Consider the following 57671-nt stretch of genomic DNA (forward strand, 5'->3'; position numbering starts at 1 on the left):
ATATTCTATCGTTCAAGAGCAGGTGCTCGAGTTAATAGGCTTGTACAGCGATCTTCAAGTGTACAAGCATATTTGCACAGAATCGCGCGAAGTGAAGCTGCTCGAGTGGTGGAGGAAGCATCAAGCCTCTTATCCGCATTTGCAGTGGAATGAATTTGCTGCGGCAGCCGGCTCGACATTAGCTATGTTTTTATTGTTTCTGGCAGCAAGCGATGAGCATTTAACGCTTGCAGAAGCCGAGCAAATGAAAATAAATTATTTTCCACATGTATGCAGTCTTCATATTTTACTTGATTATTTGATTGATCAAGAGGAAGATAAGCAGGGTGGGGATTTAAATTTTTGCAATTACTATGAGAACGAAAGCTTAATGATTGAACGTTTGCAATTTATTGTTGGCCGTGCTAGGGAAGATGTGAAGCAATTGCCTGCTTCCAGATTTCATAGCTTAATTATAGAAGGCTTGCTTGCGCTTTATTTATCCGACCCTAAGGTTCGTGAGCAATCAGAAGTTCGTCATATATCCAAGCAGCTTATGAAAAACAGTACACTATCCCGTATATTTTTCTTTATTAACAGCCGCTGGATCAGAATTAGACGACTATGAATATTACAGTAAGTGGAGGAATTTACAATGTCTGCAGTCAAATCAATCGCAGTACTGACAAGCGGAGGAGATTCGCAAGGAATGAACGCAGCTGTTCGAGCTGTTGTGCGCAGCGCACATTACTATGGGCTTGAGGTCTATGGTGTGCAGCGCGGGTACCAGGGCCTCTTGAATGATGATTTGCGCCAAATGGATCTGCGCAGCGTTGGAGATATTATCCAGCGCGGCGGTACGATATTGCAAACAGCACGCTGCAAGGAGTTTGAAACAGCCGAGGGCCAGCAGCGCGCAGCTGAACTGCTTCGTGCAAGAGGAATCGATGGTTTGGTCGTTATTGGCGGAGACGGCTCCTATCAAGGTGCGAACAAGCTGAGCAAGCTTGGCATCAAAACGATGGGATTGCCTGGCACGATTGATAATGATGTAGCTTTTACGGATGTGACTATTGGATTTGATACGGCTGTAAGTATAGCAGTAGATGCTATTAATAAAATTCGCGATACGATGTCATCTCACGAAAGAGCATCTATCGTTGAAGTAATGGGACGCCATTGCGGCGACATTGCGCTGCATGCAGGACTGGCTAGCGGTGCTGAAACGATTATCGTTCCAGAGGTTCCAATTGATCTGAATATCGTAGCGGAGCGTATGAAAACGAATTTTGCCAACGGAAAGCGCCACAGCATTATTGTTATTGCAGAGGGTGCGGGCAACAGCCATGAAATTTCGTCGACTATTATGGAGAAGAGTGGAATCGAAGCGAGAGTAACCGTGCTTGGACATATTCAGCGCGGCGGAACGCCAACAGCGCCTGACCGCGTTCTGGCAAGCCAGCTGGGTGATTTTGCAGTAAGACAATTAATGTCCGGCGATTCCGGGAAAGCATGCGGCATTATTAACGGCAAGCTTGTTACAACTGACATTGACCTTGTTGTGAATACTAAAAAAGAGTTCAACATGGACATGTATGAACTGGCCCTACGCTTATCGCAATAATATTATTAATTAAAAAGACGACTCGGATTGATCGAGTCGTCTTTTTCAAAATTATAAAAGCATATGAGTTCAATTAGCCTATATTTTTATTTCTGATCATTTATAATCTACCCCTGGTGAGTATTTATTGCCGGCATTCCACAGCAAATATTCTGTTACTCCCGAGTCATGCAGCGCTTTAATCTGCGCTTCTACTTCCGCTTTTCCATACTTGATATAATTGCCGCTGCCTAGCCAGCTTGCCGTAAAATCTTGAATCCAGGGCCTTATAATCGGCTTAAGCTCGTTGGAGTCGGCCAGTTTTTTTTGAGTATCCTTGATAGCGCCGGTAATCGTCTCATAGGGGCTGCGATCCGGTGTCTTCAGATTGAACCAGCCGGTGCTGTAGTGGCTTGGGTAAATCATAGGCGAAATAACATGCACATCATTCGATATTTGCACAAAATCTTGACCGATGCCTTCTGCGGCCGGAACAGAAGCCGCATAGCCGAATATATCGATGGATACGCGTACCCCCAGCGGCTCGAGCTGCTCTCGCGCATATTTGACAAAGCCGGTTACGACCTCAACGCGGCTGCTGTTAGTTTTTTCGTAATTCAGCGTTTCTTCTTTCTTGTCAAAGCCTTCCGGAAACCTCACATAATCAAATTGAATTTCTTTGAAGCCGAGCTTGGCTGCTTCCTTGGCGACTGCAATATTATAGTCCCACACTTCCTTCTTGTAAGGATTGACGAACGATTCGCCGCGTCCGTTTTTCCATACTGTCCCGTCCTTTTGCAGGAAGGAGAGCTGAGGGTGCTTTACGGCAAGCACAGTATCCTTGAATACGACAATTCTTGCAATCGGGTAAATATTGTTTCTATTCAGCTCAGCCATCAGCTGCTGAATATCGCCGATAAAACTTTTGGAGCTGCCATATTCAAGCAGCTCGGGAGTTGTCGTCGCATACGTAATATAACCGTTGTCATCTTTAATATCGATTACCATGCTATTTAGATCCGTTTCATTAACCAGCTGAAGCAAGGACGGCATTCTTGCGCCGCCAGCGCTATGAGATGTGACATATATGCCTTTTATGGCAGGCGCATCCGGCTGGGGGTCTTTTTTTACGGTACTTTCCTGCTTGTTCTTGGAGACAAGCGCGTGCAGATCAGGACCGGCGATCTGCTGGCCGGAAGCTGCATTTATGTACGTGGCGGCCAGCATTTTGAACACATTGTCGCCTTCGTTTTGATTAGACCCCGTACCCAAAAAAAGCATGAGTAAAGTCAATATAATGTCCAATTTATTCTCTCCCTCAACAACCTCTTACGTAAAATTATATAGTATGTGCGTGCCACGGTCATTACTTTTTTAATTATTAGCCGTTTATAAGCACTTTCGTTTACTATGCTCCTGGCATTTTGCTTATCGTTTTTTGTTCTGAAAAACAGCAGTATTACTGGAAAAATTGAAAAGCCAGCCGGATGATCCGACTGGCTCTGGTTAAGAAAATATAATAATAAGCTTAGTACTTAACTTAATGCAACAGCGTGTCGCGCTGCTGGTTGCAGATGCTGAATTGTACAATTTCCATAGCATCGGCAGGCTCTAAAAATGCGAGACCATCCCGCAATACAATGCTCATATTCATCTCAGTCGAAGTAAGAAATGGACCAAGTTCCGGAGCAAGTCTTTCTACAATTTGCGACAATTTTACTGTTTCCATATCCACTCAGCATCACCCTTTCTTCAAATGAATCGTTCACTTGCAAGTAAAGAGGGTAAATTCCAAGGCATGAAACATAAGCGCCAATTACTAGTTATTATAGCAGTATTGTAAATAAAAATACAGCTGGAACAGCAAAAATGGGTGCAGCAAAACAAGCCTATTGCTTATCTTTTCTGAAATCCCCAACGACTCCAACCGTTTCTACAATATTGATAAACGCTTTTGGGTCAATTGAAGTGACAGTTTGAAATAGCTGTCTTAATTCGTATTTCGTTCTGACTGTCATAAGCATATCCCGCTCGGTCGAGGAATAAGCTCCTTTTGTTTTGATAATCGTAATACCGCGCGGATGGGACAGCAGCTGCTCAATGATGGCATCAGATTTGGTCGTAATAATAAAAGCGGTCATTTTAATATGCCGTACATACAAAAGATCAATAACTTTGCCCGAACAGTATATGGAGAGCAAGGAATACAGCGCGAGGCTCCAATCTTTTTCAAAAATAATCAGTGCTGTAATAATACAGCTGTTAAGGGTGAAAATAATCATGCCTACAGGCCAATCCCTTTTCAATGTAACGATGTAGGCGATAATGTCAAAGCCGCCTGTAGATCCGCCAGATCTCAAAGCAAGTCCGCTGCCGGCACCGGCTATTATGCCGCCAAACACTGCAGCCAGCAAAGTATCATCGACGAGGGGGTGTTTAGGTATTAGATATAGAAACAAAGTTGCGGTCAAGACCGAATAGATGCTCCAAAATATAAATGATCGGCCAATTGCGAACCAGCCCCAAACAAGCACGGGAAAATTGAGTAAAAAATACATCCAGCTTACTGAAGCGCCCGAAAGGTAACTAATCATTAGAGCGATGCCGGACATGCCGCCACTAATCAATTTGTGAGGAACTAGAAATAGGTTAAAGCCAATTGCAATAAGCACAGAACTAAATGTCATCATCAACAGACTTAGTATAAATTGCCTCTTGTTAATTGCAGCCAGCCTCTTTCTGAAAATAGATTGTCACAATGATGCAGGTAAAGTTAGTATGGCTTATTGTCCTTGGCTAGTATTCATGATTATATATGTGCTATAATGATTTAGATATTCTTAAGTAGGCTGTAGATAGAAGGAGTTTGAGAAAAGTTTGAAAACATTTGCTGAATTTAACTTGGAGCCGAAGGTGCTTCAAGCGATTACGGAGCTTGGATTTGAGGAGTCTACTCCTATCCAGGACAAAGCTATTCCTTTTGCGATGGAAGGTAAAGACTTAATTGGACAAGCGCAAACAGGTACAGGGAAGACAGCGGCATTCGGAATTCCGCTTATTAACAAAATTCCGACAAGCGAGGATCGCATTGTCGCATTAGTAATGACGCCGACCCGTGAGCTCGCTATTCAAGTAGCGGATGAGATCGGGAAGTTGACTCGATACAAAGGACTGCGTTCTTTGCCTATATATGGCGGTCAAGAGATTGGCCGACAAATTCGCGCCTTGAAAAAAAGACCGCAAATCATTATCGGTACGCCAGGACGTCTTCTGGATCACATCAACCGCAAAACGATCCGTCTTGAGGATGTACAAACCGTCGTGCTGGATGAGGCGGATGAAATGCTGGATATGGGCTTTATGGAGGATATTCAGTCGATCCTGAAGCTTGTTCCTGAAGAGCGCCAAACGATGCTGTTCTCGGCAACGATGCCGCAAAACATTCAAAAACTTGCACAGCAGTTTTTGAAAAACCCAGAGCATGTTTCAGTAATTCCAAAGCAAGTAACAGCTCCATCGATTGAGCAGGCGTATATTGAAGTGCACGAGCGCCAGAAGTTCGAAGCCTTGAGCCGTTTGCTTGATATGGAATCGCCTGAGCTTGCGATTATTTTCGGTAGAACCAAACGCCGTGTAGACGAGCTAAGCGAAGCGCTGCAAAAGCGCGGCTACTCCGCTGATGGCTTGCATGGCGACTTGTCGCAAAACCAACGCGACAATGTAATGCGCAAATTCCGCGATGGAAGCATTGACGTGCTTGTTGCAACGGACGTTGCAGCGCGCGGTCTTGACGTATCCGGCGTTACTCACGTTATTAACTTTGACCTGCCGCAGGATCCGGAAAGCTACGTACACCGCATCGGTCGTACAGGCCGTGCCGGCAAGGAAGGTAAAGCGTGGTCTTTCGTTACTCCGCGCGAAATCGACCATCTGCACTTTATCGAACGCATTACGCGTCAGCGCATGACTCGCAAGCCGTTGCCTAGCTTGGCTGAGGCGATTGAGGGCAAGCAGCGTATTGCTGCTGAGCGATTGCTTGAAGTTGTAACAAACGAAGAATTTACGGAGTATAAGGCAATTTCGATTCAGCTGCTTGAGCAGTATGATTCCGTTCATTTGCTGGCAGCCGCAATTAAGCTGCTTACTGGAGAGAAGAAGGATGTCACTATCGAATTGACGCCTGAGGAGCCGCTTCGCGCCAAAAAGCGCAGACCGGATATTCGTTCCAACGGCCGTCCGTTCAACCGCAGCAGCTCTTCTTTCGGCGGCGGCAATCGCAGCAGCGGATACCGCGGACGCGATGATAAACGCAGCGGCTCGTCCTCGTACCGCGGCGGCAGCAGCTATGAAAGCCGGGATCGCGATCGTGACCGCGGCGGCTACAGCTACAAGCGCAGCAATGAAGGCCGCAGAGATGATGGCCGCAGCGGCGAGCGCCGTTCGAGTAAGCCAAATTCTTCGTCAACTGACACGATCTAAACAAATACCGGGGAAGTCCATGAAGCCTTGCGGCTATCCGATCTTCCCCGGTTTTTTCTTAAATTATAAGAATTTGTCAGTCTTTTGAATAAACTTCTTCTTATAATTCAACGGTTAACACGCCTTGCAAAGCATTTACCATAATATTGTCTTTGTAATAATTAACAATAAAATAAACAGGACAAGAATGGCTCCAGTAGAGTCAATCCGATTATTTTCACAAGGTTGAGGGATACTTTTTTTACTCATAAGCAACCTCCTTAAAAACATCATTTAATGTTGTGCGCGATGCTACATTATATGCCGCATAGGCGAATTAGCATAGACAACCGCCTATACATATAATTTTGGGCGGGATAGAAGCTGATGTGCACATTATGAAAATATACAATTGTGGAGGCAGATGTGATGGAACCTAGAGGACTGATGGGCGGCTTTTATCGAATCTCGGAATGGATAATGAGGTTTTCAGCGATTAACTTGCTTTGGCTAATTTGTTCATTGCCATTTGTAGCCGTATCTTTGCTGCTGCTTGCTCCTGTTGATTTGCCAGAGGATCAAGTTGTTAACAATATGAAGGCCATCTTTATGCTGATGGCAGTTATTGCGCCGTTTACATTATTTCCAGCTACCGCTGCAATGTTTACCGTAGCCCGCAAATGGGTAATGGGTGAGAGTGACGTTGCTTTATTCAAGACGTTTTTCCGAGGCTACAAAGAAAACTACAAACAGAGCATGCTTGGCGGAATCATTTATGTCCTGCTTATTGCAGTAATGATTGTCGATTTCATATTTTTCAGAGAGAAAATCAGCCTACTGTCTTACGTATTTATTGCTTTTCTAGTGTTACTCGTTATATCGCTGTTTAACTTCTTTTCTATGCTTTCACACTATCATATGAAAACGCTACAGTTAGTTAAAAATGCCGTGCTAATTACGATTGGCAAACCGCTTCGCTCTCTTTCGACAGCAGTTATGTGCGGCTTCGTCATGTATATCAGCTTCTTTCATTTCCAATTTTTAATCCCGTTTTTTATGGGAAGCATCGTTGCTTATCTTGCTTTCTGGAACTTTAATATTATTTATGTTAAGCTTCAGGAGCAAGCTGAGAGAATGAAGAAGCAAGAGGAAGAGGAAGCAGAGCTGGCTGCCGAAATGGACCGCGAGGATTTAGTCAAGGATGATTACAAGGAACAGGAAACCAATAAGTAACATGTAATATATCGTTTACTTTTGATTTTGTTCGGTCTATAATAACAATACACAAAGATTAACGAACCTGTTATCTTTGGGGAACAGCTTGTTTTAGCTGTTATACTACTATAATAATTCCTGCGATGTGCGTTGCGATTCTTCGCTGTTTTGAACCAATGGCTGTTTCACGGGAGTTCAATATCGAATTAAGGCTGACATGCCCTCGAAAAGGGACTTCAAAATTAATTCTGCGGACACCCACCTGCGAGAGCGGGTTCAGAAACAAGTGAGTCGGACGGCATAGGCGGGGTTTATAAAACAAATTAAGGGCATTTGCATGGTTAATCCTGCTAATGCTCTTTTTTCATAGATGAAAACATGGTATCATATTAAGTAATGTATACAGATGCTAGAGGGGGAGATCGTTGTTGTTAAAGCGGACTTTGATCGGACTGCTGCGCAGTCATGAACAAACCGGCGATAGAGCCAAAGATCCACTGCTTAAATCGCATTTCTACAAGCTTTCGAAGGATAAGGCTTGGGAGGAAGTGATTTCAGTTATTAAAAAAATGCAAGGCTACAAGCTTTTGCATGAGGTGGAATCTGTCGGGGAGATTGTGCTGGAGAAAAGAACGGCTCTAGGAAGAACGATGGACATAACCATTTCTGTTATTAGCGTTAACCCGCTTACTTCTGCCGTTGATATTTATTCTGCATCACGCGGCTCTCTAGGGGATCTTGGATCGAATTATAGAGTGATTTTGGATATTTACCGCACGCTGGACAAGAAGCTGGCTGCTCATAAAGTGAATAGTTAATAATAAACAAAGCGAGTAAGGGAATCCTTATCTCGCTTTGTTTGCGGTCTATTGATTTATAGGTGATTCAACTATAAAATAGCTTTAACTGCAGCGATTGCTTTGTCATAGTTAGGATGCTCAGTCATTTCTGGCAAGTATTCTACATACTGAATAACATCGCTGGCATCAATGACGAAGATAGAGCGCATGGCCAGTCCAAATTCTTTAATATAAACGCCGTAGTCCTCACTGAAGCTGTGATTTTTATAATCGGACAGCATGACAACCTTGTCTGCTCCTGCAGCGCCGCACCAGCGGGCTTGAGCGAATGGCGTATCAACGCTAACCGTAAGCACAACAACGTTGTCGCCCAGCTCTGAAGCCGCTTCGTTGAATCGGCGGGTTTGCATGTCGCATACGCCAGTATCGATGGAAGGCACAACGCTAACGAGCTTAACTTTGCCGTCAAAAGTGTTTAGTGTTGCTGTTTCAATTAAGGATGAATGGAGAATAAAGTCAGGCGCTTTGTCTCCCGCTTTTAATTCCGGACCTACTAATGTGATTGGATTGCCTTTGAACGTGGCAACGCCAGTACGATCTTGAGCCATGTGCAAATCCTCCTTGGATACTTTAGTTATATACGTCAATAATTATAATCGGAATACTATGCAGTTGTCCAATATTTAGGGAACCGAAGGAGTGATGCAGATGATATTTTTGAGGTATGAGAGCTTTCGCTCCTATTTGCGGCTATATCCAGGCACCTCGATTTTTATTTTGCTTAACCTTATTTATTTTGCGGTTGTTGGTTTAACGGGCAGTACAAAGGATGGTTACCACCTGCTCGAATATGGAGCGCTTATTTCTCACCCGGTCTATATGCCGTACGGGATGGAAGAGCCATGGCGTTTTATAACAGCGATGTTCATGCATGCAGGGGTGGACCATTTGCTGTTCAACATGTTCGCGCTTATTATATTTGCTCCGCCGCTTGAAGGTCTGATCAAAACACCGCGCTATGCTTTGCTTTACTTATTAAGCGGGCTTGGAGGCGGCTTGCTAAGCGTGTCCGTCAATACATGGTTTGGTTCGGAAACTCATTTAGCTGTAGGGGCCTCTGGAGCAATATATGGCATATACGGTGCTTATTTGTTTATTGCGCTGTTTCGCAAGTCAATTATTGATACCAGCTCCATTAAGACGATTTATATGATTTTAGGCTTTGGGGTTATTTCTTCGATTGTCGTAAGCAAAATAGATCTGTGGGGTCATTTAGGGGGTGCATTGACAGGCTTTCTACTTTACGCATTAATCGATAAATTGAGGATGTCGAAGATACGCAGCACATAATCATATTTTAAAATATGCTTGTAACAGGAGAGATTTAATCCAGAATGGAACTTCGTCAGCTTCATTATTTTGTGAAGGTAGCTCAGAAAGAGCATGTTACGCAAGCTGCAGAGGAGCTTCATGTAGCGCAATCTGCTGTGAGCAGGCAAATTCATCAGCTTGAAGAGGAGCTTGGCGTTAAGCTGTTTGTTCAAAAGGGCCGCAACGTTCAGCTAACGCCTGTAGGCCATCTGTTTCTAAAGCGGGCCGAGGTTATTCTTGCCGACCTGGAAAAGGCTGTTGTGGAAATACATGAATTTCTTGATCCTGAGCGAGGAGAGATACGGCTCGGTTTTCCGCATAGCTTGGGCATCTCTTTAATTCCTCAGGTAGTAGCAGCATTTCGCAAGCTGTATCCGAATGTACGATTCCGATTTCGCCAGGGGATGTATCCTTCTTTAATAAGGGATTTAGTGCAGGGGGATATTGATCTGGCCTTTATATCTCCTTTCCCGAAGGAGCATGAGCAGGTAAGTGGAGAGGTTGTGCTCTCGGAGCAGCTATTTGCGATATTGCCGCCTAATCATCCGCTCGCTGCTGAGGAGTCCATTGCCCTGAGCCAGCTGTCGGAAGAAACCTTCGTGCTTTTCAGCGAAGGGTATTCCTTGCGCCCAATTGTGATGGACGCCTGCAAGCAAGCGGGCTTTACCCCTAAGATAGGCTTTGAAGGCGAAGAGACAGATACGATAAGAGGGCTTGTAGCAGCCGGAATGGGGGTCAGTCTGCTGCCGGAGATGGCTTTGCATTACACCGGCCCATTGCAGGCCGTAAAGGTCCCATTAAGCCATCCAGAGGTGTCTAGAACGATTGGACTCATTCATCGCACGAATGAGAAGCTGCCGCTGGTCGCTAATTTATTCCATAAATTTTTATTGGCTTATTTCAAGGAAAGAGTTAATCGTTAGTGGAGAGATCAATAATAAGAAGGGTGTCGCAGCAGCCATTCTGGCAGAAGCGACACCCTTCTTGCGGTTACAATTATTCGCGATTGTTTGTAAATATCATAATGAACTTCAAAAGCTGAAGCAAGGAAATCAAGGCGGCTGCGACATAGGTTAGAGCAGCTGCATTAAGCACCTTTGCTACACCATTCTCTTCATTATTCGTAATAAAACCTTCTGAAACCATAATTTCACGGGCTCGATTGCTGGCATTAAACTCAACAGGCAATGTAATCAGCTGGAACGCTACGGCAACTGAGAAAAAGACAATGCCAAGACCGATTAAAGTCGAATATTGAAAAATAAATCCAGCAATGAGTAGAAATGGCGCAACGCCCGAGGCAAAATTAACTGCTGGGAAAATTTTGTGACGCAGCACTAGCATCGGATAGGATACCGAATGCTGAATGGCGTGACCAACCTCGTGGCAGGCTACCGAAATAGCGGAAATCGATTTTTCATAGTAAACCGGCTCTGACAAGCGGACAACCTTGTGAATCGGGTCATAATGGTCTGTCAAGCTGCCAGGCGTTGCTTCGATCGGAATGTCATGCAAACCGTTATTATCCAGCATTCTGCGTGCAGCCTGATAGCCTGTCAGTCCGCTGCTTGCTTCTACCTCAGCCCATTTGGAAAACGTGCCTTTTACTCGGAATTGCGCCCAAATGGAAACGCCAAATGCTGCAAAAATTAAAATATCCATCGGATGAAAAAACATAAAGACTCCTCCAGTGCAAATCAGTGTGTAATGTACTGTGATTGCTGCATTTGATTGATATGAGGAAATTACATTAGAGAGCTCTTGTTCATCAATATCATAAGCGCTTCAATACAAGCGGCGGTTTGCGGCATCAGACGAGTGTATAAGCGTCTGGCTTGTCTAGGCTTTAGCTGCTGGATGACCGGTTCAAGCTCCTTAACCTCGCGCTCTAGCTTGGTCAATTGAAGTTGAATGTCGGCAAGGCGCTGCGATACGGTTTCTTCCTCTGTAATCAAATGCCAATTGCTTAGCACAGCTTTAATTTCTTCTAATGATAATTTGTTTTTTTTCAATTGTTCTATACGTTCCAATTTAATTAAGGTTTCATTTGTATAAAGACGATAATTTCCTTCGGATCTTTTAACAGGTTCAATCAGCCCAATTGAAGTATAATAATCGATTGTGCGCGGACTAATTTGAGCAAGACTGGCAAGTTCACCGATCCGATAATAAATTGCTTCCCCCATTAATATTCACCTGCTTTCCGCACTTGCATTTTCTCTATAATACTAATGATAATGGGAATAAAGCTTGTCGTCAAACTTGTCGCAAAGAATTCTAATGATGAACTATATTATGAAATTGAAATGATCGGCAAATACTGATTAAAGCAGCAAATCGTGACGGTTTCATGTACGATCTGATTATAATATTGAGCATAACCATAGGGCATGATACGATGGATAGAGCAGATAAGAATAAAAAGGATGGGACTACATGAGGAAAGTTGTATTATTATTTGCAGTTGCATTTTTATTAGCAGGCTTTGCTTTTTACCAATATAACAGTAAAGATGGCGAGGAAGTTTCACTTGCCGCAGCCAATAGCGAATTTAAACCGAAGGCTGGAGCAGAAATGGTCAATTTTGCACTGCCAGGACTTGATGAATCGAATGTAGATACAGAATCAGAAAAAGGTAAAATGATCTTTTTAAACTTTTGGGCATCGTGGTGCGGACCTTGTGAGCTCGAGGCGCCTGATTTGCAGGCGCTGCATGAAAAGTACAGTGATGTCATGACAATGTATGGTGTAAACTCCACTAAAAATGATAAAGAGCGTGCAGCCAGACAATTTGTAGATAATTATAAATTTACGTTTCCGATTTTGTTTGATCGAAAAGGCGACATTACAAAGCTGTACAAAGTCAATACATTCCCTACTAACTTTTTGATCGATGGCAATGGCGTTATTCGCGAGCGGATCAACGGCGTTATTACGATGGAGGAATGGGAAAAGCTGATTAAAAAGTGGATGTAGCGATGGAACGATTTAATATACACATTCTAGCCGCATATTCCCTTACTGTTGAAAAAGTAAATTTCTAATAAAGATGAAAAGCACTATTTCAACGAAAACAAACAATTTTCTATTGTACGAAATTTATCAGCACTATGCGTATCGCTGAATTACCTGGAAAACACAATTGTATATGAAATTTCATACAGAATCGGTCGGCGCCCCCTCAAAACGTCTAATTGTATATGAAATTTCATACACATTACGCTGAAATGCCTCGAAAAACACAATTGTATATGAAAAATCATACAGAATCGGTCGGCGCCCCCTCAAAACGTCTAATTGTATATGAAATTTCATACACATTACGCTGAAATGCCTCAAAAAACACAATTGTATATGAAAAATCATACAGAATCGGTCGGCACCCCCTCAAAACGTCTAATTGTATATGAAATTTCATACACATTACGCTGAAGTGTCCCGAAAAACACAATTGTATATGAAAAATCATATAGAACTGGTCGGCGTCCCCTCAAAACTACTTTTAGCGGCACATTTCATGATATAAAAGGAGTTTTTCAACAAAAAGCCTGCAGAGCGTCAAATCGCTCCTGCAGGCTTTTTTCTGTTATGCTGCCTCACCAATAAAGGATCGGCAAGCGCCCCCGTCTTTAATGATTGACCAAACCAAGACGATCCGTTGATTCCTGGATAACGCCCTCAACCTTCTCCATATTGATCAGCGCATAGCGGATGCTGTCAACAAGCGCCTCCCAGCTTGCCTCGATAACGTTGCCGGATACGCCGACTGTGCTCCATGTATTGTTAAGCCCAGTTGATTCAACAAGCACTCTGACTTTAGCCGCTGTAGCATCCTTTTCATCGATAACTCTAACCTTGTAATCGGACAGATGGATTTTTTCAATATTTGGATAAAATTGAACCAAAGCTTTGCGAAGCGCATTGTCCAGTGCATTGACCGGCCCGTTTCCTTCAGCTGCAGTATATACCTGCTGGCCGTCAACATTAATTTTGACGATTGCTTCCGAAATCATTTTGCCATTTGTGCGTTCGACATGCATTTTGAAGGATTCGACGGAGAATAGCTCTTTTGCTTCTCCGAAGGCTTCTCTCAGCAGCAGCTCGAGCGAAGCGTCCGCGCCTTCAAATTGATAGCCTTGATGCTCCAGCTCTTTGATTTGATCGATGATCTGCTTTGTTTTTTCATTATTCGTATTGACGTCTAATCCAAGCTCGATCGCCTTGGATATAATATTGCTTTGGCCTGCAAGCTCGGAAACGAGAATGCGCTGTTTGTTTCCGACTAGCTCAGGCGCGATATGCTCGTATGTTTTTGCATCCTTTAATATCGCGGATACATGGATGCCGCCTTTATGTGCAAAAGCTGCATTGCCGACATAAGCTTGGCCAACCGGCATATGGACATTTGCAATTTCACTAATATATCTTGCTGTGCCTGTAAGGGTAGCAAGCTTTTCTGGCGGCAAGCACTCGTAGTTCATTTTGAGCTGCAGGTTAGGGATGATTGAGCACAGATTAGCGTTGCCGCAGCGCTCGCCATAGCCGTTGATCGTACCTTGCACCTGGCGTGCGCCAGCTTGAATAGCTGCCAACGTATTGGCTACGGCCAGCTCGCAGTCATTATGCGTATGGATGCCGATCGGCGCAGAGAGCTGCTCGCGAACGCGCGATACGATTTCGTGAATCTCACCTGGCAGCGTGCCGCCATTTGTATCGCATAGCACGAGCCAGTTCGCTCCGGCGTCCTGTGCTTTTTTGAGTGCGGCGATCGCATATTCCGGATTGTTTTTATATCCGTCGAAGAAATGCTCCGCATCGTACATGGCTTCTAGCTCGTTGCGTTTTAAAAACGCGATTGAATCGTAAATCATTGCCAAATTTTCTTCGAGTGTAGTTTGCAGTGCTGTATGCACATGAAAATCCCACGCTTTTCCAACCAAGGTGGAAGCTCTAACGCCGGACTCCACAATGCGCTGCAAATTGGCGTCTTGCTCAGCAATGCTGTTCTTTCGGCGCGTGCTGCCGAAAGCGGTAACTTTAGAAGTAAGGTTCAGCTCCTTGACGCGCTGAAAAAATTCGATATCTTTACTGTTGCTGCCAGGATTTCCGCCTTCAATATAATGAACCCCAAGCGCATCAAGCTTTTGGGCAATTTTTAGCTTGTCATCGGCTGAGAGGCTTATGCCCTCACCTTGCGTGCCATCCCGTAATGTTGTGTCAAATATAAAGATTTGGTCATTCATTAATTTAAAGGCCTCCTTCACTTAACTCACCCACAAATCATAATTTAATATTATAACACTTTATCCCTGTAAAGTAGAGTGAAAATAAGGATTATTAGCAAATAAAAAAATAATTTCAGCTATATTGCTATCGTTATTAGACTTCTTTTAGAGACTGCGTTATGATAAAAGCAGAATAGATGTTTGCATTTTATGCTGGAGGTCGAAGCTGCCATGAGCGGCCAAAACTTTACAAATATAGAACAAATGTATCCGAGCAAGGGCAGAGTCATCATTCATTTGGATATGAATGCTTTTTATTGCTCCGTTCATGCCGCCGAGCAGCCTGAGCTGTATGAAGGCAAGCCGACAGCGGTGTCTGGCAGCGCCGAGCAGCGCAAAGGCATTATTGTCACCTGCTCTTATGAGGCTAGAGCGCTTGGCATTAAAACAGGAATGAATGTGCGGCAGGCTCTGCGAATATGCCCGGAGCTTATACTTATTAAACCTGATTTTACACTATACAAAAAATACTCTCAGGGCTTTATGGCGATTGCCAGGCAGTATACGCCGCAGATTGAACGGGTTTCGATCGACGAATGCTATATGGATATAACCGGCTCCAAGCTGTTCGGCTCGCCGATTGATATCGCAGCAGCGCTTCAGCAAAGGATCCAGTCGGAATGGTCATTGCCCTGTTCGATTGGCCTTGCGCCCAACAAGCTGCTGGCCAAGATGGCATCGGATATGAAGAAGCCGAATGGCATTACGATACTGCGGTTAAGGGATGTGTCGCAGCTGCTATGGGACCGGCCTTGCCGGGTTTTATTCGGCATTGGCTCCAAAACTGCGCAAAAGCTTGAAAAACTCAACATTTGGACAATCGGGCAACTGGCTGCCGCTGATGAGACGATGCTGACCAAGCAATTTGGAGTGGCTGGAGCCTGGATGAAGTCGGCAGCGCACGGTATTGATCATTCACCTGTACATGCAGCAGCGGAGCCGAATAAATCAATCGGACATACGACAACTTTACCGAAGGATGTGACGGAAAGAGCAGAAGTATGTCGAATATTTTTGAATCTTTCCGATCAGACAGGCAGACGGCTGCGGCGCCAGCAGCTCATTGCCTCTACTATTCAAATTACGATTCGCAGGCCTGATATGACGACGATTACGAGATCGTATACGCTGCCGGTACCGACCCAAGAGGCCGATATTATTTACAAGGAAGCGTGCGCGCTGTTTGACAAGCATTGGAAGCTTGGCGATCCGATCCGATTGCTTGGCGTTACCTTGCAAAATCTAAGCAAAGCGGGGGAAACGGCTGTGCAGCTTGATTTGTTCAATTATGAAGAGCAGCCGCGCAAGCAAGCATTGACAAAGGCGATGGATAAGCTGCGTGACAAATTTGGCGAGGATGCTGTTCTGACAGCAGGAATGCTGAGCAATGATCCTTCGGCATTAATTAGAAATAAGCGAATACGAGGAACTTCCTTGCAAAAGGATGATGATTTGTTATATATTGATGAATGAAGCTTTCATCAAATGTGATTTCTGGAGGAATTGCTCTTTCGGAAGAGCCGTTCATTCCGTTACATTGAAATAGCGAATTTTGTCATATTTATAGGAGGGGAAGCACCATGGCTAAGTACACTTGGGTAGAGAAGGATACTTGTATTGCTTGCGGAGCATGCGGAGCTACAGCGCCTGACATTTACGATTACGACGATGAAGGGATTGCTGAAGTTATATATAAAAATGATTGCAATCGTGGCGTTACTGAGATTCCAGAAGATATGCACGAGGATATGTTTGATGCATTAGATGGCTGTCCAACTGATTCGATCAAAATTGCAGACGAGCCATTCGATATGGAAGGCTAATTCAGCTTTCCTGCAAGGCTTTTATATACATGAACAAAGATTTGTAAAGGCGCTATGTGCCGGTACAAATCTTTTTTTTATATAAAATCAATAACAGATGTAAATGTAACGAAAAAGAACCGATATATACAGTATCAGACCTTTAAAAGGAGGAAGATGATGGACAATTTGGCGGATACTCTTTATTTGAAGCAATTTGTAAAGGAGAATCCTGATAATCAAATGGGCTGGTATTTGCTAGGCAAGCACTACTTGCAGGCCGGCAAGGAAGGCAAAGCAAATTACTGCTTTATCCAGGCGGGAGAAGTATATGATGCCTTTGAGCAGGAAAGCCATCCTATAGCAGAATATCAATTACAGCAGCTGAAGCTGTGGGATAAAAAGCAAAAACGCAAAAAGAAAATAAAAAAAGCTGTTCTGCTGGCTGTTCCACTGTTGTTGGCAGGGCTATACATGACGTATTACTATAATTCTGCCAAGCCCGCAGCTCCAGTGCCTGAGACGGTTAAAGCGGAAAGCAGTATGCCCTATGAGATAGGTGTATTATTTCTGCCTGTTTCCGATTTAAAGCCTGCAGGAAGTGCTGTGCATAAAATTTTAACGGCAGGTCAGGAAGCGCCTAAGCTTACGATCGCAGCTCAGCTGGAACAGCAGGGAAACTGGTATAATTGGGGCGGAAGCAAAAAGTTTTTATTATCTGCGATGCAGGGAGAAGGGCCGCAGCTAGATATTAAAATGTATGATCGGGAATTATGCCGCTGCGAGCCGGCCAGCTCGTCTGAGCTTAAAAGCAAATATGATCAGTGGAGCAAGCAGCAGGAGCATCATTGGACATTAGCCAGCGGAATTATGCAATATGAAAGGCTCTATAAAAAATGGCCGCAAAGCTTGGACGATCTCATTATGCCTTATCCGAACAATATCCTCTCCGGTGAAAGCAGTGTGCTCAAAGATAAATTCAATTACGTATTATCAAGGATAAAACAAACGAAGCGTGATAATACAAACAGCAGCGCAGCATTAACGGACAAAAACAAAAGCAATGACGGCGCACAAATCGTCGGAACGAATGGATTGTTTCAGGAAGGCTGGGACAAGCCGCTTGAAATAATAATCGATGTCAGCAATCATCAACTGGCAGTCGTGCATAACAATATGATTATTCGCAGCTTCCCGGTTGGACTGGGGGGAGAAAGGACGCCGAAAGGCAGCTTTTATATTAGCGAGAAAGTAAAATCGCCAAATGGCAGCGACAATGGAATATTCGGCAGCAGAGGCATGGCATTGTCCAATACTTTGTATGCGATCCATGGCACAAATAAGGCGGACAGCATCGGACAGGATGAATCGCAGGGATGTATCAGAATGAGCAATAAGGATGTGGAGGAGCTGTATGATATGGTGCCGCTTGGAACGGCTGTACATATGAAGTACGATGCGCTGCCTCGCCTTGCTAAAGCGCCAGCAGGAGAAAGATTCAAGCTGGAGCCGCTGCAAGACGAGACAAACCCGAACAAAATTTATCGTTGGCTGCAATAAGTATGCAGTCTATTAACTGAAAATTAGCAGCAGAGCAATAATAATTATAACAAGGGCGGTAATAGAACCGATCCATACGATAGCTTTTTTATTTACTTCTTCTACTTTTGGCTTGCTTTTAAGAGGCGCCGGCTTGCGTTTTGCTGCACTCATCGTCGATCAACCTTTCCTATTTATAATAAAAGTTCATATAAGAGCATTGTAATCGTTTTCTGACCGCCTAGCAACTGAATAGTGCCAGTTTTGCTCAGATATCCGTATCTGAGCATTATTTGTTTCTTGTTTTTGCAACAGTTCACAAATTTGCTATGACCGTATTTTTAAAAAAATATGGTAGAATAACCTTGTACGAAACTCTTTTCTTTTTTACATAAAAAAGTTAAACTGTTCGTTGGACTATATAATGAGATCGGAGTGAACAGCTTGCTTTACAGTTCTATATTAAAGCCTATATTTTTCAAAATGGATGCTGAGAAGGCTCATCACCTTGTCATAGATGGGCTTGCTTTTGGCGGCAAGATTCCTGGCATGAATGGATTGCTTAACATGATGTACGGGGTTAAGCATGCACCGGAGCTGGAGACGGAATTGTTCGGCCTGACGTTTCCGCATCCGATAGGACTTGCGGCTGGACTTGATAAGAACGGAAAATGTGCGGACGGGTTTTCTAGCATTGGCTTTGGATTTGCTGAGGTAGGCACGATTACGCCTGAAGGGCAGCCAGGCAACGAGCAGCCTCGTTTATTTCGTTTGCCAGCGGATGAAGCTTTAATTAATCGTATGGGCTTCAACAATGAAGGCACTGCAGCGATGGCCCGCTATCTTAAGCAAAGAAAAATATATCGTATCCCGATCGCCGTAAATATTGGGAAAAATAAAGTGACGCCCAATGAAAAGGCTCATGAGGATTATGAGGCCTGCATAAGGGCTTTATATGCTCATGGTGATTTTTTCGTTGTCAATATAAGCTCACCCAATACACAAGGGCTTCGCGATTTGCAGCATGGTGAGGAGCTGCGCAAATTGCTGCAGGCTGTAACTGCAGAAATGAACAGTCAAAGCAACCGGCTGGGCAGCCAGACCAAGCCAGTACTCGTAAAAATTGCGCCTGACATGACGGATGAAGAGCTGGCGGATACAGTAGACACGATTATGAATAGCGGTATATCGGGAATAATTGCTACTAATACAACGTTGTCCCGCGCTGGTTTGCAGCATGCTAATGCTTCTGAAGCGGGAGGCTTGAGCGGCAAGCCATTATGCGAGCGTTCCACTGAGGTTATCCGGGCAGTATATAAGCAAACTGGCGGACAAATACCTATTATTGGCTCGGGAGGCATTTTTTCTGCACAGGATGCATACGATAAAATTCGTGCAGGTGCTTCGTTGGTAGAAATATATACAGCGCTTATTTATAAAGGACCCGGAGTGCTGCGAGAATTAACTAATGGCTTGATTGATTGCTTACACAAGGATGGCTACCGTAATATAGCTGAAGCAGTAGGCGCAGATCATCGCTAGAAACAGGAGGCGGCCGGATGGACGGTAGAGACTGGAGTCTTTTTTTACAGCCATACGAGCAAGCGGTAGAAGAATTAAAAGTAAAATTTAAAACGATGAGGGCAGAGCTGAAGCTGCATGAATCGTATGCTCCAATAGAATTTGTAACGGGCAGAGTAAAAAGAATATCGAGTATTTTGGAGAAGGCAAAGCGTCTGCAAGTTCCTTCGGACGAGCTGGATACAGGGATAGAGGATATAGCCGGCATTCGCATAATGTGCCAGTTCGTTGATGATATTCATCGCGTTGCAGCATTTATCCGCAACCGTAAAGATTTGCAGCTCGTTTATGAGAAGGATTATATAACCAACTACAAGGAAAGCGGATATCGAAGCTATCATATGATTGTCCGCTATCCTGTACAAACGGCGCTGGGCTATATTGAGGTGCTGGCTGAAATCCAAATTCGAACATTAGCAATGAATTTTTGGGCGACAATCGAACATTCATTGAACTATAAGTATAAAGAGAGAATTCCAGAAGATGTGCGCTTGAGGCTGAAAAAAGCAGCTGAAGCTGCCTTTGTACTTGATACAGAGATGGCAAGCATTCGTCATGAAATTTTAGATGCCCAGACAGATTTTGAAGAGCAGTCTAATGTAGTCACAAGAGTGCTGAGCGGAATTCAGGATTTGTATTTTTATCATCGGGTCAGAGAGGCAGCCCAGTATCAAATCCAATTCAACGAGCTGTTCGAGGTGTCTGATTATGTCGGCTTATCTCAGCTGTCAGCAGCTATTCAAGAGTCGATTTCCAGGGCCAAGCGCATGTAGACGGCTAAAATGAAAAAAGATCGAGTTCGTCTTGGGGCGAACTCGATCTTTTGCTATTGCTGTTTATTATTGGTTGCCTTTATACGCATCGTCAATTGCCTGACGAATGTCATCAGTAGACTTGCCTTCTTTTTGCATGGCGATAACCATTTCCATCTCTTTTTTGCATACTCCGCAGGTCGTGCTATGATCAGTCCATACCACTTCACCTTCGCTGTCAGGCTTCTCCGCCCAATAGCAGCGCAGCAAGGAATCATGCGGCTCGTCAAACTCCGTGCCCAGCATGCAGCCGCAATAGCAATTCAGCTCTCCCATAATGTGCGCATGATGAGGCACTTCAGAATACAAATGATTGGTCAAATCTGTATGCTCGGTTAGAAAATGCGGCAGTGTATCCGTTGAAGCTGTAGTTTCCCACGTTTCTGTGCCGACCAAATGCTCATGCTTGTTCGACGGCTTTTCGATCAAGGAACAAGCTGTCAGCAGCGTGATACAAGTAAATGCAAGGGCTAGTCCATACATGAAGGATCGTTTGATCATATTAACTGTTTCCTGCGTGCTTTGTAAAGAATTCTCGGTATTGATCCAGCGTATAGCCTTCGCTGGCACCCTCTACCTTAATGCCGCCTTCCATGCGGTCTACTTCAACACCATCCTTGAAATAAGCGAGTGTTGGCGTGTAATTTACATTAAGCGATCTTTGATAGGAGTTGAACTCCAGCAAATTAAGCTGCGGCAAATCGATATTAAGCTCTTTAGCCAAAGGCATCAGCTCAGGTGTTGTTTGCTTACAGTAGTGGCAAGTAGAAGAAAATAAATACACAAAGAAATCTTCTTTATTTTCGACCTTTTCATCAAATTGTGCAGGTAATATGATATTCTGATAGTTAGGGTCATTGAGCTGCTTGCGGGTAGCCGGGTTTAATTGTGATGACGGGATACCATAAATATTATCCTTTGATTCGATGGAATTCAATGCGAATATTCCCCCGAACAGAACAAGAATAATACCCAGGTACACATAAAACATTTTAAACTTGGTTTTCTTTTTCATTAGGAACAGCAACCTCCACTTTCGATATAATTGACATGCGCCGCATGCATTTGCTTCATTATTATACAACAAACAACTATAAAATTGTAAGTGAGTAAAGTAATATTACGAATATACAATTTGACAATATGGTGTCTGATAGGCGGGGATAAAATGAGTCCGAGAATAAGAATAGACAAGCTGCTTGCGCATACCGGTTTCGGAACGCGCAGCGAAATTAAAAAAGCGATAAAGCAGGGCCGAGTGGTCGCTGATGGCAAGATCGTAAAGGATAGCGGTCTTATCGTTGATTCGATCGAAAGCGAGGTTACATTTGACGGGGGGCTTGTTCGTTACCGGGAGTTTATTTATCTTATGCTAAACAAGCCGCCCGGAGTAATTTCAGCAACAGAGGATTTGCGCGAGCGGACTGTAATAGATTTGTTGAAAAGCGATGATCAGCTGCTCAATCCTTTTCCGGTTGGACGATTAGACAAGGATACGACGGGACTGCTGCTGTTGACGAACGACGGACAGCTGGCGCATGAGCTGCTTTCGCCGCGCAAGCACGTTGATAAAACGTATGAAGCGTTGGTGCTGGGAGAGGCAGGCGAGGCGGATATTCAAGCCTTTAAGCAAGGCGTGCAGCTGGATGACGGTTATGTTACGATGCCTGCAGAGCTTATAATTAAGGATCGTTTTACGGCGCCTGCTGGCAGATGCTCGCATATATCGCTTACGATTAAGGAAGGCAAGTTTCATCAGGTCAAACGGATGTTTGAAGCAGTTGGAAAGAAAGTGCTGGAGCTGAAACGGGTATCTATGGGCCCGCTAAAGCTAGATGAAAAACTGGCGGAAGGCAGCTACAGAGAGCTTAAAGAAACAGAAATAGAGCGGCTGCGCGCTCATCGCGGCAATGGGCAAGCCGGTCAGCAGTTAGATTAATATATGTAAAAGTTCTAAGGTAAAGAATCGTCGAAGCGCTGCTCGACGATTCTTTATTAAAATTATATAGGTGTTAGCACCTTTGTACTGTTTTATATAATCATTAGGAGAGTATAAGTTATTACAATAAACTCGTTCTTATCATTCTCCGAGAAACTGTACGACTTTAGAAAAAGACGTACAACGTTTCTTCTTGAAATATAAGAAAGTATAAGTTTTCTTCTTATACCTGTTCTAATATTTCTCCGGAATGAAACTTATGATCGCCATAAGGACGGCGACAGCCGTTTCACCTTGTTCGCCGAGAAACGGATTGTCCTCAGACAAGGACAAATAACGTTTCTGCTTGATGATTAGAGCAATTAGAAGAAAGTTCTTGTAATAATTACAAGCAGAATAAACAGTACTAAAATCACGCCTGTAGTTGTGTTGTGACCGAAGTGGCAAGCAGACATTCCAAATCCCCCCAGGGTAAAAAATTGACGATGACAAAAGTGCAAAGTGTAGAGTGAGCTGCCAATCGTTATAGTGTATTGTATGATTTTGGGGGCGAATGGATTGGATGAATGTCCCGGTTTTGTTCATTTAGGCCTTTGTTCAAATATAAGAAAGTATAAGTTTTTGCAACTTATATCTGATCTTATATTTCATCGGTAAACGCGCCAGTCCAAAGGCGGCGGATCCGTTTATCCTTGTGCCAGTGCCGTTATCTCTTGCCCCGTCCTCCGCGCGAGCCGCCGCCTCTGCGAGCGGAAGCAGCGCTGCTTCTTCCGCCGCTGCGCCCTCCGCCGTTGCTTGCTGGACGTTCATTGCGGTTTTGCGAAACGGAGCCTTTGCCGGCGCTGCGATCGGAACGGTTTTGTCCTTGGCCGCTTCGTTTAGAGCTTTGCTTCCTTTTGCTGGAAGGAAGTTCTAAATCGTTTGATTGCCATGGATTGTCTGATGCAGTTGCACTGCGCTGTGCAGCAGGTTTTTTGCCTGTTTTTACAGCTGCTGTCCTCTGTCCTCTGCCTCTTGAGCCCCGTGCATCGCTATGTTTATCTGAGCGGCGATAGTCTGACTGCTCTTTGCTGCTTGTACTGCGTTCAGACTGAATATGTCCATCGCGATCGAGCACTATGCGTTTAATTGTTGCATTGATTTTACGTTCAATTGAGAAAATTGTATTTTTATCATATGGGGTTGCCATCGTTACAGCCGTGCCCTGCTGGCCTGCCCGGCCAGTGCGGCCGATCCGGTGAATATAATGCTCCGTATCCGGCGGCACGTCGTAATTATACACATGCGTCACGCCTTCCACGTCCAATCCGCGGGCAGCGACGTCTGTTGCGACAAGAACCTGCAGCTTCGCTTCTCTAAACCGTTTCATCACCTGCTCACGCTTCGCTTGAGTTAGGTCGCCATGCAGCTCGTCCGATTCGAAACCGTAGTCCTGCAGCGCTGCATTAAGCTTTTTGGCGCGGATCTTGGTGCGGCAAAAAATAACAGCAAGATAAGGCCTATGCTGTTCCAACAGCTGAATGAGCGCACGCTGCTTTCCGCGGTCTGTCGTTTCAACGATAATCTGCTTAATATTGTCCAGCGTCACATTGCTGCTTTGCACGCGCACATCTGCAGGCTGCTTCATATACTCCTGAGCCAGCTGGCGAATGGCATCAGGCATCGTTGCCGAGAAAAGCATGGTCTGCCTGGCCTTTGGCGTCTGAGTAATGATGGATTCCACCTCTGGCAGAAAGCCCATATGCAGCATTTGGTCAGCTTCATCGAGAACAAGCATCGACAGCTTGCCCAGATTGACAGTAGCTCGCTGCATATGATCAATTAAGCGTCCGGGTGTGGCTACGATAATATGCGGCATATTATACAGCTTGCGGATTTGCGCCTCGACATCCTGGCCGCCGTAAGCAGCGAGTACGGTTACGTCGTGAGCGGCTGCATATTTTTTTAGCTCGCTTGTAATTTGAATGGCCAGCTCTCTGGTCGGCGTTAGTATTAAGGCTTGGGTATGCTCTTTATCTGTTCTGATTTGCTGTATAATAGGCAAAGCGAATGCAAGAGTTTTACCTGTCCCGGTTTGCGCCTGGGCAATTAGATCGCTGCCATTTAACGCAAGGGGGATGGACTGCTGCTGTACGGGAGTTGGCGTCATAATACCTTCATTTTGAAGCAAGCTGCAAAGTTTATCTGAAATTCCAAGATTGTTGAAAGCTTGTGCTGGCATAAAAATCCTCTTTTCCTTAATTCGTATGGCAATTAGTATATCAGTTGTTGAGGCAATGTGCATCTATCGAATGCAGAAACTTACAAGTAGTATGGCCTCGAAAGGAGCGGCTTATGGCATTTGGCATCACTAGAGCTGAATTAAATGAATGGAAGGCTAAAATAAACAGGGGCGAGATTGCCTTTTTAACGCATTATTGGCTCGATGACCGTTTTCCTAAAATGAAAACTGTTACGAAGGTTGGCTGCAGCAGTTATGAACGATTAATGGAATGGTGCAGGCAGCATCAATTAAATCCAGATTACATACACGCGCGTGAAACGTATCCGCACTTTGATCTGATTGGCGAGACTCAAAAAAAGATATTGCAACTTACTGGCCAATATGATCAAATAGAAAGATTCGGAATTAAATAAAAAACCATTCAAGAAATAGAAGCAAGTTCGGGAAAGGGTGGCTGATGAAACTTTGAACAGCTTGGCAAACACAGATCTGGAAGGGAAATCAACACAAGCACATATTCAACGCTCATGGCTGCTGCTTGGCGGTGTCATGCTTACTGCACTAGTATTAAGGGCGCCGATTACGGCAGTCGGTTCTATCGTATCAGAAATTCAGCAAGCATTGGGGTTGTCGGGAGCGATGACAGGGCTGCTTACAACGCTGCCGCTGCTGGCCTTTGCCGCTATTTCTCCGCTGGCGCCGATTTGGTCAAACCGCATTGGCATTGAAAATACATTGTTTTTTGCGATGCTGGTACTGGCAGGTGCAATTGCCCTGCGCTCACTCGCTACGATACCTGCCTTATATGCAGGCACAGCGCTGTTAGGAATGGGAATTGCAGTCGGAAACGTGCTTCTGCCCAGCATTATTAAGCGGGATTACAATCAGAAGGCTGGTCTTATGACCGGCTTGTATACAGTCGTGATGAACCTCGGCGGTGCAATAGCGTCGGGGTTCAGCATTCCGCTTACTGAACAGGCGGGTATAAAGTGGAATGTCGTATTGGGAGGCACCGCAGTATTTGCTTTATTGGCGGCGGTTGTCTGGATGCTGCAATTGCGAGGGAAGCAGCAGCTTGCTTTCGTCAGTGGCTTAAATCAAGCAAAGCCGAGGCCGATTTGGAGCTCCAAGGTAGCCTGGTTTGTTACTTTTTTTCTAGGCTTGCAATCCTTTTGCTTCTATATAAACATCACCTGGATTCCTGAGATGCTCATTGACCGCGGACTTAGCCATGCCGAAGCAGGCTGGATGCTGTCTCTGCTGCAAATTGTAGGCATGCCATCTACATTTATTATTCCGATTTTGGCAGGCAGAAGAGCTAGCCAGCGCGGTTATGCGCTAATTACCGCAATTTTATTCGCTATCGGCTATTTGGGGCTGCTTAGCGGTGACACCAGCTTGATCGTGCTATGGATTATCGTAACAGGAATTGCTGCAGGCGCAGGCTTTGGGCTGGCGGTTATGTTTTTTGTATTACGGACTGCAACTGCTCATCAATCTGCACAAATTTCAGGCATGGCGCAATCGATTGGCTATTTGCTTGCCGCCTTTGGACCGTTCCTGTTCGGTCTGCTGCATGATGTGACCAGCAGCTGGAATATGTCGCTCATCATGCTGCTCGCTGTTGTCGTACTTTATGCGTTCGCTGGCTGGGGAGCTGGTGCTGACCGTAAAATTGGGGAGCAGGCGATGGAATCTTGACAGCAGTCATGACGAACTTTATAATGATTGTTAGTTCAATATAAGTAATCAGCTTGGAAGAGGAGCAGTACTTCTGTTAACAAGGTATAGAGAGTCGGCGGATGGTGCAAGCCGAACCTGTTGCATTAGGAACTTGCCTTGGAGCTGCGCATCGCAATTGCATTGCTTGCGCCGTTAGCCTGCGTTACAGGCTTAAAGTGAGCATAGGCAAAGCCTGTCTATTGCTAACTAGGGTGGTACCACGGGAGAATAACCTCTCGTCCCTAGCGATTATACGCTGGGGGCGAGAGGTTTTTTAGATTATAAGAATGTAATTCATCGGTAAACGCGCCTTTCCAAAGGACGGCGGAGCCGTTTATCCTTGGATATATGAAAATGTAATTTTTATTTTTAATTCTCACCGAGTACGATAGGGTCGACGTCAATTAGGAGGTTTTTAGGATGAGTCAGGGTCAGCAAACAAGCGGGTATAATCCGCAGGCGATTGAGCCGAAATGGCAAAAGTATTGGGATGATAATAAAACGTTTAGAACAGAGGATGAAGTGGACGACAGCAAGCCGAAGTTTTACGCGCTGGATATGTTTCCGTATCCTTCAGGCGCAGGATTGCACGTAGGCCATCCAGAAGGCTATACAGCAACTGATATTATGTCGCGTTATAAGCGAATGCGCGGTTACAATGTTCTTCACCCAATGGGCTGGGATGCTTTCGGCTTGCCGGCTGAGCAGCACGCGCTGGATACAGGTCAGCATCCGCGAGATATTACATTTAGAAATATTGATAACTTCCGCAGACAAATCAAGTCGCTTGGCTTTTCCTATGACTGGGATCGGGAGTTCAGCACAACGGATCCTGATTATTATAAATGGACACAATGGATTTTTGTTCAATTGTACAAACGCGGCCTAGCGTATGTTGCCGAGGTTCCGGTTAACTGGTGTCCTGCGCTCGGTACGGTTCTGGCCAATGAGGAAGTCATAGACGGCCTTAGCGAACGCGGCAACCATCCGGTTATTCGCAAACCGATGCGCCAGTGGATGCTAAAAATTACTGCTTATGCCGAGCGTCTGCTTGAGGATTTGGAAGAGCTGGATTGGCCGGAAAGCATTAAAGATATGCAGCGCAACTGGATTGGCAAGTCAACAGGCGCTGAAGTTACATTTGCCATTGACGGTATAGAGGACGCTTCACTTGTCGTCTTTACAACCCGTCCGGACACTTTGTTCGGGGCGACCTACTGCGTGCTGGCTCCTGAGCATGAACTCGTTGCCCGCATTACTACTTCAGAGCAGCAGGAAGCGATTAAGGCTTACCAGGAAGCCGCATCCCGCAAAAGCGACTTGGAGCGTACCGATCTGGCCAAAGTGAAAACCGGTGTATTTACCGGCGCTTATGCAATCAATCCTGCCAACGGCGTCAAAACGCCAATCTGGATTGCTGATTATGTGCTTGCCGGTTATGGTACAGGCGCGATTATGGCAGTTCCTGGCCATGATGCGAGAGACTATGAATTTGCAAAGCAGTTCGATCTGCCGATCGTAGAGGTTGTGTCAGGCGGCGACGTGTCAGCAGAGGCTTATACTGGAGACGGTGTTCACGTTAACTCAGACTTTTTGAACGGACTTAACAACACAGATGCTATTGCTGCGATGATCAAGCACTTGGAAGAGACCGGAAAAGGAAAAGCCAAGGTTACGTATCGTCTGCGCGACTGGCTGTTCAGCCGTCAGCGTTACTGGGGAGAGCCGATTCCTATTTTGCATTTGGAAGACGGCACGATGAAGACAGTTCCTGAGGATCAATTGCCGCTTGTATTGCCAGATGTAGATGAAATCAAGCCGTCCGGCACAGGTGAATCGCCGCTGGCGAACGTTACGGAGTGGGTAAATACGATCGATCCCGAAACAGGCATGAAAGCGCGCCGCGAAACGAATACAATGCCGCAATGGGCAGGAAGCTGCTGGTATTACCTTCGTTTTATCGATCCGAAAAATGACAAAGAAATTTGTTCGCCAGAAAAGCAAAAGCAATGGCTTCCGGTAGATCTTTATATCGGCGGCGCAGAGCATGCTGTATTGCATCTGCTGTATGCGCGCTTCTGGCACAAGGTATTGTACGACATGGGCATTGTGCATACGAAGGAGCCATTCTATAAGCTGGTTAACCAAGGCATGATTTTGGGCACAAACAATGAAAAAATGTCCAAGTCGCGCGGCAATGTCATTAATCCGGATGAAATTGTCAATGAATTCGGCGGCGATACGCTTCGCATGTACGAAATGTTTATGGGTCCTTTGGAAGCTACTAAGCCTTGGAGCACGAACGGGGTAGAAGGGGCGCATCGTTTCTTAAGCCGCGTATGGAGACTGTTTGTTCAAGACAATGATCAATTGAATGACAAAATAAGCGACTCTGAAGTGAGTGGGGAGTTCAATAAAGTATGGCACCGGACGATCAAAAAAGTAACGGAAGACTTTGATCAGCTGCACTTTAATACAGCGATCAGCCAGCTGATGATTTTCGTCAACGAAGCGAATAAGGCAGAAGTGCTGCCGCGCAAGGCGATGGAAAACTTTGTGCAGCTATTGTCACCGCTTGCGCCGCATATTGCTGAAGAGCTTTGGGAGCGCTTGGGCCATAGCGAGTCCATCACATATGTGCCATGGCCGGTCTACGATGAGAAATGGACAGTGGATTCCTCCGTCGAAATTGTAATTCAAGTGAATGGCAAAATTGTTGAGCGCCTTTCTATTCCTGCAGAAACAGCTGAAGCTGAAATGGAAGCTATTGCAAAGGAACAAGAAAAGGTTGCTGTACTTCTGGCAGGCAAGACGATTCGCAAGGTAATTGCGGTAAAAGGCAAGCTTGTCAACATTGTTGCTAATTAAGCAGCGCAGGCTATGTAATCCAGGTCTGTCTGCTCCAGTTTCGTAAATAAGCAAACCGAAGAGGTGAGCGAACGCTAGCTGAAGAACAGCTATGGTTCGTTCACCTCTTCGCTGTAAAAAGCAGTAGTTACTTTGGTCAAATCATCATAGTACTTATCATGTGTTGTACGAATCAGTCTCTCAAACATGCCTTCGGTATCCTGTTGCAGAAGACGCAAGGCTTTTGCTGTAATTCCGCCTGGCACAGCAACTCTTTGCTGGATTTGCTCAGGCGAAAGCCCGCCCTGTGTAAGCAGAAGCCCGGTACCCAGCAGCATATTGCTTGCCACCTGCACAGCCTCTTCGCGATGTATACCTGTCTCGCTGACAGCTGCGTCAATAAATTGCTGCAATAAAAATGCAAAAAAGGCTGGACCGCAGCTGGAAATATCCGAGACGATACGGGTAAAGCTTTCGGAGATTTGCAGCGGCTCGCTTATAAAGCAGAGCAAGTTATTTAACCGCTCTCGATCCGCTTGCTGCATGCGTTCGCCATACATGCACAAGGAAGCGCCGCTGCAAATCGTATTCGTTACACTCGGTATTACTTTTGCTATTTTGCAGTTAAGCTCCTCCTCCAAATGAGATATTAAAACGGGGCTCGTAATAGAGACTGCAATTTGCTCAGGCTGCAGCGCTTGTTTAATTTCTTGGACAACATGAATAAACTCCAATGGCTTAATACATAGAAAGACAATGTCGCTTTTTTCTACCACCTCTTTGTTAGAAGCGACAGCAGCGAGGCCGGGAAACTCATCAGCTAATGCCAGGGCCTTGCTAAATGTTCTATTACTGGCCACAATGTCCTCTGGAAGCAAGGCACCGGAGCTTATAAATGCTTCGACCAGCAGCCTTCCCATTGTGCCAATTCCGATAAATCCAACCTTCATCTAAAGCCCTCCAATACTTCTTTATCGGACTGTGCTCTATTATCCTATTCCTTGATGCATGTACAATATGTGTCAATTTTACGTATTGCTGCAATCTGATAGTCATTCATATTCAGGAGGGAAACGATTATGAACCGGCAAATTCAATCGGCAGGAAAGCAAAAACAGATGTGGCTGCCTATGCTGCTGCTGGCAGGCGCTGCACTATTGCTTGTTGCGGCGCTTGCCGGCGGCGGCAAAGAGGCTGAAAAAAAGCAATTCACCCCACTCAATGAAGCAGTGGAACAAGCGCTCCTGGAATTGGATAATAAACCCATACCTGCAGCTGCTCCCGAAATAAAGCAAGAGGCTGAGGACGAGCAGCCAGAGATGGAAGATCCTGTATTAATCGGTGGTCCTCCGAATGAGCAAGAGAACGAAACCGACAGCAGAATAGACATTAACCGCGCAGGCATGTCTGAGCTGCAAACCTTAAAGGGGATAGGCCCGTCAAAGGCTAATGCCATTATTATGGATCGTGAAAAAAATGGCTTTTTTCGTAGTGCGGATGATTTGCTTCGTGTAAAAGGAATTGGAAATAAAGTGTTGTCTGAAATAAAAGAAAGCATTGTAGCACGTCCATGAATATGAGACAATATGCTCAGAGCAAATCGGCAGCGCATGCCAAAAAAGGCATTAAAGTGAAGATAAGCTCCACAATAGATTATTGTTACGAGGAGGAGTTAGATCATGTCTGAAGAAAGAAAATTATCTTACGAAACATTGTCCGTTCATGGAGGTCAAGAAATTGATCCGACAACAATGTCTCGTGCAGTGCCTATTTACCAAACAACATCTTACGGGTTCAGAGACACCGATCATGCCGCGAATTTATTCTCATTGTCAGAGTTCGGCAATATTTATACCCGTATTATGAACCCGACTACCGACGTGTTGGAAAAGCGCGTAGCTGCGCTGGAAGGCGGCGTTGGCGCATTGGCAGTTGCTTCTGGACAAGCTGCTATTACTTACGCTCTTCTTAATATTGCAGGATCGGGCGACGAAATCGTATCAGCAACAAGCTTATACGGTGGTACTTATAACCTATTTGCCATTACCCTTCCTAAGCTTGGCCTTAAAGTCAAGTTTGTCGATCCGTCTAATCCGGATAATTTCCGCGCAGCTATTACAGAGCGCACGAAAGCAGTTTATGCGGAAACAATCGGCAACCCTAAAGGTGACGTAATCGATTTGGAAGCTGTCGCAGCAATTGCGCATGAGCACGGCATTCCTTTCATCGTTGACAATACATTCCCAAGCCCTTATCTATGCCGGCCAATCGAGCACGGTGCAGATATCGTTGTCCACTCCGCTACGAAGTTTCTTGGCGGACACGGCACTTCTATCGGCGGTATTATCGTTGACAGCGGTAAATTTGATTGGGCCGCCAACGATAAGTTTCCTGGACTGACTGAGCCGGATCCAAGCTACAATGGCGTAGTGTATACGAAGGCAGTCGGACCGCTTGCTTATATTATTAAAGCCCGCGTTCAGCTGCTTCGCGATATGGGGGCTTCTCTATCGCCATTTAACTCCTTCTTGCTTCTGCAAGGGGTAGAAACATTGCATCTTCGCATGGAACGCCACAGCTCCAATGCGCTTGCTGTAGCGAAATACCTGGAAGGACATGAAAGCATAGAGTGGGTCAGCTATCCAGGCTTGGAATCGCATGATTACTACCAAAATGCGAAAAAGTATTTGCCAAACGGCCAAGGCGCTATTTTAACCTTTGGCATTAAAGGTGGAATAGAAGCGGGCAAAAAGCTGATCAACTCAGTAAAATTGCTTTCGCACTTGGCGAACGTTGGAGATTCCAAGTCGCTTATTATTCATCCAGCTAGCACAACGCATCAGCAGCTTACTGAAGAAGCGCAAATGGCTGCCGGTGTCGATCCGGGATTAATCCGTCTGTCTATTGGAACAGAAGGCATTGCGGATATTATCGCCGATTTGGAACAAGCTATTGCTGCAAGCCAACAATAAGCTATAACATTTACATGGGAGGAGGAGCAGCGGCTATGCCAATAGTAGCAAATGATTCTGCTCGTAAGGATTGGGACACGTACTTCATGGATATCGCCTATATGGTTTCCACTCGTTCGCGCTGCCCTCGCCGACATGTCGGCGCTGTGCTGGTTCAGGGCAAGAAGCTGCTTGGCACCGCTTATAACGGAGCTCCGATGGGGGTGCAGGATTGCTTAGAGGCAGGCTGCATGATCGCTGAGGAGATGGAAATCCAGGTTGAAGACGGTGTTGAAAAAGTAGTGAAAAAACAGCGCTGCATTCGCACTATTCATGCTGAGCAAAACTTGCTGCTTTTTACGGATCGGACCGACCGCGAAGGCTCTGTCGTATATGTGACGGATCAGCCATGCTGGACCTGTGCTAATATGCTGGCTAACAGCGGCATTGTAGAAATTGTTTTTCATCGCAGCTATATGAAGGACAGTGAAAAGGTGTTCGAGCTGATGCGCCAGCAAAACATCGTTATTCGCCAGCTCGAGCAATACGAGCCGCCTGCGCAGACCGTATCTGCAATAATTACATAAAGCAAGCAAATGCTTATGCCGAGGAAAAACCTCTGATTGCGTCATTCGATGCAATCAGAGGTTTTTTGTTCAAATATAGGAAAGTAAATGTTTTCACCTTATACTTGTTCCTATATTTCACCGAGAAACGGCACCTCCTTAGCCAAGGACGCGCAGCGTTTTTTCTTGACCGCTAAATGCGCGTCCTTCGTTCAAGCGAAGGACGGCGGGGCGTTTATCCTTGTTTCTATTAGAAAGGCTGGGTGAAATGAAGCAAAGAAGCAAAAGACCGATTATTTGGATTGCAATCTGTTTTGCCGGCGGCAATGCAGCAGCGGCTAATTTGGATATGCGGGGCTTGATTTATTGTGCGGCTGCGTTGATGCTGTTTTTTATCGCTTGGATATATTGGAGGCACTGTACTGCTTCATTAGCTGTCGCTTGCCTCATGCTTTTTTTGCTCGCGGCAGGACAAAGATACTGGATCGATTATAACAATTCTACTGTATTGGCTGAACAATATGCAGCTTTGGAACAGTCGGATGAAATTCAAACTGTCCCAATTCAGCTCAAAGGCGTCGTTACAGCTGCCGCTTTGGCTGATGGCGATCGTATTGCATTGCAGGTGGATAGCCATTGGATCAAAGCAGATACAGAGAGCGGCGGCTTTGCCAAGGAAGAAAAAGAACGTTTTATGGTTCATATCAAGCTGAAGCAAGAGGAGGAGCAGCAGTACGCCAGTCAATTGCAGCGCGGCGTTATTGTAGAGCTGGCAGGCCAGCTGTCGCTGCCGCAAACAGCTGGCAATAGGGGAGGATTTGATTATAAAAGCTATTTGAAAGGGAAAAGAATACATTGGCTGCTAAAAATGGATGGAATTGAACAGATCAATATTATAGCTAGGCCGCAAACCTTACAATTCAAGCTGTTGCATATCGTCGATCAAACGCGCGCTAAGCTCGGCACTCAAATGGACAAGCTGTTTAACGGCGAGCAGGCAGGCTATATGAAAGGGTTAGTGCTAGGGATTCGCGAGGATCTGGATCCGGCGCAATTCAAGCAGTTCTCGGCTTTAGGTTTAACTCATATACTGGCTATTTCAGGCCTGCATGTTGCCGTATTCATGTATATGGTCTCTACTGCTTTAAAGCTGCTTAGATGGACAAGAGAGAAAATTATTGTTGCGCTGATGCTGCTGCTCCCTGTTTATATATTGCTCTCTGGCGCTTCCCCCTCCGTCATTCGTGCCGGATTAATGGCGCTGCTCGGTTTGGCAGCCGCCCGTATGGGGAAGCTTAAGGACGGGCTTCATCTGATCGCAGCAGCTGCTCTCCTCATGCTTGCCCATGACCCTTATTATATAAATGATGTAAGCTTTCAGCTTTCGTTTATCGTTACAATTGGATTGATTATTGGCGTTCCGGCATTGCGCGCAGTGCTGCCGGATTGGAAAAAAGGGAAAATGCTGCTTGATTTATTTTCGGTAACTTTAGTAGCGCAGCTAATCTCTTTTCCTCTGACTATTTATTATTTCAACCAGTTTAATGTGTTATCGATTGCCGCTAATTTTATATTCGTTCCTTTTATCAGTTCTATTATATTGCCGCTTGGCACCATTTCACTTATATGCTCCTATATCTATTTGCCTCTGGGAAGCTTGATCTCCTCGCTAGCTTCTTATGGAAACGATTGGAGCTTTTTTGCTATTCAGTATTTAGCCTCATCCTTAAATCTTTCTTTAATATGGCCATCGCCGCCAGTTTGGTGGATAGTCTGCTGGTATGGCTTATGCTTAGTATTATTCAGGAGCTTCATTCATTTTGCAGGCTTGAAAAGATCGCGCAGACGCGGCTCAAGTGCTGTGCCGATACTGCGTACGAAGAAATATGTTATCCAATTGACGGCCGCTTCTATTTTATTAGTTTTTTCACTATGGGCTGCTTATACGATGCCGCGTTGGGAAAAGTCGGCTGTAATCAGTTTTCTGGATGTAGGGCAAGGCGATGCTATTTTAATAAAAACACCGGCAGGCAGGCATATTCTTCTGGACGGCGGCGGATTAATATCATTTCGCAAGGAAGGAGAGCGGTGGAAGGACCGCAAAGAGCCTTTTGAGATTGGTGAAAAGGTTGTACTGCCGCTGCTTATGAAGCGAGGCGTTCAAAAGCTGGATGCTGTAATTATATCCCATTTGGACAGCGATCATATACGAGGTCTTCAGGCAGTGCTTGAGCATATACCTGTATCAGAGATTTGGTGGAACCAAACGTTAAAAGAGTCGGGTGATGCGATGCAGCTTATGCAGCAGGCTGTCAATAAGCAGATTCCGCTTTATGCAGCCGCAGCCGGTATAAGCTATGAATTGGAAAAAGATGTTGCGATTACGTTCTTATGGCCGGATGAGCGCTCTGCCTCACAGCATCAAATCGCGCTTGTCGCTGATCAGAATGAGCTTAGCGTCGTGCTGCTGCTGCAAATATATGACTTTCAATTTTTGTTAACGGGTGATATCAATTCAGCTACAGAAAAAATAATATTGACTCGGATGGAGGAAGGAAAAGGTCAAATGCTTGGAACGAATTATGCGAAGCCGCGTATTGATGTAATGAAGATTGCGCATCATGGCAGCAAATATTCAACAAGCTCTGAATGGCTCGATTACTGGAAGCCGATATCTGCAGTTGTGTCGGTCAGCGCAACAAACAGCTACGGACATCCGCACCCGGATGTATTGGAGCGGCTGCAGCAGGGGCGAATTGCGCTTTGGAGGACGGATAAAGATGGAGAAATTATGCTAAAAGCAACAAGGCGGCAATTGTTCATTCTGAATTGACATGCGCTCTATATACGAGAAGCATTAATTTTGTTATTCTTGAGTATGTAACTAATCAGTAATTGTATGCATGAAATTGATTTTATTTTAGCTTTTCCTGCAATCTTAAGAGATAATTAAACTTTACCGTTTACAATAATATGTGATGGAATCCGTTTCATAATGTCGTTTATTGCCATAAGCGAATTATGAAATCGATTCGATGCTAAAAAAAATAAAGTATATTTTTAAAATGTTGCAACCTTTCATAATTCAATTCCGTCAAAGAGGTTGCAGGAGGGGAGGATCCTTAGTGGTGGAGCCGGATCTTATTAAAGCAGCTCAGTCTGGCGACAGAGACGCTTTGATAACTCTATTGCGAGAGATTGAAACGCATGTATATCGGACAGCCTATTATATATTAAATAATGAACAGGATGCTCTGGATGCAGCGCAAGAAGCGCTTATTCGAATCTATACAAAGATAGAGTCTTATGAGGAGAAAGCGCAATTTAAAACTTGGGTACAAAGAATTGTAACCAATATTTGCATTGATAAATTTCGTAGAACAAAACCAACTGTCTCCATTGATGAGCATGATCTTGTCTTTCATGAAAAACAAAATGTTGAAGAAACGGTAATGTCGGCATATGCAGTTCAGGACATTCGAGATGCTATCAATCAGCTGCCTGAGCATCATCGCACCGTAGTTGTGCTGCGCTATTTGCAGGATTTTTCGTACAAGGAAATAGCTGATTCGCTTGATTTGCCGCTAAATACTGTGAAATCCTACTTATTTCGAGCCAGGCAGCAGCTGCAAGGCTTACTTCACGAATATGAGAGAGGTGGTGTCCGGGGATGAATTGTCATGAGGTGATGGAATTGATGCAGCGACAACTGGATGAAGAGCTTAGCGAAGCCGAACGTGAACTATGGACTGCACATTCTAGACAGTGTCCGGACTGCACAGAGAAGCTTGAATTGCTCAAGCTTGTCTCTTTAGAACTAACCAGCTTGCCTAAAGTAACACCGCGTTACAGCCTGGTAGATGCGATCATGCCAGAGCTTGATCGATTGGATAGCTTGAAGCAGCAAGAGTCCGTACCGCCAATAAGCGACAAGAACGAAGTAGTACCGATTAAACCGAAACGCAGCAAGTTTTCATGGAAAGCTTTTAGCGGAGTTGTTGCGGCAGCCGCTGTATGCGGCATATTTATTGCGACATATCCGTCCGGAGGCCATTTGAATAAAGAAAATTCGATGCCGATTGCTGCTAATTTGGCAAATACGGCGCAATCTGAGCAACCTCTAGCTGCGCCATTTACTGCGTCCAATTCGCCAGGGGAATCCAAAGCCGGCAAAGTGGGCACGGAATCGTATTTGGGAGAGTTTGATATTAGCAAAGAGGATTTATTCGTCAAAACCAAAGAAGATATAGGCAAGGAAGAAGCTGGTGAACAAAGTAGCTCTGCTGATTCTTCAAAGCGATTCGTCAACGAAAATGGGACAGGGGCGCCAGCGGTAGAGGGTGCTAATGAACCGGAAGAAGAATCTTTAATAACCGGACTGGGCATGCAGCAGCATGTAGATGATTTACCAGGCAATGAAAGCTCCTTGTCGCCCAATGAACAATTTATTGCTTCTGTTCTTAATTACAGTGTAGTGGTGGAGACGGCAAACAAAGAATATGTTATTATGCAAACAGACCGCAAAAATGGAAAGCTAATGAATTTTGTCTGGTCTGAGGACAGCAAGTCTCTTACCTACGAAGTGCATTTGGAGCAGGGCGCGATTATTAAGTACGTCATCGATCTTGATCAGCTTGAAGAACGTCGGGCCAAATCTTAGCATAAATAGTGTGCACATCGAGACATTTGGCGCGTATAATAAGGATATAGGAAGTGTCATCGACGTTGCAAGACGTCTATGACCATTCTCAAGGACGGTACCATGGGCCGTAATTGAGATGTTTATATAGAGACGAAGGGATGCGGCTTCATACAGCTCATCCCTTTGTTGGTGTTCAGATTGGTTTTGTCAAGGGGGCATGCAGGAATGGATATAAGCGGTGCAATTAAGGAAATTAAGGCAGGAAAATATAGGCCGATTTATGTTCTGGTAGGTCAAGATCGCTATCGAATGGCTCAGTTTGTTGATTACATATCGAACGCTATGTTTCAAACAGAGGAGCGTGAAATGGGCATTGTCAAATTTGATACAGCGGAAACCCCACTTGAGGACATCGTGCTTGAAGCGGAGTCACTGCCGTTTTTATTAGAGCGCAAACTGATTGTCGTGCGTGACGCTGTTGTTTTGACTGGAGGCAGCGGCAAGGAAGGAAGTAAAATTGAGCATCGCCCGGATAGCATGCTGCGATATTTGGAGCAGCCGCTTGAAAGCTCGGTTATTGTATTTGTCGTGCAAGCAGAAAAGCTTGATGAACGGCGTAAGCTGGTGAAGCTATTGAAGGAACGTCAATCCGTTATTCCTTTTTATGAGCTCGACGGCGCACAAATGAAGCAATGGATTATAAAAAGAGCGCAGGAGCAAGGAAGAAGCATGACGGAGCAGGCAGCTGAGCTGCTGCAAGCTCGAGTAGGAAATAATATGCAGCAATTGTCACAGGAAGTGGACAAGCTATGTCTGCATGCAGGCTCTGAGGGGGCCATTGATGAAGAAACGGTCGGTATGCTGACAAGTGTCACGATTGAGGAGGATGTATTTGCACTCGTTGATGCAATTGCAGAGCTGCGCATCGAAAATGCGCTGCGGCTTTATCGCAATTTATTGGTTAGACGTGAGGAGCCGATCAAAATTGTCGCTTTAATCGTCAGGCAAATTCGAATGATGCTGCAAATCAAAGAGCTGGAAAAGCATCATTATTCGCCGCAGCAAATGGCTGGACAGATCGGGCAGCACCCTTACGCTGTCAAGCTGGCATCTGAGAAAGGCCGGAAATTTACGATCGACCGGCTTGCAGGCATCCTTGCTTCGCTAGCCGAACTGGACTATAAAATGAAAACAGGCTTGATTGATAAAGCGCTTGGAGTAGAGCTGTTTTTGCTATCCCTGCATACCGAGCAGGAAGCTGGCAGCAAAGCTTAATATGATTCTGCATCCAATCAAATTTACCTAAAACGGCTGCACCAAAAGGTGCAGCCGTTAGTTTGTTTATTAAGCTTGAGAAGCTAGAGCGTTTAGTTTCTTAGCTAGACGCGATTTTTTGCGGGAAGCCGCATTTTTATGAATCAAGCCTTTAGTTACTGCTTTATCCAATTTTTTCGTTGCTGTAACTAGAGCTGCTTTAGCAGCTTCTACATCAGTGCCAACGAGTGCTTGGTCAGCAACTTTAACGGCCGAACGAAGTGCAGATTTTTGTGAAGCATTCAAAGCACGACGCTTTTCATTAGTTTTAACACGTTTAATAGCGGATTTAATGTTTGGCATGGAATTCACCTCCTAAACTGTTCAAAGAAGTGCACGTAGTTTTTCTGTATACTACACAACTTAAAATATACTATCATGCGCTAGGCTAAAATGCAATAGCATCTGCCTTGCATGAAATCGAATCGCTTGCAAATAATACCTTTAGAACTAAGAAAGGGGATTGTATTTATGAACGATGAACTCGATTTGAAAAAATATAGTGTGCGAACGGATTTGGCGCTGGAGGCAAGGGAAATAGCAGAAGGCGCAGCGGCAGGAGCGGGAATTCCCGGCGTTGCATCTGAAACAATAGAAGATGAGGGGATAATGATTACGCATCTCGAGGTTCAGAATGAACAAGGGGCGAGCGCCATTGGCAAAATGGTTGGACGCTACATTACAATAGAGGTGCCCGGCTTGCGTGGCCATGATTCTGATTTGCAAGATAGAGTAGCCACTCAATTCGCCAAAAATTTTGCAGAGTTTTTGGAACGTCTGCAAATCGGAAAAATGTCAAGAGTGTTAATTGTGGGGTTGGGCAATTGGAATGTAACACCGGATGCGCTTGGTCCGCTCGTCGTTGAGAATGTAATGGTTACACGCCATTTATTTGAATTGATGCCTGATCAAATCTCACCGGGCTACCGTTCAGTAAGTGCGATAGCCCCCGGCGTACTCGGTACAACCGGCATAGAATCAAGTGAAATTGTACAAGGTATTGTAGACCGGTCCAAGCCTGATGTCATTATAGCGATAGATGCACTTGCCTCCAGAGCGCTGGAAAGGGTCAATACCACCATTCAAATAGCTGACATTGGCGTTCATCCCGGCTCAGGCATCGGCAATAAGCGAAAGGGGCTGACGAAGGAAATTTTGGGCGTTCCTGTTATTGCGATTGGCGTGCCGACCGTCGTATATGCTTCCACAATTGTCAATAACACATTTGATATGCTGCGCAATCATTTGGATGGCAATAACGGAGATTCCAATCATATTCTCGGCGTCTTAAATCAAATTCCCGAGCATGAGCGTCTGCAGCTTGTAAAAGAAGTGTTAAATCCGCTTGGCCATGATTTGCTTGTTACGCCGAAGGAAGTCGACCAGTTTATCGAGGATATAGCTAATATTATTGCGAGCGGGCTTAATGCAGCATTGCATGAAGCGATCGATAATGATAATGTGGCCGCTTATACACATTAAATAGTATTTAAAATGCCTTGAGCGCCGCTCAAGGCATTTTTTTGAAATAAAAGAAAGTATAAGTTTTCAACCTTATATCTGTTCTTATATTTCATCCGTAAACGCGCCTGTCCAAAGGACAGCGGAGCCGTTTATCCTTGAACATTGGAGAGTGTAAGTTTCACCTTCAAATCTATCAATCTGACAAATGATATAAATAGAAATAGTTCTTTCTCTCAATCGGTTCTATGAAATGCTGCTAGTACATAAATTAATAGTAATTTGATTACATACTAGCGGAGGTAAACGATATGTTGAAAACGATAAGGCTGAGCCACTGGGAAAAAACTAGCTTGAGGACAAGAAGGCTACTGACGAGCGCCAGAGCGTTTTCGATGCTATCGATATGCAGTATGCTGTTCTTTATTTTAATAGGAATCGCTGGGGTCGCTCATCAGCATTATGCTAAATCGCCCATATATTCGATGCGGCAGCTTGCAGCTACAGTATCGGGCGGTATATTTGGGGATATGCTAGAGATGGAAGTGCCGGGCTTTCATAGCAGCCTTGAATCCGAGACATTAAACAGCAAGCAAATCAGCTTGTTTTTAATGCGCGCGCTTACTGATATTAACCTTGAAGATCCGCGCAGTGTACTGGCCAGTGAATTGCCGGGCATGCGGGACAATGAGTATTTTTTGATGCGCAAAGGCTCGGGCACAGATGCTTCGATCGGTCCGCAGGATTATACGCCAATCGCTTACGATCCTTCTATTCCTTTGGAAGAGGAAACAGGCAAAGGAGAAGATGTTTCCAGTTCAAAGGATAACAGCGGCGAGGCAGGGGCGGGGAAGGAAGAGCAGGGCGGCAAAACGGCGACAACGAATGGAGCCAAAAAAGTTTTTATCTATCATTCGCATAATCGCGAATCATGGTATCCGGAGCTGGATGAGAAAGTGAAGGATCCTAACTCGAAAACGAAAAATATTACGCTTGTCGGCAAACGGCTGGCAGAACAGCTAGAGGAAAAGGGTATCGGCGCAATGCACTCTAATATGGATTATCCGACAGCTATTAAAGACTATCGTTGGGAGCTATCCTACAAATATTCTATGAAGACAGTAAAGGAAGCTATAGCAAGCAGCAAGGAGCTCGTTTACTTTTTTGATATTCATCGTGATTCACAAAAAAGAAAATATACAACGGTTGATATTGATGGCAAAAGCTACGCGCAGGTTTATTTTATCATTGGTCATAAAAATCCTAACTGGAAGAAAAACGAAGCCTTTGCTACGCAAATTCATGAAGCGCTTGAAAAGAAATACCCGGGCATCTCAAGAGGCATTTGGGGCAAAACAGCCGCTAACGGAAATGCGGAATATAATCAGTCTCTGGCGGATGGGAATGTGCTTGTTGAAATTGGCGGAGTGGAAAATACGCTGGAGGAATCATACAGAACGGCAGATGCGCTTGCTGAAGTAATCTCCAATATTTATTGGGCGGATGAGAAGGTATCTGGAAAGGAATGATCACAATGAGAAAAAAAGCGTGGAAGTGGGCGCTGTTAGGCGGTGCGCTGACCTTTATTATATTGTACGGCATTGAAATGTCGACCGCAGGAATTGAACGGATTCATGGGCCGCTGCAATCACAGCTGAGTCAAAATGAGCTGAAGCCTCCAGCCTCTGCCGAGCCGGGCTCAAATGTACGTGACGGGGAGCAGGAAATGGAGCAATGGCTGCCGAAAACGGCAACCGAGCGTAAAATCGCCCAGCTGGAAAAAGAGCTCGAGGAAATACGAAAGCTTGCTTCGTTGGAGAAAAAGTATGAAGAGCAGTATAACGAGCTATGGAGCGATCTGCCCGGCGGCGGCAATGGCAGCAGCTCAGCAGTCAATAAATTTGCAGATTCTGCCTCGGGCATGCTGGAGTCGGCGTCGAGCGGCGGCATTAAATTTGTAGTTTCAATGTTTGAAGGATTGTTTAAGTAAACTCCATTGCTGATCGTCGATCTTATTGTTATACTGTTAGAATGATTAGAATTATTGGTAGTGTGGAGGTTTGGCATGATCGACGTTCGTGACCGACAAAAGAAAATTAGAAATTTTTCCATTATTGCGCATATCGACCACGGTAAATCCACGCTTGCGGATCGGATTCTTGAATTTACTGGCGCTTTGTCATCAAGGGAGATGCAAGCGCAAGTACTTGACCAGATGGATTTGGAAAGAGAACGGGGAATTACGATTAAGCTGCATGCTGTGCGGTTAACTTATCGCGCTGATGATGGCGAGCAATATATTCTTAATTTAATCGATACGCCGGGCCATGTCGACTTTACATATGAAGTATCGCGAAGCATGGCAGCTTGCGAGGGTGCTTTGCTGGTAGTCGATGCTGCGCAGGGCATTGAAGCACAGACGCTGGCAAATGTGTATCTGGCACTTGATAACAATTTAGAAATATTGCCTGTATTGAATAAAATCGATTTGCCTAGCGCTGAACCGGATCGTGTAAAGCAGGAAATCGAAGATATTATCGGGCTGGATGCAAGCGATGCCGTTCACGCATCCGCGAAGGCCGGAATAGGGATTAAAGAAATTATTGAGCAGGTCGTGACTAAAGTTCCGCCGCCTGAAGGCGATCCGGATGCGCCCCTTAAAGCTCTTATTTTTGACTCTCACTATGACCCATACAAAGGCGTCATAGTGTATGTGCGTATCGTTGACGGCAGTATCCGTCCGGGCAGCAAAATTCGCTTTATGGCCACTGGCGCGGAGTTCGAGGTGCTGGAGGTCGGCGCATTTATGCCGCGCATGGCTATCATAGATGAGCTTGTCGTAGGTGATGTAGGCTTCGTTGTCGCGGGTATTAAAAATGTAAAGGATACGCGCGTCGGGGATACAATTACTGAAGTTAAGCGTCCTGCTGCCGAGCAATTACCAGGCTATAGACGCATTAATCCAATGGTATTCTGCGGCCTGTATCCGATCGATACGCAGGATTACAATGATTTGCGCGAAGCGCTTGAGAAGCTGGAATTGAACGATGCATCTCTAAGCTATGAGCCCGAGTCGTCTACAGCGCTCGGCTTCGGTTTCCGGTGCGGCTTCCTGGGCTTGCTTCATATGGAGATTATTAAAGAGCGCATCGAAAGAGAATTCAATATTCCATTGATTACTACTGCGCCAAGTGTTATTTATAAGGTTGCGCTTACTAGCGGCGAGGTTATCAATATAGACAACCCATCTAATTATCCTGAATCGGGCAAGCTTGATTATGTGGAGGAGCCGTATGTAAAGGCAAGCATTATTGTGCCGAATGATTTTGTAGGCGCCATTATGGAGCTTTGCCAAAACAAACGCGGAGAGTTTTCCAATATGGAATATTTGGATACTAATCGCGTTACCGTCCATTATGAGCTGCCATTGTCCGAGATTGTATATGATTTCTTTGATATGCTTAAATCAAGCACGAAGGGCTATGCTTCCTTTGATTATGAGCTGTCGGGCTACCGCCGTTCCAATCTGGTCAAAATGGACATTAATTTAAATAACGAAGCAGTTGACGCTTTGTCTGTTATCGTACACCGTGATCGTGCCTATCAACGCGGCCGTCAAATTTGCGAAAAGCTGCGTGAGCTTATTCCTCGCCAAATGTTTGAGGTGCCGATTCAAGCAGCAATCGGCCATAAGGTTATAGCTAGAGAAACAGTCAAAGCGATGCGCAAAAACGTTCTTGCCAAGTGCTACGGCGGTGATATCAGCCGTAAGAGAAAGCTTCTGGAGAAGCAGAAGGAAGGCAAGAAACGAATGAAGCAGGTCGGCAACGTAGAGGTGCCGCAAGAGGCATTTATGGCTGTTCTAAAAATCGACGAATAGCTTCAAGCATAAATAGCACAAGTTACGAACGACGATAAGAGAGAGCGCCGCTCTCTCTTATTTTTCTTGAATTGCTGCCTGCCGGCTCGGCCTGCAGCAAGATTATTTAAAATGACAAGGAGGGATAAGGTTGAATACAATGCTTCATAAGGCACCAAGAGCGCTTTATATTCATATCCCTTTCTGCACGAATAAATGCCATTACTGTGATTTTACCTCCTATGTGCTTAGAGGCCAGCCGGTCGATCACTATTTGGACGCGCTCGAGCAGGAAATGATTCAAACTGCTAAAATGCAGCCGCCGACTGAAATCGATACTGTGTTCGTCGGCGGCGGCACGCCGACCGTACTTACGCCGCCTCAGATGGAACGATTTCTTAAAGCGGTGAATACACATTTTCCGTTAGCCAAAAATGTGGAGTTTACGATGGAGGCAAACCCCGGCACAACTGATTTGGATAAGCTTGCCGTTATGTATCATGGAGGCGTTAACCGGATCAGCTTCGGCGTTCAATCCTTTGACAACGGCTTGCTCGAGCGGATTGGCCGAATTCATAACGTAGACGACGTTTATAACAGCATTGCAAACGCACGCCAAGTGGGCTTCAGCAATTTATCGATTGATCTTATGTTCGGATTGCCCGGCCAGACGCTGGAGCAGCTTTCAGACAGTGTTGAAAAAGCGCTGCAGCTGCAATTGCCGCATTATTCGCTCTACAGCTTGAAGGTGGAGGAAAACACGCTGTTCCACCATCTGTATGCTCGTAATGAGCTGCCTCTTCCATCAGAGGAGGAGGAGCTGAATATGTTTCTCTTGCTGATGGAGCGCTTAAAGGCTAATGGCTACAGCCATTACGAAATAAGCAATTTTGCTAAGCCGGGCTACGAAGGAAAGCATAATTCCACCTACTGGCGCAACGAGCCTTACTATGGGCTTGGTGCTGGCGCGCATGGTTATTCGCAGAGAATAAGGCATGTCAATATTAAAGGCGTGCAGCCTTATATTGATGCAGCTAATGCTGGACTGCCTAGATTAGAGCAGCTTGAAGTGTCGGAAGAGGAAGCGATGGAGGATTTTATGATGGTTGGCTTAAGGCTGCTCTGCGGTGTCAAAATATCTGACTTCGCTAAACAGTTCCCTTCCTTCACACTGGAAGAAAAGTTTGCTGAGCCGCTGGCGAATCTGTTGGACGCACAGCTGATTGAGAAGCTGGAGCGGCAGAATGATGTTATTTACCGCTTAACGAATCGCGGTGTTCTGCTTGGCAACGAAGTGTTCGGCGCTTTTTTGCTTAATAATTAGCAGATCAAAAACTTCGATGAGACAGGACAAATAGTTATTGAGAAATAATTCGTGTTGTTGTATATTTATTCATAATATAAAAACCGAGTGGAGGTGAGGCAGCGATGCAAACCGAGGATGTAATTTGCCGTCAAGCTACGCTGGACGATGTTGAGGCATTATATCTATTAATACAGGATTATGCAGATCAAGGCATTATGCTGCCGCGAACGCGTGAAGCGCTCGCTGCATCTATTGATTCGTTCGTAGTTGCAGAGCTAAACCATAAGGTTGTCGGCTGCGGCTCGCTGACATTGCTAGGTCAGGATTTGGTAGAAATCAGATCGCTTGGCATGAGCGAGGAGTATAAAGGATTGGGCATAGGCAGTAAATTGGTCGATCAGCTGATCGCGCAAGCGAAGGAGCGTAAAATAAGCAAAATTATGGCGCTGACGTACGCTGTTCCCTTTTTTGAGCGGAATGGCTTTACCGTTGTCGATAAAGAAATATTTCCTGAGAAGGTATGGACGGACTGTGTCGTTTGTCCGAAGCGCTTTGCCTGTGATGAGATCGCTGTTATGAAAAAGCTCTTTTAATAATCCTTTCATCTAAACATGTTATCAATGCCAAATTGGTCCAAAAAATACCGAACTGACTTGACAACGGTTAAGCTGGTTTGGTATTTTTGTATTAGTGATTAGCACTCGACTGAATTGAGTGCTAACGATAGAAAAAGTAAGATCGGCCACATCATGAATTGGAGGGATGAAATATGCTGACTGAGCGGCAACGCATGATATTGAATGCTATTGTCGATGACTATATTCGTACGGCAGAGCCTGTCGGATCAAGAAGTATTTCCAAGCGCGGAGATATCGGTTTCAGCCCTGCAACAATTCGCAATGAGATGGCAGATTTGGAGGAGCTTGGCTTTTTGGAGCAGCCTCATACCTCTGCCGGTCGCGTGCCGTCTACTAAAGGCTATCGGTATTATGTTGATCATTTAATACACATTAATGAAATTGGGGAAAAGGATCTGGCTTTGATGCGTACGCTCGTGACGGATCAAAAGCTTCAAATCGAGCAGGTTATTCAGCATGCCGCCATGATATTGTCTAACTTGACGAATTACACGTCCATTTTGCTTGGACCGGAGACGATAAGCACGTCACTCAAGCATTTTGGCATCGTGCCGCTGGACGCATCCTCTGCTGTTGCTATTATCGTAACCAATACAGGCCATGTAGAGAATCGTACGATTACGCTTCCTGCCGGTTTGTCGATGAGCGATATGGAAAAGGTAGTCAATATATTGAATACCAAGCTGGTTGGCGTTCCGATCATTAAGCTGAAATCAAGGCTGTACAGTGAGGTAGGGCGTGAGCTTGAGCGGTATACGGATCATTATGAGCAGCTGCTGATCGTGCTTGAGCAGGCATTGGCCAGCGAGGAGGATGAGAATCGAATTTTCCTTAGCGGAACGACGAATATGCTTACTCAGCCAGAGTTCAAAGACGTGGATAAGGTTAAGACAATACTTGATTTGCTCGATGAAACACCGACTATTTTAAAGATGTTCACAGATTTGCCTGCAGGCATTCAGGTTCGAATCGGCTCTGAAAACGACCATAAGGCAATTACCGACTGCAGCTTGATAACGGCAACTTATGCTATAGATGGTCAAGCGTTAGGGACAATTGGCATTTTAGGTCCTACTCGAATGGAATATGGCAAGGTAATTGGTTTAATTGACTTTTTATCGAAAGATATGGCGATTCGTCTAGGACGTTGGTATAAGTAAAGTAAATAAGGAGGTGACATGGTGAGTACAGAGGAACAACGCGTAGAGGATACAGAAATTAATGCAGATCATCAGGAAGCAGAAGCTCCGGAGCAAAATGCTGCAGGAGCTGACGAAGCAAGAGACGCTGCAGAGAACACTCAAACGGCTCAAGAAGAAGATGCTCGCTATACAGAACTGAAAAATCAGGTGGAAGAGCAGCAGCAGCGTTTTTTACGCGCGCAGGCTGATTTTGATAATTTCAGACGCCGCACGATGAAGGAAAAGGAAGAGCTTGGACAATATGCTTCGATGAAGCTTATTGAGCAGCTGCTTCCCGTTGTTGACAATTTTGAGCGTGCGATCGCTGCAACAGGAGCAAATAAAGATTTTGATTCGCTTGCTAAGGGTGTAGAGATGATTTTCAAACAGCTTGCTCAAGTATTGGAGCAGGAAGGCCTTAAGCCTATGACTACAGTCGGCGAAGTGTTCAATCCAGATTTCCATCAAGCGATTATGCAGGTGGAATCAGATGAATATGAAGAGGGAATTGTAGTGGAAGAGGTTCAGAAGGGCTATCTGATGAAGGAAAAAGTATTGCGCCCGGCTATGGTGAAAGTAAGCGGCTGATCAATGCCCGGCAATGATAAGCATGCTTGTTATAGAAAACGGACGGCAACGTCGTTATATTGCAATTGATTATTGAGGAGGCACTTTGATTATGAGTAAAGTAATTGGTATTGACCTTGGTACAACTAACTCCTGCGTATCCGTAATGGAAGGCGGCGAAGCTGTCGTTATTCCAAATCCGGAAGGCAACCGCACTACTCCTTCTGTAGTAGGCTTTAAAAAGGACGGCGAGCGTGTCGTTGGCGAAACAGCAAAACGCCAGGCCATCACTAATCCGGACCGTACGATCAGCTCGATAAAAAGACATATCGGTACAAACCATAAAGAAAAAGTAGATGACAAAGAGTATACGCCGCAAGAAATTTCGGCTATTATTCTTCAAAAGCTGAAGTCTGATGCAGAAGCTTATCTTGGCCAGCCGGTAACGCAAGCAGTTATTACGGTTCCAGCATACTTCAACGACAGCCAGCGTCAAGCGACTAAGGATGCTGGTAAAATTGCCGGCTTGGAAGTTTTGCGTATCGTTAATGAGCCGACTGCAGCAGCTCTAGCTTACGGTTTGGAAAAAACAGAAGATCAAACGATCCTTGTATACGACCTCGGCGGCGGTACATTCGACGTTTCTATTCTTGAGCTTGGCGACGGCTTCTTTGAAGTTAAAGCTACAAGCGGCGATAACAAACTGGGCGGAGACGATTTCGACCAAGTTATTATTGATTACCTTGTTGAGCAGTTCAAGAAGGAGCAAGGTATAGATCTTTCTAAGGACAAGGCTGCAGTACAGCGTCTTAAGGATGCTGCTGAGAAAGCGAAGAAAGAGTTGTCCGGCGTGCTTACCACATCTATTTCCTTGCCGTTTATTACGATGGTAGACGGAGTTCCACAGCATTTGGAGATGAGTCTGTCCCGCGCTAAATTCGAAGAGCTTGCTGCTCCGCTTGTTGAGCGTACGCTTGGCCCGGTTCGTCAAGCGCTAAGCGATGCTGGCTTGTCTGCTAATGAAATTCATAAAATTGTTCTTGTCGGCGGCTCGACTCGTGTTCCTGCTGTACAAGAAGCGGTTAAGAAGCTAACCGGCAAAGAGCCTCATAAAGGTGTGAACCCGGATGAAGTAGTTGCTTTGGGAGCTGCTGTTCAGGCAGGTATTTTAAGCGGCGATGTGAAGGACGTTGTATTGCTTGACGTTACCCCGCTTTCACTTGGTATTGAAACAGCTGGCGGCGTGTTTACTAAGATGATTGAGCGCAACACAACTATTCCTACAAGCAAATCACAAGTTTTCTCCACTTATGCAGACAATCAGCCGGGTGTAGAAATTCATGTTCTTCAGGGCGAGCGCTCTATGGCAGCAGGCAACAAAACGCTTGGCCGCTTTACGCTAAGCGATATTCCTCCTGCACCGCGCGGTGTGCCGCAGATCGAAGTAACCTTCGACATTGATGCCAACGGTATCGTAAACGTATCTGCACTGGATAAAGGAACAGGCAAGAGCCAAAACATTACAATCACTTCTTCCAGCGGTCTGAGCGATGAAGAAATCGACAAAATGATGAAGGATGCCGAGCTGCATGCTGAAGAGGACCGCAAGCGCCGTGATTTGGTAGAAGCAAAAAATAACGGGGACCAATTGGTATATACGGTTGAAAAAACAATTAAAGACCTTGGCGACAAAGTCGATGCTTCTGAGATTGACAAAGCGAACGCTGCGAAGGATAAACTGGTAGCTGCTCTAGCTACTGATGATATTGAGCAAATTAATGCTGCAACAACTGAGCTGACTGAAATTGTTCAACAGCTGTCTGTTAAGCTGTATGAGCAAGCACAAGGCGCGCCTGGAGCTGACGCTGGTGCTGGTGCTGAGCAGTCTGGTGCTAAAGGCAAAGATAATGTTGTAGATGCAGATTATGAGGTTGTTGACGACAACAAGTAAGAACGAATTTAGCGGTTGTGAGGTCAAAGACAGGGGCTTCCTGACTTTGGCCTCCTTTTCATGGAAATAGCATTAAATAATTTTCTTACTATTTTTTCGTAATGCAAGCAAGTAATTATAAGCTTATGTTATCATATGATATTGCGGAGGTGAGATCAGGTGGCAAATAAACGAGATTATTACGAGGTGCTTGGCATAAGCAAAGATGCCTCAGCTGATGATATAAAGAAATCTTATCGCAGGCTTGCCCGGCAATATCATCCTGACGTCAATAAAGCAGCGGATGCTGAAGAGAAATTTAAAGAAGTAAAAGAAGCTTATGACGTGCTAAGCGATGACGGCAAGCGCTCCACCTATGATCGCTATGGGCATGTTGACCCGAATCAAGGGATGGGCGGCGCCGGCGGAGCAGATTTTGGCGGCTTTGGCGACATATTTGATATGTTCTTTGGCGGCGGTGGCGGCAGAAGAGATCCTAATGCGCCGCAACGCGGCAATGACTTGCAGTATACGATGACGATTGATTTCAAGGAAGCGGTATTTGGCAAGGAAACAGAAATTACAATTCCTCGTACGGAATCGTGTGAACCATGCCGAGGTACAGGCGCCAAGCCTGGGACGCATCCTGAAACCTGTTCGGTGTGCCGCGGAAGCGGACAGCAGGAGGTTGTATCCAATACGCCGTTCGGTCGAATGGTTAACCGCAGAGCGTGCTCAAACTGCAGCGGTACAGGCAAGGTAATTAAAGAAAAATGTGGAACTTGCCATGGCGCAGGCCAGGTGAAGAAGCAGCGTAAAATTAAAGTTAATATTCCGGCAGGTGTGGATGAAGGCGCACAAATTCGCATTAGCGGCGAAGGTGAAGGCGGCCTGAGAGGCGGTCCGGCTGGGGATTTGTATATTGTGCTGCGAGTAAAGCCGCATGAATTTTTCGATCGCGAGGGCGACGATATATATTGCGAGGTGCCGCTAACCTTTGTACAGGCGGCGCTGGGTGATGAAATAGAAATCCCTACATTGACGGAAAAGGTAAAACTCAAAATTCCGGCCGGTACACAAACCGGAACGTACTTCCGATTGAATGGAAAGGGCGTGCCCAAATTGCGAGGCTATGGCCAGGGCGATCAGCATGTCAAGGTAACGTTAGTGACTCCTACTAAACTTACAGAAGAACAGAAGGATTTGCTGCGTCAATTCGGCGGTATTGCAGGCGAAACAAATGTTGAGCAAGGCGAGCATCATGAGTCGATTTTTGAACGGATGAAAAAAGCGTTTCGCGGCGATTAAGCATGCCATTAAGCGATAGGCGAACTGCTAGTGACAGTATCATATGTCGATTTAATAAGCCTGGCTTATGCATAGCAATATGCATAGGTTAGGCTTTTATTTTTTTTAAGACTGAAAGATTAGCATGATTGGCGGAGTTTTATTGAAATACGAATGAAAAGCAGCGGTCAGATCAACAATACATAGTAATAATGGCATGAAGCTTTGCCTTATAAGATGTTAAAGGAGCTGGACAATATGGGTAAAGAAAAGAAAAAACAATTAGATGACAAACTGCTGAACGAAAGTGATTTCAAGCAAAAAAACGACGAACAGACGGAAACTTTTAATAATGATTTGGACAAGATCAATTTTGCTGAACTGCCGATTGAATCTGAGCTAGAAGAGTAATGTAACGGCTCCCTCGTTTAAATAAATAAAAAATAGCCTTCCGTCAAACAGATTGTCTCAATGTTTTTGATAAAGCTTTGTGCTGGATGCCTAATGTGGTGTACAATAGAGGGTGGGTTTCAACGAGAAACGGTTTCGACTTGTGTACGGGACGCACTGCGTTTCTACTTGTACATTACCAAGAAACAAGTTGCATCGCTTAAAGCGGCAATGATGTTTCTTCTTGACGTATTGGAGGGCATTTAATCATGAAGTGGCAGGAACTTACAATCTCGACGACGGAAGAAGCAGTTGAGATGATATCAAATTTTTTGCATGAAATGGATGCAGACGGCGTTTCAATTGAGGAATCCGGGACGCTTAACAAGCCTCGCGACACTTCGCTTGGCCAATGGTATGAGCATCCGCTTAATGATATACCTGAGGGACAGGCGGTTATTAAAGGATATTTTACGGAAGATATTAATTTAAATGAATTGATTGAACAAATAAAGCCGCGTATCGATGAACTTAAGCAATTCGATATCAACGTTGGCGAGGTCACATTTTCATTCGCTATGGTTGATGAAGAGGACTGGGCGAACGCGTGGAAGCAATTTTTCAAGCCGATCCGGGTATCGGAAACATTAACGATCAAACCTACCTGGGAAGATTACGAAGCAGGTGCAAACGAGAAAATCATCGAGCTCGATCCAGGCATGGCTTTCGGCACAGGTACGCACCCGACGACTGCGCTATGCCTTCGGACGCTTGAGAGCGTCGTAACCGGGGGCGAGGAAATGATCGATGTCGGGACGGGCTCGGGCATTTTGGCTATCGGAGCATGCCATTTGGGTGTTAAGAGAGTGCTTGCGCTTGATCTTGATCCTGTTGCCGTTTCAAGCGCAACTGAAAACGTCAGGCTGAACGGCTTGTCAGAGCGTGTTGATGTCAAGCTGAGCGATTTGCTCGGTGTCCTGCGTGATGAAGAGAGTAAGCAGAGCGGTGATGAGACATCCATCGGCGTCAGCGTGCCTGTTGATTTGGTCGTTGCCAATATTTTGGCAGAAATTATTTTGCTGTTTGTCGAGGACGTCTATGAAGCGCTTAAACCAGGCGGCATCTATATCGCTTCCGGCGTGTTTAAAAACAAAGAAGAGGCTGTGGAAGAAGGGCTGATACAGCACGGCTTTGAAATTGTGGAAAAGCAGAGAGAAGAGGATTGGATCGCGTTCGTTGCGCGTAAGCCTCAGGTGGCTGGATGAGTCTGGAAAATTTTCTTCGAGTGTCGCTGGACGAGCTCCCGTTCTTTGCTTTAGCGATAATTATTGCTTTTACGGTGCATGAGTTCGCACATGCCTATACAGCATACAAATTTGGCGATGATACAGCGTATAAGGAAGGCAGGGTGACGCTGAATCCCGCTGTTCATCTTGACTTGCTCGGTTCGATACTGATATTGATCGCCGGCTTTGGCTGGGCTCGCCCTGTGCCGGTGCGAGCGAGCAATTTTAAAAACCCTCGGGTAATGAGCATCATTGTTTCTGCAGCAGGGCCTTTAAGCAATTTGCTGCTCGGTATTATTAGCGTAATTGCTATTAATGTGTTGCATGTAACAGGTCTGCTTGATGCTGGATCGCCTCAGCTTACGAAGGCAATTATGTTATTCTTTCATTTTATGATCACTTATAATTTTTTATTGTTCGTATTTAATTTAATTCCATTGCCTCCGCTTGACGGCTATCGCATTGCGGTTGAGTTTTTACCGCTTAGACAAAGGCTGCAGGTAGAGCAAAATGCGCAGTGGGGCATGATTTTCTTTTTGCTGATGGTTTTTATCCCGCCGTTAAGAGAGGTAACGCTCGATCCTATCTTAAATCTCGGCGGTGTTATTGCAAATGCCGTTATCAAAGCCGTGCACCTCTTTTTGTAAATGGCTTTCGGAATTATTTTCGTGTTATATTAATGATTTAAGGGTGGTTAGCTGTCATGCAGCGCTATATGATAGAGGCGGAGCAGTGGAGCGGGAATGAGGTTCGGTTAATTGGCAACGACGCTCACCATGCTTCAAGAGTTATGAGAATGAAAGAAAACAGCAAATTTATTGCTGCTGATGGAAAAGGGCGCGCTGCTTTAGTCTCCGTAAAAGAGGTTTCAGCTGAGCTGGTGACGGGTGAGATACTAGAGTGGCTGGCCGATGACAATGAGCCAAGATGGTCCATTACAATTGCCCAAAGCTTGCCTAAAGGCGATAAGATGGAGCTTGTCATTCAAAAAGGGACCGAGATCGGAGCGGCCGCGTTTGTTCCTTTTGAATCGGAACGCATGATTGTACAATATGATAGCAAAAAAGAAGCCAAGCGCCTTGAGCGATGGAATAAAATTGCAAAGGAAGCCTCGGAACAGGCTCATCGCAGCATCGTTCCAATGGTTGCTGCAGTGCGCAGCTGGAAAGAGCTGCTAAGCGAGATTGAGCAATTTGATTTAGCGTTATTTTGCTATGAGGAAGAAGGCAGGCAGGCTGTCAGCAGAGGCATTGGAACAGCAGTAAAGCGCTGGAAACAGCAGTTGGAAGCCGGCAGCGGGGAAGTGCATAATAACGCGAATTTGTTGGTTATTGTAGGTCCTGAAGGGGGCTTTACCGAGCGCGAGGCACAGGAAGCTGAGGCTGCAGGAGCGGTAATAGCAGGGCTTGGCAGACGTATACTGCGAACAGAAACAGCAGGGATCGTAGCGTTAACCTGCTTACTATATGAAGCTGGAGAAATGGAAGGAGCGTAATCATCATGCCATCCGTCGCATTTTATACATTAGGATGCAAAGTAAACTTCTATGATACAGAAGCGATTTGGCAGCTGTTCAAGAATGAAGGCTATGAGCAGGTCGATTTTGAGGAATCGACAGCAGATGTTTATTTAATCAATACTTGTACGGTAACGAATACGGGGGACAAAAAAAGCAGGCAAATTATTCGCCGTGCAATTAGGCGTAATCCTGATGCAATCGTAGCGGTGACAGGCTGCTACGCGCAAACCTCGCCTGCTGAGATTATGGCGATTGAAGGGGTCGATCTCGTAATCGGGACACAGGACCGCGACAAAATAATGAGCTTTGTGAAAGAGATTCAAGAGAAGCGGCAGCCGGTCAATGCAGTTCGCAATATTATGAAAACCCGCAGCTTCGAAGAGCTGGACGTTCCTGATTTTACTGAACGTACCAGAGCTTTCTTGAAAATTCAAGAGGGCTGCAACAATTTCTGCACCTTCTGCATTATTCCATGGTCGCGCGGTCTGTCGCGCAGCCGAGAGGCGCAAAGCGTGCTTGACCAAGCCCGCAATCTCGTTGCCGCAGGCTATAAAGAGATTGTGCTGACAGGTATTCATACAGGCGGCTATGGCGATGACATGGAAAATTACAATTTGACAAGCCTTTTATGGGATTTGGATAAAGTTGAAGGTCTGGAGCGTATCCGGATCAGTTCGATCGAAGCAAGCCAAATTGACGATGCGATGATCGAGGTGCTCAACCGGTCAAGCAAAATGTGCCGCCATTTGCATATTCCGCTGCAAGCTGGCGATAATGCTGTGCTCAAGCGGATGCGACGCAAGTATACAACAGAAGAGTTCGCTGCCAAAATTAAACGATTGCACGAGGCGATGCCTGGTGTTGCCATTACAACGGATGTCATAGTAGGTTTCCCTGGTGAGACTGAGGAGATGTTTGAAAATGGCTTTAAATTTATGGAGGAACTGCAATTTGCGGAAATGCACGTATTTCCTTATTCCAAGCGTACAGGTACGCCTGCCGCGCGTATGGAAGATCAAATTGATGAAGAAATTAAAAATGAACGAGTGCATAAGCTTATAGATTTATCTGAAAAGATGCAGCTGCAGTACGCCCAGAAATTCGTTGGCGAAGTGCTGGATGTAATTCCGGAGCGAGACTATAAAGGGGCGCCTGGCACAGGACTGGTTATGGGTTACTCCGATAACTACATCCAGATTGTATTTGAAGGCGATGAATCTTTAATCGGCCAATTATGCCGGGTCAAAGTGACGGAAGCAGGTGTCAATGAATGCCGCGGCCAACTGGTCCGCGTGCTGGAGAGCAAGCGAACGCCTGAGGCGATATAAGCCTCGCTCCCTTGCGCGCAACAGGATTCCTAATCTTTTCAGCGATGCTGCTGAATAAGATGAAGGAATCCTTTGTTGCATATACTATGTAGTAATTGTTGTGAAGGGGGAAGGAACATGAAGGAAATTTCAGCCGGCGGAGTTGTATACCGCCATACGGATAAAGGAAAATTGCAGATTCAGCTTATTCAGGACCGTTACGGCAAAGTTTCGCTCCCCAAAGGTAAGATGGAAGCTGGCGAGACCGTAGAGCAGACTGCTCTACGGGAAATCGCTGAGGAAACAGGCTTGCAAGGTGAAATTATTAAGCCGATCGCTCAAATTAAGTACCAGTATGAGCACGCTGAATATGGCGTTGTCAATAAAGAGGTTCATTATTACTTGGTAAAAGCTGTCGGTGGCGAGCTGCAGGCGCAGGTAGAGGAAATACGCGGCGTAGAATGGTTTGAGCCGCTGGAAGCCTGGCGCATGCAAAAACAGCTGGGTTATGAAAATAATGATCGCATCGTTGCAGGCGCCTTAAAGCTTCTAGGCGTTGCTATACCTTAGAATTACCGGCGGGATCAAGCTTTTTTATAAACCCGAAATAGCAGACCGGCAGGGCGAGCAGTGAGCTTGCCACATTAAAGATCGTTTGCGCACGTGCAATTTGAGACGATGGCGTGCCGGATAGCCAGTCTGATACGAGCATCAATTGATCGATGAATGGCATGAAGAGCAGGGCGCCGCTTATATTGAGAATAACGTGCGACAGGGCAACGTAAAATCCTGCCTTCGATCCGCCGATCGATGCAAGCAATGCTGTAGCGCAAGTGCCGACATTTGCACCCAGTACGATAGCTATGCCAAGCTCGATCGGCATAGCACCAATCATCGTAAATCCCATAATCATGCCGATGACAGCGGCGCTGCTGTGTACTAATGCTGTAAGAATCGTACCGGCAGCCAATCCCCACCATAAGCTTGTCGCTGATTTTTGCAAAAACCAGCTGAATAGCTCGCTTTCTTGAATTGCCGGTCCGGAGCTTTGCATAATGGATAGCCCGGCTAGCAGCAGGCCGAAGCCTCCCATCGCTACAGAGGCGGATCTTAGCGGCTTCAGCCAATTGCTAGATTTATAGCTTGGCAAAAGCCCCATTTCGCCCAGCAAGGCGGTTAGCAGCCAAATCGCAAATGAAAAAGCGATAAAAGGAATAGCCAGCTTCGTAATATTAAGCCCGATCAGCTCCGTTGTAATGCAGGAGCCGATGTTGGTGCCTAATATAATGCCGAGCGTTCTTGAGAAAGTTAGCAGTCCCGCGTTAACGAGACCGATTGATAGGATAGTTACGGCGGTGCTGCTTTGTAAAAAAGCGGTCGTAATCGTGCCTACAGCCATTCCGTGCATCGGCGTTGCTGTAGAACGTTCCAAAATAGATGATAAATAGGGTCCGGCCAGCCGATGCAGCGCAAGCTCCATCAATTTCATGCCGACCATAAACACTGCAAAACCGAAAACCATAGGAAAAATAATAGATTGTATCATCGTTGTTTTCTCCTAATTCTTAGACAAAATAATTGGCATTTATAGTTATACATATGCAAGAGACGGGACAGGCATGACAAGCTCTGCTGTGCCGGCTGACGGAATGAAAGGAGTAGGTGCGTAATGTCCTTGCAATTTGTAATAGGGAGATCAGGCTCAGGCAAGACGACCTATTGTTTGCAGCAAATTACGAAGCGGCTCAGAGAGGAGCCGCTAGGCTCGCCGCTTATTGCATTAGTTCCCGAGCAAGCGTCGTTCCAGACGGAATATGGGCTGCTCCAGCAAAACAGTCTGCAGGGCTCCTTGCGGGCTCAGGCGCTCAGCTTTCGGCGGCTAGCCTTCCGTGTCATGCAGGAGACGGGAGGAACAGCGATTACGCCGATTTCGGATACAGGCAAGCATATGCTTCTTCACAAGGTTATCCGTCAGCAGGCTAATGAGCTGCAGTTATTTTCAGGCGGCTTGTCCCAGCCGGGCTTTATGGAACGGCTCGTGGAGCTGCTTACAGAATGGAAGCGATATGGCATTGATGCAGCGGAAGTGGAGCGGCAGCTGGGTAACATAACCGGCTCCTCATCCCTGCTGCTTGAACGCAAGCTCCATGATTTAGCCCTGCTGTATCATTATGCCGAGCAGCAAATGAGTGGGCATTATTTGGATGCCGAGGATTATTTGCATCGATTGCGCGATCAATTTGATCAAGCGCCTTCCATGGACCAAGCGCATATTTGGATCGACGGCTTT

56 protein-coding genes, 1 other RNA gene and 1 other annotated feature (2 of these 58 cut by a window edge) are annotated in these 57671 nt (G+C 45.5%); of the genes, 42 read left to right on the forward strand and 15 right to left on the reverse strand.

Features of this window, described 5'->3' with window-relative positions:
- Both ACRRU2_RS06590 and pfkA read left to right on the forward strand, forming a co-directional pair.
- A protein-coding gene (locus tag ACRRU2_RS06590) for a tetraprenyl-beta-curcumene synthase family protein (RefSeq protein ID WP_432500557.1) crosses the window boundary here: on the forward strand, window positions 1-607 show its 3' portion. 473 nt of this gene lie to the left of the window's left edge; only the last 607 of its 1080 coding nucleotides appear in the window; its start codon lies beyond the left edge, outside the window; its stop codon occupies window positions 605-607.
- 27 nt (window positions 608-634) lie between these two features.
- A complete protein-coding gene (pfkA, locus tag ACRRU2_RS06595; protein WP_331702379.1) occupies window positions 635-1603 on the forward strand; it encodes a 6-phosphofructokinase in 969 nt (322 codons plus the stop codon).
- Window positions 1604-1699: 96 nt separating this feature from the next.
- Here the strand turns inward: pfkA and ACRRU2_RS06600 are convergent, their stop codons facing one another.
- The 3 genes from ACRRU2_RS06600 to ACRRU2_RS06610 all read right to left on the reverse strand — a co-directional run bounded on the left by ACRRU2_RS06600 (window position 1700) and on the right by ACRRU2_RS06610 (window position 4272).
- The gene (locus tag ACRRU2_RS06600) at window positions 1700-2887 is read right to left on the reverse strand and encodes a putative glycoside hydrolase (protein WP_432500501.1); all 1188 of its coding nucleotides are present in this window, start codon (window positions 2885-2887) and stop codon (window positions 1700-1702) included.
- 235 nt (window positions 2888-3122) lie between these two features.
- Complete coding sequence (locus ACRRU2_RS06605) at window positions 3123-3311, reverse strand: hypothetical protein (RefSeq protein WP_331702377.1); 189 nt, start codon at window positions 3309-3311, stop codon at window positions 3123-3125.
- A gap of 160 nt (window positions 3312-3471) precedes the next feature.
- Entirely contained in the window at window positions 3472-4272 is an 801-nt protein-coding gene (locus tag ACRRU2_RS06610; protein WP_331702376.1) for a YitT family protein, read from the reverse strand.
- Window positions 4273-4459: 187 nt separating this feature from the next.
- On the opposite strand from ACRRU2_RS06610, the gene ACRRU2_RS06615 reads away from it, so the two are divergent.
- From ACRRU2_RS06615 to ACRRU2_RS06630, 4 genes are all read left to right on the forward strand, one after another.
- Window positions 4460-6061 (forward strand): DEAD/DEAH box helicase, encoded by a 1602-nt coding sequence (locus ACRRU2_RS06615; RefSeq protein WP_331702374.1) that lies wholly within the window; start codon window positions 4460-4462, stop codon window positions 6059-6061.
- 408 nt (window positions 6062-6469) lie between these two features.
- Entirely contained in the window at window positions 6470-7273 is an 804-nt protein-coding gene (locus ACRRU2_RS06620; protein ID WP_331702373.1) for a YesL family protein, read from the forward strand.
- A 114-nt stretch (window positions 7274-7387) separates the two neighbouring features.
- A non-coding RNA gene (ssrS, locus tag ACRRU2_RS06625) (6S RNA) lies at window positions 7388-7570 on the forward strand.
- Window positions 7571-7683: 113 nt separating this feature from the next.
- On the forward strand, window positions 7684-8073 hold the full coding sequence (locus ACRRU2_RS06630; RefSeq protein WP_331702372.1) for a DUF1499 domain-containing protein: 390 nt from the start codon (window positions 7684-7686) through the stop codon (window positions 8071-8073).
- A gap of 71 nt (window positions 8074-8144) precedes the next feature.
- On the opposite strand, the gene tpx is transcribed toward ACRRU2_RS06630, so the two are convergent.
- Complete coding sequence (gene tpx, locus ACRRU2_RS06635) at window positions 8145-8663, reverse strand: thiol peroxidase (RefSeq protein ID WP_331702371.1); 519 nt, start codon at window positions 8661-8663, stop codon at window positions 8145-8147.
- A 100-nt stretch (window positions 8664-8763) separates the two neighbouring features.
- Here tpx and ACRRU2_RS06640 point away from each other — a divergent pair, with 100 nt between their 5' ends.
- Both ACRRU2_RS06640 and ACRRU2_RS06645 read left to right on the forward strand, forming a co-directional pair.
- Complete coding sequence (locus ACRRU2_RS06640) at window positions 8764-9405, forward strand: rhomboid family intramembrane serine protease (protein ID WP_432500502.1); 642 nt, start codon at window positions 8764-8766, stop codon at window positions 9403-9405.
- A 44-nt stretch (window positions 9406-9449) separates the two neighbouring features.
- Entirely contained in the window at window positions 9450-10349 is a 900-nt protein-coding gene (locus ACRRU2_RS06645) for a LysR family transcriptional regulator (RefSeq protein WP_331702369.1), read from the forward strand.
- Between the two features lie 73 nt (window positions 10350-10422).
- On the opposite strand, the gene ACRRU2_RS06650 is transcribed toward ACRRU2_RS06645, so the two are convergent.
- Window positions 10423-11103 carry a zinc metallopeptidase gene (locus ACRRU2_RS06650; protein WP_331702368.1) on the reverse strand — a complete coding sequence of 227 codons (681 nt, stop codon included), beginning with the start codon at window positions 11101-11103 and terminating at the stop codon, window positions 10423-10425.
- 68 nt (window positions 11104-11171) lie between these two features.
- Window positions 11172-11612, reverse strand: a complete 441-nt coding sequence (locus tag ACRRU2_RS06655) for a MerR family transcriptional regulator (RefSeq protein ID WP_331702367.1) — start codon at window positions 11610-11612, stop codon at window positions 11172-11174.
- Window positions 11613-11862: 250 nt separating this feature from the next.
- On the opposite strand from ACRRU2_RS06655, the gene ACRRU2_RS06660 reads away from it, so the two are divergent.
- Complete coding sequence (locus ACRRU2_RS06660; protein ID WP_331702366.1) at window positions 11863-12402, forward strand: TlpA family protein disulfide reductase; 540 nt, start codon at window positions 11863-11865, stop codon at window positions 12400-12402.
- Window positions 12403-13055: 653 nt separating this feature from the next.
- Here ACRRU2_RS06660 and cimA read toward each other — a convergent pair.
- The gene (gene cimA, locus ACRRU2_RS06665; RefSeq protein WP_331701098.1) at window positions 13056-14669 is read right to left on the reverse strand and encodes a citramalate synthase; all 1614 of its coding nucleotides are present in this window, start codon (window positions 14667-14669) and stop codon (window positions 13056-13058) included.
- A gap of 213 nt (window positions 14670-14882) precedes the next feature.
- Here cimA and ACRRU2_RS06670 point away from each other — a divergent pair, with 213 nt between their 5' ends.
- The 3 genes from ACRRU2_RS06670 (at window position 14883) to ACRRU2_RS06680 (ending at window position 18073) form a co-directional block, all read left to right on the forward strand.
- The gene (locus ACRRU2_RS06670) at window positions 14883-16184 is read left to right on the forward strand and encodes a DNA polymerase IV (protein ID WP_432500503.1); all 1302 of its coding nucleotides are present in this window, start codon (window positions 14883-14885) and stop codon (window positions 16182-16184) included.
- Window positions 16185-16291: 107 nt separating this feature from the next.
- Complete coding sequence (locus ACRRU2_RS06675) at window positions 16292-16534, forward strand: ferredoxin (RefSeq protein ID WP_331701095.1); 243 nt, start codon at window positions 16292-16294, stop codon at window positions 16532-16534.
- A gap of 156 nt (window positions 16535-16690) precedes the next feature.
- Window positions 16691-18073 carry a L,D-transpeptidase family protein gene (locus ACRRU2_RS06680; RefSeq protein WP_331701094.1) on the forward strand — a complete coding sequence of 461 codons (1383 nt, stop codon included), beginning with the start codon at window positions 16691-16693 and terminating at the stop codon, window positions 18071-18073.
- A gap of 12 nt (window positions 18074-18085) precedes the next feature.
- Here the strand turns inward: ACRRU2_RS06680 and ACRRU2_RS06685 are convergent, their stop codons facing one another.
- Window positions 18086-18226, reverse strand: a complete 141-nt coding sequence (locus tag ACRRU2_RS06685; protein WP_331701093.1) for a hypothetical protein — start codon at window positions 18224-18226, stop codon at window positions 18086-18088.
- Window positions 18227-18496: 270 nt separating this feature from the next.
- On the opposite strand from ACRRU2_RS06685, the gene ACRRU2_RS06690 reads away from it, so the two are divergent.
- Together ACRRU2_RS06690 and ACRRU2_RS06695 are read left to right on the forward strand one after the other, a co-directional pair.
- Window positions 18497-19594: a quinone-dependent dihydroorotate dehydrogenase gene (locus ACRRU2_RS06690; protein ID WP_331701107.1), complete on the forward strand. Its 1098-nt coding sequence runs from the start codon at window positions 18497-18499 to the stop codon at window positions 19592-19594.
- Window positions 19595-19611: 17 nt separating this feature from the next.
- Entirely contained in the window at window positions 19612-20406 is a 795-nt protein-coding gene (locus ACRRU2_RS06695; protein ID WP_331701092.1) for a GTP pyrophosphokinase, read from the forward strand.
- Window positions 20407-20472: 66 nt separating this feature from the next.
- On the opposite strand, the gene ACRRU2_RS06700 is transcribed toward ACRRU2_RS06695, so the two are convergent.
- Window positions 20473-20946 carry a PCYCGC motif-containing (lipo)protein gene (locus tag ACRRU2_RS06700; protein WP_331701091.1) on the reverse strand — a complete coding sequence of 158 codons (474 nt, stop codon included), beginning with the start codon at window positions 20944-20946 and terminating at the stop codon, window positions 20473-20475.
- 1 nt (window position 20947) lies between these two features.
- Window positions 20948-21460, reverse strand: a complete 513-nt coding sequence (locus ACRRU2_RS06705; protein WP_331701090.1) for a thioredoxin family protein — start codon at window positions 21458-21460, stop codon at window positions 20948-20950.
- Window positions 21461-21613: 153 nt separating this feature from the next.
- Here ACRRU2_RS06705 and ACRRU2_RS06710 point away from each other — a divergent pair, with 153 nt between their 5' ends.
- Window positions 21614-22384: a pseudouridine synthase gene (locus tag ACRRU2_RS06710; protein ID WP_432500504.1), complete on the forward strand. Its 771-nt coding sequence runs from the start codon at window positions 21614-21616 to the stop codon at window positions 22382-22384.
- Window positions 22385-22746: 362 nt separating this feature from the next.
- Here ACRRU2_RS06710 and ACRRU2_RS06715 read toward each other — a convergent pair whose 3' ends face one another.
- Together ACRRU2_RS06715 and ACRRU2_RS06720 are read right to left on the reverse strand one after the other, a co-directional pair.
- Complete coding sequence (locus ACRRU2_RS06715) at window positions 22747-22839, reverse strand: YjcZ family sporulation protein (RefSeq protein ID WP_331701088.1); 93 nt, start codon at window positions 22837-22839, stop codon at window positions 22747-22749.
- A 251-nt stretch (window positions 22840-23090) separates the two neighbouring features.
- Window positions 23091-24605, reverse strand: a complete 1515-nt coding sequence (locus ACRRU2_RS06720) for a DEAD/DEAH box helicase (protein WP_331701087.1) — start codon at window positions 24603-24605, stop codon at window positions 23091-23093.
- 113 nt (window positions 24606-24718) lie between these two features.
- Between ACRRU2_RS06720 and ACRRU2_RS06725 the strand changes: the two genes are divergently transcribed.
- From ACRRU2_RS06725 to leuS, 3 genes are all read left to right on the forward strand, one after another.
- The gene (locus ACRRU2_RS06725) at window positions 24719-25021 is read left to right on the forward strand and encodes a hypothetical protein (protein WP_331701085.1); all 303 of its coding nucleotides are present in this window, start codon (window positions 24719-24721) and stop codon (window positions 25019-25021) included.
- 52 nt (window positions 25022-25073) lie between these two features.
- A complete protein-coding gene (locus tag ACRRU2_RS06730) occupies window positions 25074-26309 on the forward strand; it encodes a CynX/NimT family MFS transporter (protein ID WP_432500505.1) in 1236 nt (411 codons plus the stop codon).
- Window positions 26310-26354: 45 nt separating this feature from the next.
- Window positions 26355-26577, forward strand: a binding site (T-box leader).
- A gap of 173 nt (window positions 26578-26750) precedes the next feature.
- Entirely contained in the window at window positions 26751-29198 is a 2448-nt protein-coding gene (leuS, locus tag ACRRU2_RS06735; protein WP_331701084.1) for a leucine--tRNA ligase, read from the forward strand.
- An 89-nt stretch (window positions 29199-29287) separates the two neighbouring features.
- Here the strand turns inward: leuS and comER are convergent, their stop codons facing one another.
- Window positions 29288-30127: a late competence protein ComER gene (comER, locus tag ACRRU2_RS06740; protein WP_331701083.1), complete on the reverse strand. Its 840-nt coding sequence runs from the start codon at window positions 30125-30127 to the stop codon at window positions 29288-29290.
- Between the two features lie 129 nt (window positions 30128-30256).
- Between comER and ACRRU2_RS06745 the strand changes: the two genes are divergently transcribed.
- The 7 genes from ACRRU2_RS06745 (at window position 30257) to holA (ending at window position 38611) form a co-directional block, all read left to right on the forward strand.
- Complete coding sequence (locus tag ACRRU2_RS06745; protein ID WP_432500506.1) at window positions 30257-30751, forward strand: ComEA family DNA-binding protein; 495 nt, start codon at window positions 30257-30259, stop codon at window positions 30749-30751.
- Window positions 30752-30856: 105 nt separating this feature from the next.
- Entirely contained in the window at window positions 30857-32149 is a 1293-nt protein-coding gene (locus tag ACRRU2_RS06750; protein ID WP_331701080.1) for a homocysteine synthase, read from the forward strand.
- A 35-nt stretch (window positions 32150-32184) separates the two neighbouring features.
- Window positions 32185-32715 carry a deoxycytidylate deaminase gene (locus ACRRU2_RS06755; RefSeq protein ID WP_331701079.1) on the forward strand — a complete coding sequence of 177 codons (531 nt, stop codon included), beginning with the start codon at window positions 32185-32187 and terminating at the stop codon, window positions 32713-32715.
- 247 nt (window positions 32716-32962) lie between these two features.
- Complete coding sequence (locus ACRRU2_RS06760) at window positions 32963-35527, forward strand: DNA internalization-related competence protein ComEC/Rec2 (protein ID WP_331701077.1); 2565 nt, start codon at window positions 32963-32965, stop codon at window positions 35525-35527.
- Window positions 35528-35819: 292 nt separating this feature from the next.
- On the forward strand, window positions 35820-36368 hold the full coding sequence (locus ACRRU2_RS06765; RefSeq protein WP_331701076.1) for an RNA polymerase sigma factor: 549 nt from the start codon (window positions 35820-35822) through the stop codon (window positions 36366-36368).
- Window positions 36365-37354, forward strand: a complete 990-nt coding sequence (locus ACRRU2_RS06770; RefSeq protein ID WP_331701075.1) for an anti-sigma factor — start codon at window positions 36365-36367, stop codon at window positions 37352-37354. Before ACRRU2_RS06765 ends, ACRRU2_RS06770 begins: the two co-directional genes overlap by 4 nt.
- Before the next feature lie 207 nt (window positions 37355-37561).
- A complete protein-coding gene (holA, locus tag ACRRU2_RS06775) occupies window positions 37562-38611 on the forward strand; it encodes a DNA polymerase III subunit delta (protein ID WP_331701074.1) in 1050 nt (349 codons plus the stop codon).
- Window positions 38612-38680: 69 nt separating this feature from the next.
- Here the strand turns inward: holA and rpsT are convergent, their stop codons facing one another.
- A complete protein-coding gene (gene rpsT / locus ACRRU2_RS06780) occupies window positions 38681-38953 on the reverse strand; it encodes a 30S ribosomal protein S20 (protein ID WP_331701073.1) in 273 nt (90 codons plus the stop codon).
- Between the two features lie 168 nt (window positions 38954-39121).
- Between rpsT and gpr the strand changes: the two genes are divergently transcribed.
- From gpr to ACRRU2_RS06860, 16 genes are all read left to right on the forward strand, one after another.
- Window positions 39122-40132 (forward strand): GPR endopeptidase, encoded by a 1011-nt coding sequence (gene gpr / locus ACRRU2_RS06785; protein WP_331701072.1) that lies wholly within the window; start codon window positions 39122-39124, stop codon window positions 40130-40132.
- 290 nt (window positions 40133-40422) lie between these two features.
- Complete coding sequence (gene spoIIP / locus ACRRU2_RS06790) at window positions 40423-41640, forward strand: stage II sporulation protein P (RefSeq protein ID WP_331701071.1); 1218 nt, start codon at window positions 40423-40425, stop codon at window positions 41638-41640.
- A 5-nt stretch (window positions 41641-41645) separates the two neighbouring features.
- Entirely contained in the window at window positions 41646-42101 is a 456-nt protein-coding gene (locus ACRRU2_RS06795) for a hypothetical protein (protein ID WP_331701070.1), read from the forward strand.
- Window positions 42102-42176: 75 nt separating this feature from the next.
- On the forward strand, window positions 42177-43991 hold the full coding sequence (gene lepA / locus ACRRU2_RS06800) for a translation elongation factor 4 (RefSeq protein ID WP_432500507.1): 1815 nt from the start codon (window positions 42177-42179) through the stop codon (window positions 43989-43991).
- A gap of 139 nt (window positions 43992-44130) precedes the next feature.
- Window positions 44131-45294: a radical SAM family heme chaperone HemW gene (hemW, locus tag ACRRU2_RS06805; protein WP_331701105.1), complete on the forward strand. Its 1164-nt coding sequence runs from the start codon at window positions 44131-44133 to the stop codon at window positions 45292-45294.
- 104 nt (window positions 45295-45398) lie between these two features.
- Window positions 45399-45869 carry an N-acetyltransferase gene (locus ACRRU2_RS06810; RefSeq protein WP_331701068.1) on the forward strand — a complete coding sequence of 157 codons (471 nt, stop codon included), beginning with the start codon at window positions 45399-45401 and terminating at the stop codon, window positions 45867-45869.
- Between the two features lie 176 nt (window positions 45870-46045).
- Window positions 46046-47074: a heat-inducible transcriptional repressor HrcA gene (gene hrcA, locus ACRRU2_RS06815; RefSeq protein ID WP_331701067.1), complete on the forward strand. Its 1029-nt coding sequence runs from the start codon at window positions 46046-46048 to the stop codon at window positions 47072-47074.
- Window positions 47075-47092: 18 nt separating this feature from the next.
- Window positions 47093-47683 (forward strand): nucleotide exchange factor GrpE, encoded by a 591-nt coding sequence (grpE, locus tag ACRRU2_RS06820; RefSeq protein ID WP_331701066.1) that lies wholly within the window; start codon window positions 47093-47095, stop codon window positions 47681-47683.
- A gap of 91 nt (window positions 47684-47774) precedes the next feature.
- Window positions 47775-49613 carry a molecular chaperone DnaK gene (gene dnaK, locus ACRRU2_RS06825; protein ID WP_432500508.1) on the forward strand — a complete coding sequence of 613 codons (1839 nt, stop codon included), beginning with the start codon at window positions 47775-47777 and terminating at the stop codon, window positions 49611-49613.
- 159 nt (window positions 49614-49772) lie between these two features.
- Window positions 49773-50900 carry a molecular chaperone DnaJ gene (dnaJ, locus tag ACRRU2_RS06830; RefSeq protein WP_432500509.1) on the forward strand — a complete coding sequence of 376 codons (1128 nt, stop codon included), beginning with the start codon at window positions 49773-49775 and terminating at the stop codon, window positions 50898-50900.
- A gap of 237 nt (window positions 50901-51137) precedes the next feature.
- Window positions 51138-51290: a hypothetical protein gene (locus ACRRU2_RS06835; RefSeq protein WP_432500510.1), complete on the forward strand. Its 153-nt coding sequence runs from the start codon at window positions 51138-51140 to the stop codon at window positions 51288-51290.
- Between the two features lie 248 nt (window positions 51291-51538).
- On the forward strand, window positions 51539-52534 hold the full coding sequence (gene prmA / locus ACRRU2_RS06840) for a 50S ribosomal protein L11 methyltransferase (protein ID WP_331701062.1): 996 nt from the start codon (window positions 51539-51541) through the stop codon (window positions 52532-52534).
- Window positions 52531-53202, forward strand: a complete 672-nt coding sequence (locus ACRRU2_RS06845; RefSeq protein ID WP_331701061.1) for a site-2 protease family protein — start codon at window positions 52531-52533, stop codon at window positions 53200-53202. The genes prmA and ACRRU2_RS06845 overlap by 4 nt, the downstream gene beginning before the upstream one ends.
- Window positions 53203-53258: 56 nt before the next feature.
- Entirely contained in the window at window positions 53259-54050 is a 792-nt protein-coding gene (locus tag ACRRU2_RS06850; protein ID WP_432500511.1) for an RsmE family RNA methyltransferase, read from the forward strand.
- A gap of 5 nt (window positions 54051-54055) precedes the next feature.
- Entirely contained in the window at window positions 54056-55402 is a 1347-nt protein-coding gene (gene mtaB, locus ACRRU2_RS06855; RefSeq protein ID WP_331701059.1) for a tRNA (N(6)-L-threonylcarbamoyladenosine(37)-C(2))-methylthiotransferase MtaB, read from the forward strand.
- Window positions 55403-55519: 117 nt separating this feature from the next.
- A complete protein-coding gene (locus ACRRU2_RS06860; protein WP_331701058.1) occupies window positions 55520-55951 on the forward strand; it encodes an NUDIX hydrolase in 432 nt (143 codons plus the stop codon).
- Here the strand turns inward: ACRRU2_RS06860 and ACRRU2_RS06865 are convergent.
- Window positions 55941-56927 (reverse strand): Na/Pi cotransporter family protein, encoded by a 987-nt coding sequence (locus ACRRU2_RS06865; RefSeq protein ID WP_432500512.1) that lies wholly within the window; start codon window positions 56925-56927, stop codon window positions 55941-55943. The genes ACRRU2_RS06860 and ACRRU2_RS06865 overlap by 11 nt on opposite strands.
- 123 nt (window positions 56928-57050) lie before the next feature.
- Between ACRRU2_RS06865 and addB the strand changes: the two genes are divergently transcribed.
- On the forward strand, window positions 57051-57671 hold the 5' end (the start) of the coding sequence (gene addB, locus ACRRU2_RS06870; protein WP_432500513.1) for a helicase-exonuclease AddAB subunit AddB. The gene runs 2898 nt beyond the window's last position; the window shows 621 of its 3519 coding nt (coding positions 1-621); the start codon lies at window positions 57051-57053; the stop codon falls past the right edge of the window.

Origin of the sequence: Paenibacillus sp. GXUN7292 (assembly GCF_050864975.1) — a bacterium.
Lineage (GTDB): Bacteria > Bacillota > Bacilli > Paenibacillales > Paenibacillaceae > Pristimantibacillus.

Coding starts and splice junctions, on each gene's coding strand:
- ACRRU2_RS06835 (WP_432500510.1), top strand. CDS start 51,138: ATGGGTAAAGAAAAGAAAAAACAATTAGATGACAAACTGCTGAACGAA.
- ACRRU2_RS06845 (WP_331701061.1), top strand. CDS start 52,531: ATGAGTCTGGAAAATTTTCTTCGAGTGTCGCTGGACGAGCTCCCGTTC.
- ACRRU2_RS06865 (WP_432500512.1), bottom strand. CDS start 56,927: ATGATACAATCTATTATTTTTCCTATGGTTTTCGGTTTTGCAGTGTTT.
- dnaK (WP_432500508.1), top strand. CDS start 47,775: ATGAGTAAAGTAATTGGTATTGACCTTGGTACAACTAACTCCTGCGTA.
- prmA (WP_331701062.1), top strand. CDS start 51,539: ATGAAGTGGCAGGAACTTACAATCTCGACGACGGAAGAAGCAGTTGAG.
- ACRRU2_RS06810 (WP_331701068.1), top strand. CDS start 45,399: ATGCAAACCGAGGATGTAATTTGCCGTCAAGCTACGCTGGACGATGTT.
- holA (WP_331701074.1), top strand. CDS start 37,562: ATGGATATAAGCGGTGCAATTAAGGAAATTAAGGCAGGAAAATATAGG.
- hemW (WP_331701105.1), top strand. CDS start 44,131: ATGCTTCATAAGGCACCAAGAGCGCTTTATATTCATATCCCTTTCTGC.
- ACRRU2_RS06750 (WP_331701080.1), top strand. CDS start 30,857: ATGTCTGAAGAAAGAAAATTATCTTACGAAACATTGTCCGTTCATGGA.
- mtaB (WP_331701059.1), top strand. CDS start 54,056: ATGCCATCCGTCGCATTTTATACATTAGGATGCAAAGTAAACTTCTAT.
- hrcA (WP_331701067.1), top strand. CDS start 46,046: ATGCTGACTGAGCGGCAACGCATGATATTGAATGCTATTGTCGATGAC.
- comER (WP_331701083.1), bottom strand. CDS start 30,127: ATGAAGGTTGGATTTATCGGAATTGGCACAATGGGAAGGCTGCTGGTC.
- cimA (WP_331701098.1), bottom strand. CDS start 14,669: ATGAATGACCAAATCTTTATATTTGACACAACATTACGGGATGGCACG.
- ACRRU2_RS06850 (WP_432500511.1), top strand. CDS start 53,259: ATGCAGCGCTATATGATAGAGGCGGAGCAGTGGAGCGGGAATGAGGTT.
- leuS (WP_331701084.1), top strand. CDS start 26,751: ATGAGTCAGGGTCAGCAAACAAGCGGGTATAATCCGCAGGCGATTGAG.
- ACRRU2_RS06680 (WP_331701094.1), top strand. CDS start 16,691: ATGATGGACAATTTGGCGGATACTCTTTATTTGAAGCAATTTGTAAAG.
- ACRRU2_RS06710 (WP_432500504.1), top strand. CDS start 21,614: ATGAGTCCGAGAATAAGAATAGACAAGCTGCTTGCGCATACCGGTTTC.
- pfkA (WP_331702379.1), top strand. CDS start 635: ATGTCTGCAGTCAAATCAATCGCAGTACTGACAAGCGGAGGAGATTCG.
- ACRRU2_RS06605 (WP_331702377.1), bottom strand. CDS start 3,311: ATGGAAACAGTAAAATTGTCGCAAATTGTAGAAAGACTTGCTCCGGAA.
- ACRRU2_RS06655 (WP_331702367.1), bottom strand. CDS start 11,612: ATGGGGGAAGCAATTTATTATCGGATCGGTGAACTTGCCAGTCTTGCT.
- ACRRU2_RS06670 (WP_432500503.1), top strand. CDS start 14,883: ATGAGCGGCCAAAACTTTACAAATATAGAACAAATGTATCCGAGCAAG.
- ACRRU2_RS06695 (WP_331701092.1), top strand. CDS start 19,612: ATGGACGGTAGAGACTGGAGTCTTTTTTTACAGCCATACGAGCAAGCG.
- ACRRU2_RS06795 (WP_331701070.1), top strand. CDS start 41,646: ATGAGAAAAAAAGCGTGGAAGTGGGCGCTGTTAGGCGGTGCGCTGACC.
- lepA (WP_432500507.1), top strand. CDS start 42,177: ATGATCGACGTTCGTGACCGACAAAAGAAAATTAGAAATTTTTCCATT.
- ACRRU2_RS06725 (WP_331701085.1), top strand. CDS start 24,719: ATGGCATTTGGCATCACTAGAGCTGAATTAAATGAATGGAAGGCTAAA.
- ACRRU2_RS06770 (WP_331701075.1), top strand. CDS start 36,365: ATGAATTGTCATGAGGTGATGGAATTGATGCAGCGACAACTGGATGAA.
- ACRRU2_RS06685 (WP_331701093.1), bottom strand. CDS start 18,226: ATGAGTGCAGCAAAACGCAAGCCGGCGCCTCTTAAAAGCAAGCCAAAA.
- ACRRU2_RS06745 (WP_432500506.1), top strand. CDS start 30,257: ATGAACCGGCAAATTCAATCGGCAGGAAAGCAAAAACAGATGTGGCTG.
- ACRRU2_RS06650 (WP_331702368.1), bottom strand. CDS start 11,103: ATGTTTTTTCATCCGATGGATATTTTAATTTTTGCAGCATTTGGCGTT.
- spoIIP (WP_331701071.1), top strand. CDS start 40,423: ATGTTGAAAACGATAAGGCTGAGCCACTGGGAAAAAACTAGCTTGAGG.
- ACRRU2_RS06700 (WP_331701091.1), bottom strand. CDS start 20,946: ATGATCAAACGATCCTTCATGTATGGACTAGCCCTTGCATTTACTTGT.
- ACRRU2_RS06715 (WP_331701088.1), bottom strand. CDS start 22,839: ATGTCTGCTTGCCACTTCGGTCACAACACAACTACAGGCGTGATTTTA.
- ACRRU2_RS06610 (WP_331702376.1), bottom strand. CDS start 4,272: ATGATGACATTTAGTTCTGTGCTTATTGCAATTGGCTTTAACCTATTT.
- ACRRU2_RS06640 (WP_432500502.1), top strand. CDS start 8,764: ATGATATTTTTGAGGTATGAGAGCTTTCGCTCCTATTTGCGGCTATAT.
- rpsT (WP_331701073.1), bottom strand. CDS start 38,953: ATGCCAAACATTAAATCCGCTATTAAACGTGTTAAAACTAATGAAAAG.
- ACRRU2_RS06675 (WP_331701095.1), top strand. CDS start 16,292: ATGGCTAAGTACACTTGGGTAGAGAAGGATACTTGTATTGCTTGCGGA.
- ACRRU2_RS06705 (WP_331701090.1), bottom strand. CDS start 21,460: ATGAAAAAGAAAACCAAGTTTAAAATGTTTTATGTGTACCTGGGTATT.
- ACRRU2_RS06860 (WP_331701058.1), top strand. CDS start 55,520: ATGAAGGAAATTTCAGCCGGCGGAGTTGTATACCGCCATACGGATAAA.
- ACRRU2_RS06760 (WP_331701077.1), top strand. CDS start 32,963: ATGAAGCAAAGAAGCAAAAGACCGATTATTTGGATTGCAATCTGTTTT.
- ACRRU2_RS06645 (WP_331702369.1), top strand. CDS start 9,450: ATGGAACTTCGTCAGCTTCATTATTTTGTGAAGGTAGCTCAGAAAGAG.
- gpr (WP_331701072.1), top strand. CDS start 39,122: ATGAACGATGAACTCGATTTGAAAAAATATAGTGTGCGAACGGATTTG.
- ACRRU2_RS06660 (WP_331702366.1), top strand. CDS start 11,863: ATGAGGAAAGTTGTATTATTATTTGCAGTTGCATTTTTATTAGCAGGC.
- grpE (WP_331701066.1), top strand. CDS start 47,093: ATGGTGAGTACAGAGGAACAACGCGTAGAGGATACAGAAATTAATGCA.
- ACRRU2_RS06755 (WP_331701079.1), top strand. CDS start 32,185: ATGCCAATAGTAGCAAATGATTCTGCTCGTAAGGATTGGGACACGTAC.
- ACRRU2_RS06720 (WP_331701087.1), bottom strand. CDS start 24,605: ATGCCAGCACAAGCTTTCAACAATCTTGGAATTTCAGATAAACTTTGC.
- tpx (WP_331702371.1), bottom strand. CDS start 8,663: ATGGCTCAAGATCGTACTGGCGTTGCCACGTTCAAAGGCAATCCAATC.
- ACRRU2_RS06620 (WP_331702373.1), top strand. CDS start 6,470: ATGGAACCTAGAGGACTGATGGGCGGCTTTTATCGAATCTCGGAATGG.